The sequence below is a fragment of the Caballeronia sp. LZ065 genome, from assembly GCF_031450975.1.
In the GTDB taxonomy this organism is placed as follows: Bacteria; Pseudomonadota; Gammaproteobacteria; order Burkholderiales; family Burkholderiaceae; genus Caballeronia.
Map to the genome: position 1 here is coordinate 519,722 of NZ_JARUXV010000004.1, position 56,664 is coordinate 576,385.

The 56,664-nt window shown below is 64.6% G+C and carries 53 protein-coding genes (1 of these 53 running past the window's edge); 32 read left to right on the forward strand and 21 right to left on the reverse strand.

Features of this window, described 5'->3' with window-relative positions; translation table 11 throughout:
* Positions 1-282: 282 nt before the first annotated feature.
* Both QCE63_RS28960 and QCE63_RS28965 read right to left on the reverse strand, forming a co-directional pair.
* Positions 283-1,392 carry an acetate/propionate family kinase gene (locus tag QCE63_RS28960; RefSeq protein WP_309837970.1) on the reverse strand — a complete coding sequence of 370 codons (1,110 nt, stop codon included), beginning with the start codon at positions 1,390-1,392 and terminating at the stop codon, positions 283-285.
* Between the two features lie 4 nt (positions 1,393-1,396).
* On the reverse strand, positions 1,397-3,793 hold the full coding sequence (locus QCE63_RS28965) for a phosphoketolase family protein (protein WP_309837971.1): 2,397 nt from the start codon (positions 3,791-3,793) through the stop codon (positions 1,397-1,399).
* 256 nt (positions 3,794-4,049) lie between these two features.
* Here QCE63_RS28965 and QCE63_RS28970 point away from each other — a divergent pair, with 256 nt between their 5' ends.
* On the forward strand, positions 4,050-8,435 hold the full coding sequence (locus QCE63_RS28970; protein WP_309837972.1) for a DEAD/DEAH box helicase: 4,386 nt from the start codon (positions 4,050-4,052) through the stop codon (positions 8,433-8,435).
* Positions 8,436-8,460: 25 nt separating this feature from the next.
* Here QCE63_RS28970 and QCE63_RS28975 read toward each other — a convergent pair whose 3' ends face one another.
* Positions 8,461-8,688 carry a hypothetical protein gene (locus QCE63_RS28975; protein ID WP_309837973.1) on the reverse strand — a complete coding sequence of 76 codons (228 nt, stop codon included), beginning with the start codon at positions 8,686-8,688 and terminating at the stop codon, positions 8,461-8,463.
* 478 nt (positions 8,689-9,166) lie between these two features.
* Here QCE63_RS28975 and QCE63_RS28980 point away from each other — a divergent pair, with 478 nt between their 5' ends.
* Positions 9,167-11,383: a protein kinase domain-containing protein gene (locus QCE63_RS28980; RefSeq protein WP_309837974.1), complete on the forward strand. Its 2,217-nt coding sequence runs from the start codon at positions 9,167-9,169 to the stop codon at positions 11,381-11,383.
* A 68-nt stretch (positions 11,384-11,451) separates the two neighbouring features.
* On the opposite strand, the gene QCE63_RS28985 is transcribed toward QCE63_RS28980, so the two are convergent.
* On the reverse strand, positions 11,452-11,877 hold the full coding sequence (locus QCE63_RS28985) for a phasin family protein (protein ID WP_309820004.1): 426 nt from the start codon (positions 11,875-11,877) through the stop codon (positions 11,452-11,454).
* Between the two features lie 321 nt (positions 11,878-12,198).
* On the opposite strand from QCE63_RS28985, the gene QCE63_RS28990 reads away from it, so the two are divergent.
* Positions 12,199-12,390, forward strand: a complete 192-nt coding sequence (locus QCE63_RS28990) for a DUF2964 family protein (protein ID WP_309837975.1) — start codon at positions 12,199-12,201, stop codon at positions 12,388-12,390.
* Between the two features lie 17 nt (positions 12,391-12,407).
* Here QCE63_RS28990 and QCE63_RS28995 read toward each other — a convergent pair whose 3' ends face one another.
* The 5 genes from QCE63_RS28995 to QCE63_RS29015 form a co-directional block, all read right to left on the reverse strand.
* Positions 12,408-12,791, reverse strand: coding sequence for a DUF3564 family protein (locus tag QCE63_RS28995; RefSeq protein WP_309837976.1), 384 nt, complete (start codon positions 12,789-12,791; stop codon positions 12,408-12,410).
* A 644-nt stretch (positions 12,792-13,435) separates the two neighbouring features.
* Positions 13,436-14,113 carry a helix-turn-helix domain-containing protein gene (locus tag QCE63_RS29000; RefSeq protein WP_309837977.1) on the reverse strand — a complete coding sequence of 226 codons (678 nt, stop codon included), beginning with the start codon at positions 14,111-14,113 and terminating at the stop codon, positions 13,436-13,438.
* Between the two features lie 75 nt (positions 14,114-14,188).
* Positions 14,189-15,517, reverse strand: coding sequence for an ATP-binding protein (locus QCE63_RS29005; protein ID WP_309837978.1), 1,329 nt, complete (start codon positions 15,515-15,517; stop codon positions 14,189-14,191).
* Positions 15,514-16,236, reverse strand: a complete 723-nt coding sequence (locus QCE63_RS29010; RefSeq protein WP_309837979.1) for a response regulator — start codon at positions 16,234-16,236, stop codon at positions 15,514-15,516. The genes QCE63_RS29005 and QCE63_RS29010 overlap by 4 nt, the downstream gene beginning before the upstream one ends.
* A gap of 24 nt (positions 16,237-16,260) precedes the next feature.
* Complete coding sequence (locus QCE63_RS29015) at positions 16,261-16,563, reverse strand: EF-hand domain-containing protein (RefSeq protein ID WP_309837980.1); 303 nt, start codon at positions 16,561-16,563, stop codon at positions 16,261-16,263.
* 256 nt (positions 16,564-16,819) lie between these two features.
* Here QCE63_RS29015 and QCE63_RS29020 point away from each other — a divergent pair, with 256 nt between their 5' ends.
* The 10 genes from QCE63_RS29020 (at position 16,820) to QCE63_RS29065 (ending at position 25,247) form a co-directional block, all read left to right on the forward strand.
* Positions 16,820-17,173, forward strand: coding sequence for a hypothetical protein (locus QCE63_RS29020; protein ID WP_309837981.1), 354 nt, complete (start codon positions 16,820-16,822; stop codon positions 17,171-17,173).
* A gap of 207 nt (positions 17,174-17,380) precedes the next feature.
* Positions 17,381-17,662: a DUF3303 family protein gene (locus tag QCE63_RS29025; protein WP_309837982.1), complete on the forward strand. Its 282-nt coding sequence runs from the start codon at positions 17,381-17,383 to the stop codon at positions 17,660-17,662.
* A gap of 203 nt (positions 17,663-17,865) precedes the next feature.
* Complete coding sequence (locus QCE63_RS29030; RefSeq protein WP_309837983.1) at positions 17,866-18,702, forward strand: 3-keto-5-aminohexanoate cleavage protein; 837 nt, start codon at positions 17,866-17,868, stop codon at positions 18,700-18,702.
* Positions 18,703-18,893: 191 nt separating this feature from the next.
* Positions 18,894-19,586, forward strand: coding sequence for a GntR family transcriptional regulator (locus tag QCE63_RS29035; RefSeq protein WP_309837984.1), 693 nt, complete (start codon positions 18,894-18,896; stop codon positions 19,584-19,586).
* 635 nt (positions 19,587-20,221) lie between these two features.
* On the forward strand, positions 20,222-21,325 hold the full coding sequence (locus QCE63_RS29040) for an ABC transporter substrate-binding protein (protein WP_404990228.1): 1,104 nt from the start codon (positions 20,222-20,224) through the stop codon (positions 21,323-21,325).
* 90 nt (positions 21,326-21,415) lie between these two features.
* Positions 21,416-22,492 (forward strand): ABC transporter ATP-binding protein, encoded by a 1,077-nt coding sequence (locus QCE63_RS29045; RefSeq protein ID WP_309837986.1) that lies wholly within the window; start codon positions 21,416-21,418, stop codon positions 22,490-22,492.
* On the forward strand, positions 22,489-23,355 hold the full coding sequence (locus QCE63_RS29050) for a sugar ABC transporter permease (RefSeq protein ID WP_309820034.1): 867 nt from the start codon (positions 22,489-22,491) through the stop codon (positions 23,353-23,355). The genes QCE63_RS29045 and QCE63_RS29050 overlap by 4 nt, the downstream gene beginning before the upstream one ends.
* Positions 23,356-23,423: 68 nt before the next feature.
* Entirely contained in the window at positions 23,424-24,263 is an 840-nt protein-coding gene (locus QCE63_RS29055) for an ABC transporter permease (protein WP_404990229.1), read from the forward strand.
* 48 nt (positions 24,264-24,311) lie between these two features.
* A complete protein-coding gene (locus QCE63_RS29060) occupies positions 24,312-24,635 on the forward strand; it encodes a hypothetical protein (protein WP_309837988.1) in 324 nt (107 codons plus the stop codon).
* A gap of 15 nt (positions 24,636-24,650) precedes the next feature.
* Positions 24,651-25,247 (forward strand): hypothetical protein, encoded by a 597-nt coding sequence (locus tag QCE63_RS29065; RefSeq protein ID WP_309837989.1) that lies wholly within the window; start codon positions 24,651-24,653, stop codon positions 25,245-25,247.
* 110 nt (positions 25,248-25,357) lie between these two features.
* Here QCE63_RS29065 and QCE63_RS29070 read toward each other — a convergent pair whose 3' ends face one another.
* Positions 25,358-25,810 carry a histidine kinase gene (locus QCE63_RS29070; RefSeq protein ID WP_309837990.1) on the reverse strand — a complete coding sequence of 151 codons (453 nt, stop codon included), beginning with the start codon at positions 25,808-25,810 and terminating at the stop codon, positions 25,358-25,360.
* A 192-nt stretch (positions 25,811-26,002) separates the two neighbouring features.
* Here QCE63_RS29070 and QCE63_RS29075 point away from each other — a divergent pair, with 192 nt between their 5' ends.
* Both QCE63_RS29075 and QCE63_RS29080 read left to right on the forward strand, forming a co-directional pair.
* Complete coding sequence (locus QCE63_RS29075; protein ID WP_309837991.1) at positions 26,003-26,698, forward strand: response regulator transcription factor; 696 nt, start codon at positions 26,003-26,005, stop codon at positions 26,696-26,698.
* 149 nt (positions 26,699-26,847) lie between these two features.
* Positions 26,848-27,354 (forward strand): hypothetical protein, encoded by a 507-nt coding sequence (locus QCE63_RS29080; protein WP_309837992.1) that lies wholly within the window; start codon positions 26,848-26,850, stop codon positions 27,352-27,354.
* Positions 27,355-27,383: 29 nt separating this feature from the next.
* Here QCE63_RS29080 and QCE63_RS29085 read toward each other — a convergent pair whose 3' ends face one another.
* Positions 27,384-27,740 carry a hypothetical protein gene (locus QCE63_RS29085; protein ID WP_309837993.1) on the reverse strand — a complete coding sequence of 119 codons (357 nt, stop codon included), beginning with the start codon at positions 27,738-27,740 and terminating at the stop codon, positions 27,384-27,386.
* Positions 27,741-28,102: 362 nt separating this feature from the next.
* Between QCE63_RS29085 and mprF the strand changes: the two genes are divergently transcribed.
* Together mprF and QCE63_RS29095 are read left to right on the forward strand one after the other, a co-directional pair.
* Positions 28,103-30,697 (forward strand): bifunctional lysylphosphatidylglycerol flippase/synthetase MprF, encoded by a 2,595-nt coding sequence (gene mprF / locus QCE63_RS29090; protein WP_309837994.1) that lies wholly within the window; start codon positions 28,103-28,105, stop codon positions 30,695-30,697.
* On the forward strand, positions 30,694-31,989 hold the full coding sequence (locus QCE63_RS29095; RefSeq protein ID WP_309837995.1) for an AcvB/VirJ family lysyl-phosphatidylglycerol hydrolase: 1,296 nt from the start codon (positions 30,694-30,696) through the stop codon (positions 31,987-31,989). The genes mprF and QCE63_RS29095 overlap by 4 nt, the downstream gene beginning before the upstream one ends.
* A 32-nt stretch (positions 31,990-32,021) precedes the next feature.
* On the opposite strand, the gene QCE63_RS29100 is transcribed toward QCE63_RS29095, so the two are convergent.
* Positions 32,022-32,531 carry a DUF1993 domain-containing protein gene (locus tag QCE63_RS29100; protein ID WP_309837996.1) on the reverse strand — a complete coding sequence of 170 codons (510 nt, stop codon included), beginning with the start codon at positions 32,529-32,531 and terminating at the stop codon, positions 32,022-32,024.
* Positions 32,532-32,658: 127 nt separating this feature from the next.
* Positions 32,659-32,838: an oxidoreductase-like domain-containing protein gene (locus tag QCE63_RS29105; RefSeq protein WP_309837997.1), complete on the reverse strand. Its 180-nt coding sequence runs from the start codon at positions 32,836-32,838 to the stop codon at positions 32,659-32,661.
* Between the two features lie 167 nt (positions 32,839-33,005).
* Between QCE63_RS29105 and QCE63_RS29110 the strand changes: the two genes are divergently transcribed.
* Together QCE63_RS29110 and QCE63_RS29115 are read left to right on the forward strand one after the other, a co-directional pair.
* The gene (locus QCE63_RS29110) at positions 33,006-35,447 is read left to right on the forward strand and encodes a penicillin acylase family protein (RefSeq protein WP_309837998.1); all 2,442 of its coding nucleotides are present in this window, start codon (positions 33,006-33,008) and stop codon (positions 35,445-35,447) included.
* Between the two features lie 130 nt (positions 35,448-35,577).
* On the forward strand, positions 35,578-37,047 hold the full coding sequence (locus QCE63_RS29115) for a M20 family metallopeptidase (protein ID WP_309837999.1): 1,470 nt from the start codon (positions 35,578-35,580) through the stop codon (positions 37,045-37,047).
* On the opposite strand, the gene QCE63_RS29120 is transcribed toward QCE63_RS29115, so the two are convergent.
* Positions 36,993-37,247: a hypothetical protein gene (locus QCE63_RS29120; protein WP_309838000.1), complete on the reverse strand. Its 255-nt coding sequence runs from the start codon at positions 37,245-37,247 to the stop codon at positions 36,993-36,995. The genes QCE63_RS29115 and QCE63_RS29120 overlap by 55 nt on opposite strands.
* Between QCE63_RS29120 and QCE63_RS29125 the strand changes: the two genes are divergently transcribed.
* Positions 37,231-38,340 carry a malate/lactate/ureidoglycolate dehydrogenase gene (locus tag QCE63_RS29125; RefSeq protein WP_309838001.1) on the forward strand — a complete coding sequence of 370 codons (1,110 nt, stop codon included), beginning with the start codon at positions 37,231-37,233 and terminating at the stop codon, positions 38,338-38,340. The two genes, QCE63_RS29120 and QCE63_RS29125, sit on opposite strands and share 17 nt — an antisense overlap.
* Positions 38,341-38,419: 79 nt before the next feature.
* Here the strand turns inward: QCE63_RS29125 and QCE63_RS29130 are convergent, their stop codons facing one another.
* Positions 38,420-39,325: an NAD-dependent epimerase/dehydratase family protein gene (locus tag QCE63_RS29130; RefSeq protein ID WP_309838002.1), complete on the reverse strand. Its 906-nt coding sequence runs from the start codon at positions 39,323-39,325 to the stop codon at positions 38,420-38,422.
* A 199-nt stretch (positions 39,326-39,524) separates the two neighbouring features.
* Between QCE63_RS29130 and QCE63_RS29135 the strand changes: the two genes are divergently transcribed.
* Positions 39,525-39,917: a RidA family protein gene (locus QCE63_RS29135; RefSeq protein ID WP_309838003.1), complete on the forward strand. Its 393-nt coding sequence runs from the start codon at positions 39,525-39,527 to the stop codon at positions 39,915-39,917.
* Between the two features lie 16 nt (positions 39,918-39,933).
* On the opposite strand, the gene QCE63_RS29140 is transcribed toward QCE63_RS29135, so the two are convergent.
* Both QCE63_RS29140 and QCE63_RS29145 read right to left on the reverse strand, forming a co-directional pair.
* Positions 39,934-41,655 (reverse strand): acid phosphatase, encoded by a 1,722-nt coding sequence (locus tag QCE63_RS29140; protein ID WP_309838004.1) that lies wholly within the window; start codon positions 41,653-41,655, stop codon positions 39,934-39,936.
* Positions 41,656-41,881: 226 nt separating this feature from the next.
* Positions 41,882-42,676: a sulfite exporter TauE/SafE family protein gene (locus tag QCE63_RS29145; protein WP_309838005.1), complete on the reverse strand. Its 795-nt coding sequence runs from the start codon at positions 42,674-42,676 to the stop codon at positions 41,882-41,884.
* Between the two features lie 179 nt (positions 42,677-42,855).
* Between QCE63_RS29145 and QCE63_RS29150 the strand changes: the two genes are divergently transcribed.
* Positions 42,856-45,120, forward strand: coding sequence for an amylo-alpha-1,6-glucosidase (locus QCE63_RS29150; RefSeq protein WP_309838006.1), 2,265 nt, complete (start codon positions 42,856-42,858; stop codon positions 45,118-45,120).
* Between the two features lie 55 nt (positions 45,121-45,175).
* Here the strand turns inward: QCE63_RS29150 and QCE63_RS29155 are convergent, their stop codons facing one another.
* Positions 45,176-46,357: a 4-hydroxybenzoate 3-monooxygenase gene (locus tag QCE63_RS29155; RefSeq protein ID WP_309838007.1), complete on the reverse strand. Its 1,182-nt coding sequence runs from the start codon at positions 46,355-46,357 to the stop codon at positions 45,176-45,178.
* Between the two features lie 204 nt (positions 46,358-46,561).
* Entirely contained in the window at positions 46,562-47,602 is a 1,041-nt protein-coding gene (locus QCE63_RS29160; protein WP_309838008.1) for an aldo/keto reductase, read from the reverse strand.
* Between the two features lie 216 nt (positions 47,603-47,818).
* On the opposite strand from QCE63_RS29160, the gene QCE63_RS29165 reads away from it, so the two are divergent.
* The 5 genes from QCE63_RS29165 to QCE63_RS29185 all read left to right on the forward strand — a co-directional run bounded on the left by QCE63_RS29165 (position 47,819) and on the right by QCE63_RS29185 (position 50,982).
* Positions 47,819-48,829, forward strand: coding sequence for an AraC family transcriptional regulator (locus tag QCE63_RS29165; RefSeq protein WP_309838009.1), 1,011 nt, complete (start codon positions 47,819-47,821; stop codon positions 48,827-48,829).
* Positions 48,830-48,996: 167 nt separating this feature from the next.
* Positions 48,997-49,380, forward strand: a complete 384-nt coding sequence (locus QCE63_RS29170; protein WP_309838010.1) for a hypothetical protein — start codon at positions 48,997-48,999, stop codon at positions 49,378-49,380.
* A gap of 105 nt (positions 49,381-49,485) precedes the next feature.
* On the forward strand, positions 49,486-49,623 hold the full coding sequence (locus QCE63_RS29175; protein WP_309838011.1) for a hypothetical protein: 138 nt from the start codon (positions 49,486-49,488) through the stop codon (positions 49,621-49,623).
* A 43-nt stretch (positions 49,624-49,666) separates the two neighbouring features.
* On the forward strand, positions 49,667-50,191 hold the full coding sequence (locus QCE63_RS29180) for an RNA polymerase sigma factor (protein WP_309820080.1): 525 nt from the start codon (positions 49,667-49,669) through the stop codon (positions 50,189-50,191).
* Positions 50,188-50,982, forward strand: coding sequence for an anti-sigma factor (locus QCE63_RS29185; RefSeq protein ID WP_309838012.1), 795 nt, complete (start codon positions 50,188-50,190; stop codon positions 50,980-50,982). Before QCE63_RS29180 ends, QCE63_RS29185 begins: the two co-directional genes overlap by 4 nt.
* A gap of 90 nt (positions 50,983-51,072) precedes the next feature.
* Here QCE63_RS29185 and QCE63_RS29190 read toward each other — a convergent pair whose 3' ends face one another.
* Complete coding sequence (locus tag QCE63_RS29190; RefSeq protein ID WP_309820084.1) at positions 51,073-51,294, reverse strand: hypothetical protein; 222 nt, start codon at positions 51,292-51,294, stop codon at positions 51,073-51,075.
* Between the two features lie 423 nt (positions 51,295-51,717).
* Here QCE63_RS29190 and QCE63_RS29195 point away from each other — a divergent pair, with 423 nt between their 5' ends.
* A complete protein-coding gene (locus QCE63_RS29195) occupies positions 51,718-52,242 on the forward strand; it encodes an Rrf2 family transcriptional regulator (RefSeq protein WP_309838013.1) in 525 nt (174 codons plus the stop codon).
* A gap of 15 nt (positions 52,243-52,257) precedes the next feature.
* Here QCE63_RS29195 and QCE63_RS29200 read toward each other — a convergent pair whose 3' ends face one another.
* Positions 52,258-52,680, reverse strand: coding sequence for a BspC domain-containing protein (locus tag QCE63_RS29200; protein WP_309838014.1), 423 nt, complete (start codon positions 52,678-52,680; stop codon positions 52,258-52,260).
* Positions 52,681-52,903: 223 nt separating this feature from the next.
* On the opposite strand from QCE63_RS29200, the gene QCE63_RS29205 reads away from it, so the two are divergent.
* The 4 genes from QCE63_RS29205 to QCE63_RS29220 all read left to right on the forward strand — a co-directional run.
* On the forward strand, positions 52,904-53,452 hold the full coding sequence (locus QCE63_RS29205; RefSeq protein WP_309839312.1) for a putative glycolipid-binding domain-containing protein: 549 nt from the start codon (positions 52,904-52,906) through the stop codon (positions 53,450-53,452).
* A gap of 70 nt (positions 53,453-53,522) precedes the next feature.
* A complete protein-coding gene (selD, locus tag QCE63_RS29210) occupies positions 53,523-54,569 on the forward strand; it encodes a selenide, water dikinase SelD (protein ID WP_309838015.1) in 1,047 nt (348 codons plus the stop codon).
* A 23-nt stretch (positions 54,570-54,592) separates the two neighbouring features.
* Positions 54,593-55,522, forward strand: a complete 930-nt coding sequence (locus QCE63_RS29215) for a cation diffusion facilitator family transporter (protein ID WP_309838016.1) — start codon at positions 54,593-54,595, stop codon at positions 55,520-55,522.
* A gap of 471 nt (positions 55,523-55,993) precedes the next feature.
* Positions 55,994-56,664: the start of a mechanosensitive ion channel domain-containing protein gene (locus QCE63_RS29220; RefSeq protein WP_309838017.1), read on the forward strand. 1,915 nt of this gene lie beyond the right edge of the window; only the first 671 of its 2,586 coding nucleotides appear in the window; it begins with the start codon at positions 55,994-55,996; its stop codon lies beyond the right edge, outside the window.

A 56,664-nucleotide genomic window follows, 5' to 3' on the forward strand; every position in this document is an offset into this window, starting at 1 on the left:
AATCGTCGGCAGATCCGCCGGCTGCGTTTTCGGTTTGCGAGGCATAAATTCTCCTTGTGAGCATGTTATGCCTCAAACACGAAATTGCTGACAGGCCCGCCTCGCCCGGCAATCCATCCAGGCCTCTTGCATTCAGCATTTCGAATGCATTTGACCAAATGGCATTTCTCATGCTGCATACAAAGTGCCACAGAGCGAGCAGCACCAAAACAGAACAAGACAGACCGCGGCGGACCGACTCAACGATGCGCACAACCCGGACGACCGAACGAAAACGCCGCGTCATTCTCCGCCCACCATCCTCCTGCAATGCCGCGCGATCTGCCGTTCCTCCTGAGTTGCGACCACACGATGCGCCGCCCCGAGAAACCCAAGCCCTTCGAGCACCTGAGAACGCACCGTGTCGCTGTGCTCGCCGATCCCCCCACTGAACACGATCAGATCGACCCCACCCAGCAACGCCGCATATGCGCCGATAGTCTTGCGCACCGCCGTGCAGAACACATCGACGGCCAGCGACGCTTCCGCATCGCCCTGTGCGCGGCGCGCAAGCAGCCCTTGCATGTCGTCGTCCGATTCCGATAACGCCTTCATTCCGGCGCGCCGGTTGACCAGCGTTTCGATACCGTCGGCGTCGAGCGAAGCATGGCGCAACAGATGAATCAGCACGCCGGGATCGAGATCGCCGCTCCGTGTCGCCATCGGAATCCCGCCTGCCGGCGTCATGCCCATCGACGTATCGACGGAGCGCCCGTCCTTCAGCGCACACAGACTGGCGCCGCTGCCGAGATGAGCGATCACCGTGCGCGCCGGCAGGTCCGCGCCAAGCACGCCGACGATGGACTCGTAAGACAGCCCATGAAACCCATAACGCACGACACCGCGTTCCGCATACGCGCGTGGCAGCGCGAAGCGCGTCGCCCGCTCGGGCAGCGTGCGGTGAAACGCGGTATCGAAGCAGGCGAAATGGGGCGCGTCGGCGAAGATGCGCTGTGCCTCGTCGATCAGCGCCAGCGCGGGCGGCAGGTGCAGCGGCGCGAACGGTACCGCTTCCCGCAAAGTGTGCTTCACGTCATCGGTGATACGACAATGCTCGCGCAGCCGCGGGCCCCCATGCACGACACGATGACCGACCCCCGCGAGCGGCGCATCGAGATGCCCGGCGAGCGCGTCGGCGACGCGCTTCAGCGCATCGTGCTGCGTCTCCATCACATGATCCTGCGCGACATCGATACGGCCGTCCGACGACTTCATCGACCATGATCCGTTGTCGCGCCCGATGCCTTTCGCGCTGCCCGACAGCCATGCGTGCTCGTCGCCGTCGCGTGGGGTGAACACGCCGAACTTGAGCGACGACGAGCCGCTGTTGAGCACCAGAATGCCTTCGTTCATGGCATCAGCCCTTCCAGGTCCAGTCGCGAATTTCGTCGCGGTCGATGCCTTCCTCATGCGCGTACCGCACACTCTCGATGATCTCGTTCCTGAGCCACTCCTTCGTATGCGCGCTGCTTTCGGCGATGCGCGGCACGCGGTCGATCACGTCGATGGCCAGCGTGAAGCGGTCCACGCCGTTGATGATCGCCAGCTCAAAAGGCGTATTGATGTTGCCGCGTTCGCGATAGCCATGCACGTGCATGTTCTCGTGATTGGTGCGGTTATAGGTGAGCTTGTGCACCAGCGTCGGATACGAATGGAAGTTGAAGATGACCGGCTTGTCGCGCGTGAAGAGGGAGTCGAAATCGCGGTCGGAGAGACCATGCGGATGATCGGTGTCCGGCATGAGCCTGAACAGGTCGACCACGTTGACAAAGCGAATCTTCAGATCCGCGCAGTTCGCCTTGAGAATCTCCACCGCGGCAAGCGCCTCCATGGTCGCGATGTCGCCCGCGCACGCGACCACCACGTCGGGCTCCTTGCCCTGATCGGTCGAAGCCCAGTCCCAGATGCCGATGCCTTTCGCGCAATGCACGATCGCATCCTGCATGTTCAGGTATTGCAGGTGCGGCTGTTTGTCCGCGACGATCACGTTCACATAATCATGCGTACGCAGGCAATGATCCGCGACGCTCAGAAGACAGTTGGCATCGGGCGGCAGATAAATGCGGACCACGCCCGGGCTCTTGTTGGTGACGACATCGAGGAAACCCGGGTCCTGATGCGTGAAGCCGTTGTGATCCTGACGCCACACGAGCGACGTGATGAGCAGGTTGATCGACGGTACGGGCTTGCGCCAGTCGAGTTCGTTCTTGGCTTTCTCCAGCCACTTCGCATGCTGATTGAACATCGAATCGATGACATGCACGAACGCTTCATAGGTCGCGAACAGTCCGTGCCGGCCCGTCAGCACATAACCTTCGAACCAGCCTTCCAGCGTGTGTTCGGACAGCATCTCCATCACACGGCCGTCGATGGACAGCGCGCCACCGTCGGCATCTTCCGGGAGCGTTTCGGCGAGCCAGCGCTTGCCCGACACTTCATACACGCCGTCGAGCTTGTTGCTTGCCGTTTCATCCGGACCAAACAGACGGAAGCTCGTCATGTTGCGGCGAATCACGTCGCGCAGGAAGGTGGCGAGCACCATCGTCGGCGATTGATATGTGTTAGCCGTGCGCTTGAATTCGAACGCGTACTCGCGAATATCAGGCAGGTCCAGCGACTGGCGCTGCAAGCCGCCGTTCGCGTGCGGATTCGCGCTGATGCGCCGCATGCCTTCGGGCGCCAGCGCGCGCAGGGATTCGATCAGCCGGCCGTCTTCATCGAACAGTTCCTCGGGCTTGTAGCTGCGCAGCCATTCTTCGAGCAAAGCCAGATTGCGATGGTTGCTCGCTGGATCCGCGATGGGCACCTGATGCGAGCGCCAGAAGTCCTCGACCTTGTGCCCGTTGACTTCCTTCGGCCCGGTCCAGCCTTTCGGGGTGCGCAGCACGATCATCGGCCAGCGCGGCCGCGTCACATTGCCGGGGTTCGCGCGCGCGTTGGCCTGGATGGCGCGGATATCGGCGATGCAGCGTTCCAGCGTCGCCGCCATGCGTTGATGCATCTTCTCCGGCTCGTGCCCTTCGACAAAATGCGGCTCGTAACCATAGCCTTTGAACAGCGCGGCGAGTTCCTCGTGCGGAATCCGCGCGAGGATGGTTGGATTGGCAATCTTGTAACCGTTGAGATGCAGGATCGGCAGCACGGCGCCGTCGGTAGCCGGGTTGAGGAACTTGTTCGAATGCCAGGACGTGGCGAGGGGGCCGGTCTCCGCCTCACCGTCACCGACTACGGTGGCGACGATCAGATCCGGATTGTCGAACGCCGCGCCGAACGAATGCGACAGGCTGTAGCCCAGCTCGCCGCCTTCATGAATCGATCCCGGCGTCTCCGGCGTGCAATGCGAGCCGATGCCGCCCGGCGACGAAAATGCGCGGAACAATTTCAGCATGCCGCGTTCGTCGGCGCTGCGATCGGGATAGATTTCCGAGTAATGGCCTTCGAGGTAGGAATTGGACAGCGTCGCGGGCGCGCCATGGCCCGGGCCCGACACGAACAGGATGTTGAGATCGTCGCGTTTGATCAGGCGATTCAGATGCACCCACACGAACGATTGTCCCGGATCGGAGCCCCAGTGCCCGAGCAGACGTCGCTTGATGTGCTCCGGTTGCAGGCGTTCACGCAGCAGCGGATTGGCGCGCAGATAGATCATGCCGACCGAAAGATAATTGCAGGCCCGCCAGTACGCATCGATTTTTGCGAGGAGATCGGGGGCGAGGGGCGTCTCAAGGGCAGTCGGGGTGACGTCGTCGTTCAATGGCTTCTCCTTGCAGGTGGGATGAATGGTCGAACGTCGTGCGTGCGGCGTGACGCAAGATTGGGTCCCGCGCGTGTCTCCATCTTCAGGCGCATTCGTGGCGCTGGTTTGACGATCAGGTATCGCCAGACATCATAGAGCGGTCGGCGCGATCGGGCAGCGGAGGCGACAATCCACCGCGGGGCTTGTCTTTCGTCGGCGCGCACGCATATTCAGCGCTCCCGCGCCGTTTCGAAAGCGCCCCTAGAATAGCTGGATGCCCCGACAATCCCCTTCCGCGGACGACCCGCTGCAACGTTTTCATCCGGCCGTCGCCGGCTGGTTCCGCGCACGCTTCGCCTCGCCGACGCCCGCCCAGGCGCGCGCCTGGCCGCTCGTGCAGGCGCGCCGTTCGACCCTCGTTGCCGCGCCCACCGGCTCGGGCAAGACGCTCACCGCGTTCCTGGCTGCGCTCGATGAACTCGTCCGCGACGGCATCGCCGCCGGTGGCGTGTTGCCGGACGAGACGCGGGTTGTCTATGTGTCGCCGCTGAAGGCGCTGTCCAATGACATTCGCGTGAATCTGGAAGAGCCGCTCGCGGGCATTGCGCAGACCTTGCGCGAATCCGGCACGGCGGCGCCGGAGATTCGCGCCGCCGTGCGCACCGGCGACACCACGCAACAGGAACGCAATGCGGTCAGGAAGCGCCCGCCGCATATCCTCGTCACCACGCCGGAATCGCTTTACGTCCTGCTTTCGTCGGACTCGGGCCGCGCGATGTTGTCCACCACGCGCACCGTGATCGTCGATGAAATCCACGCCGTGGCGGGCAGCAAGCGCGGCTCGCACCTGAGCCTGTCGCTTGCGCGGCTCGACGCGCTGTGCGAGGAAGCAGGCCATCAGCGGCCCGTGCGTGTCGGTCTATCGGCCACACAGAAGCCCATCGAGCGCGTGGCGCGGTTTCTCGTCGGTGGAAATGAGGCGTGCGAGATCGTCGATGTCGGGCATGTTCGCGCGCGCGACCTGGCGCTCGATCTCCCGCCGATGCCGCTTGAAGCCGTCATGTCCAACGACATGTGGGAGCGCGTCTACGACCGCCTCGCGGATCTCTCGGCACAGCATCGCACGACGCTCGTCTTCGTCAACACGCGACGCATGGCGGAGCGCGCCGCGCGTCATCTCACCGACCGTCTTGGCAAGGACGCCGTCGCGGCGCATCACGGCAGTCTCGCGCGCGAGCAGCGGCTGGCCGCCGAGCAACGCCTGAAACGCGGCGAATTGCGCGTGCTGATAGCAACGGCGTCGCTGGAACTGGGCATCGATATCGGCGATGTCGATCTCGTTTGCCAGCTCGGCTCACCGGGTTCGATCGGCGCGTTCCTGCAGCGCGTCGGGCGCTCGGGGCATCATGTGGGCGGCCTGCCGAAAGGGCGGCTGTTCCCGACTTCGCGCGACGATCTGATCGAATGCGCCGCCTTGCTCGATTGCGTGCGGCGCGGCGAACTCGATGCGCTGAAGATCCCGCGCGCGCCCCTCGACGTGCTCGCGCAGCAGATCACCGCCGAAGTCTCGTGCCGCGAATGGAGCGAGGACGCGTTATATGAGCGCATCACGCGGGCGTTTCCGTATGCGGACCTGGCGCGCAGCCGTTACGACGCCGTGCTGCGCACGCTCGCGGAAGGCTATACGGGACGCCAGGGCGTGCGCGCGGCCTATGTGCATCGCGACGCGGTAAGCCGGACGCTGCGCGGACGGCGCGGCGGCAAGCTGACCGCCGTGACCTCGGGCGGCGCGATCCCCGATAACGCCGATTTCGCGGTGCTGCTGGAGCCGCAAGGCTTGCAGATCGGCACCGTGAATGAAGACTTTGCCGTCGAAAGTCTCGCGGGCGATGTGTTCCAGCTCGGCAACACGTCGTACCGGATCGTGCGTGTGGAGGGCGGGCGGGTGCGCGTGGAGAACGCCAACGGGCAGCCGCCCAATATTCCGTTCTGGCTTGGCGAAGCGCCCGGGCGCAGCGATGAACTGTCCCACGCGATCGCCCGGATGCGCGGGGGCATCGATACGCGGCTGGCGCAGGACGACGGCATCGAAGCGGTCATCGCGTGGCTGGCGGAGGAGAGCGGTATCGGCGGCGATGCGGCGCGGCAGATCGTCGAGTATCTGGCGCGCTCGCGCGCTGCGCTCACTGTGTTGCCGACGCAGGAGACGCTCGTCATGGAGCGCTTCTTCGACGAATCCGGCGGCACGCAGCTCGTGATTCATGCGCCGTTCGGCAGCCGCGTGAATCGCGCGTGGGGCCTCGCGCTGCGCAAGCGTTTCTGCCGCACCTTCAATTTCGAGTTGCAGGCTGCGGCGACCGAGGACGCCATCGTGCTCTCGTTGACGGGCAGCCACAGCTTCACGCTCGACGAAGTGTGGCGCTATCTGAAGTCCAGCACCGCCGAGCACGTGTTGATCCAGGCGCTGCTCGATGCGCCGCTGTTCGGCGTGCGTTGGCGCTGGAACGCGACCAACGCGCTCGCGCTGCCGCGCTATGCGGGCGGCCGTAAAGTGGCGCCGCAATTGCAGCGCATGAAGAGCGAGGACCTGCTCGCGGCGGTGTTCCCGGATCAGGTGGCGTGCGTGGAAAACCTGGCGGGCGAACGCGAGGTGCCCGCGCATCCGCTGGTCGAGCAGACGCTCGACGACTGCCTTCACGACGCCATGGACAGCGATGCGTGGCTCGCATTGCTTGGGCGCATCGAGAGCGGCGCCGTGCGGCTGGTGACGCGCGAATTGCCGGCGCCTTCGCCATTGGCGGCCGAGATTCTGTCGGCCAAGCCCTATGCGTTCCTCGACGACGCACCGCTCGAAGAGCGCCGCACGCAGGCGGTGCTGGCGCGCCGCTGGACCGATCCGCACTCGGTGGACGATCTGGGTGCGCTCGATCCCGAAGCCATCGAGAGCGTCCGCGCGGAAGCCTGGCCCGATGTCACCAGCGTCGACGAAATGCACGAGGCGCTGACGACGCTTGCCTGCATCGCCGAGCGCGAAGCGCAGCGCCACCCGCAATGGCCCGCGTGGCTCGAAACGCTGGCGCGCGGCGGCCGGGCGACGCGGCTGCAAGTGGCCGAACACGACGCGCTGTGGACGCCGGTCGAGCGGCTGGCGTGCCTGCGCGCGGTCTATGAGCACGCGCCGATGCAGCCGCCATTGCAGCCGCCCCCCGGTTTCGACGAGGCCTGGACCACGGACGATGCGCTCGTCGAGATCGTGCGGGCGCGCCTGTCCGGTTGCGGGCCGCTGACGGTGCCGGACATTGCGCGGCCGCTGGCATTGCCGGCCTCGGCTATTGCGCTGGCGCTGACCCGGCTCGAGGCGCAGGGCTATGTGATGCGCGGGCGCTTCACGCCAGGCGCGCAGACCGAGGAATGGTGCGAGCGGCATCTGCTCGCGCGGATCCATCGCTATACGGTGCGGCGGTTGCGGCGCGAGATCGAGCCGGTCGAGCGGCAGGACTTCATGCGTTTCCTGTTCGAATGGCAGCGCGTCGGAGCGGATGCGCGCGGCGCCGGTCGTGAGGCGCTCGGCGCCGTGCTGGAACAACTGGAAGGTTTCGAGGCGCCGGCGGTCGCGTGGGAAGACGAGATCTTGCCGGCGCGCATCGGCGATTATTCGGGACTCTGGCTCGACGAACTCTGCCGCGCCGGCAAGCTTGTCTGGACGCGGCCCGCGGGACGCGCGCGCGCGACGGGCGGCCCGGTGCGCGGCACGCCCATCGTGCTGTTGCCGCGTCGTCATCTCGACGCATGGAACGCGCTCTTGTCCGCCGACGACGCGCCGCAGATGTCGTCGCGCGCCCAGCGGGTGTTCGAAGCGTTGAGCACGCACGGCGCCATGTTCTTTGATGAACTCCTCGCCGACGCGCGTCTTCTTCGCACCGAGCTCGAAGATGCGCTCGGCGAACTCGTATCGCTTGGGCTTGTCAATGCCGACAGCTTCGCCGGTCTGCGCGCGCTGCTCGCGCCCGCGGCGAAGCGCAACGCCTTCGCACGGCGTCCTCGGCGCGGCGGGCTGTTCATCGGCGGAATGGACGATGCCGGACGCTGGGCGCTCCTGCGTCGCGCCCGCGATGAAGGCGAGCGCGACGACGCCGCGCTCGAACACGTCGCGCTGACCTTGCTGCGGCGCTATGGCGTCGTGTTCTGGCGCTTGCTCGAACGCGAAGCCGGATGGCTGCCGCCCTGGCGCGATCTGCTGCGCGTCTTTCATCGGCTGGAAGCGCGTGGCGAGATTCGCGGCGGTCGCTTCGTCGCCGGTCTGGCGGGCGAGCAGTTCGCGCTGCCGGAGGCCGTGCCCTTGCTGCGCGACATGCGCCGCCGCGCGCGGGAGGGGGCGTTCGTTGCGCTGTCGGCGGTGGATCCGCTCAATCTGGTCGGTACGCTGTTGCCGGGCGACAAGGTGCCGGCGCTTGCGGGCAATCGGGTGCTGTATCTCGATGGCGTGCCGGCGGGCGCGGTGATCGCCGGCAAGACCCGCTATCTCGGCGAGTTCGACGCCGCGACGCGCGAGCAGGTGCGTCTCGCGCTGGTGAAGCGCACGGCGCGTTCACTCGCGCTGTCGGCGAGCGCGCCGGGCGGCGGTCTGACGGGCGGGACGCTTCCGGCGCGCCAGGGATGATGCGTCGTCCGCGCCCGGTGCGGCGTCAGTCTGCCTTCTTGCCGACGATTTTCGTCGTGAACGGGCCGGGCGGCTGCACCGGCACGTCTCTCACCGGCACGCCCGGATAGTCCACGACGCGATTCGGGTTCGCCGCGGTGCGGATGCGGAACGATGGTTTGAGCCCTTCTCGCGCGCCGCCGACGATGGTATGCATCGCCTGCCGGTCGAGTTCGACGCTGTCGGCGAGATCCCTGATTTTGATGACGGCCATGATGCGTTCCTCCAGAGGTTTGTGAGCCAGCGCGCCGGGATTGAGCCGAGTTCACTTCGGGCGTGGCGCCGCTTGGCTCTTTGCATGCGAAACACGAAAAGCCGCGCCAGCGCCTGCGGGGCAGAAGGTCTGAACCTTCCGCCCTGACTGACGGCGCCTGATCGCTCGCGCCGAATGATGCGAAAGGCGTGCCAGCTAGCGCGTGATCCGTGCGCCATCGCGTCCAAGGCCCACGCGGCGGGCGTCGCACGCAATATTGAAAGCACCGGAATCGACCCACGCCAAAGCGCTCGTCGTGCGTGAGCCAACACTTTAGCGAAATGTGTCGGTATCCGAACGACATGTGCGCGATGCCGCGCAGAATCCAAAACGTCATTTGCTTAAGGCGCATGCGAAGTCTAGTATCGAACCAGCATGAAGTATTTGTTACGACAAGTGGACTTGGCCGATCGAACAGGAGCCGCGTCGCGTCGCACAGATGACAAGTTTTGCGCAAGCGATACGTACTTTTCAGAGCGACAGCGGGTCGCGCGACGAGTTCTTTGCCCGGGTTGACGGCGCCCTTGCGACCGAGCAATCCACGCCAAAGGAACTCATGGAGATGCTCGACGAGGAGCACGCGGTCAAGCCTCTGCCCCCGGATGTCTACGCGGCCATCCGGCGCCGTGTCGACCATGCGGCGCGCATGCGTCCCGAGCTGGATTCGGACACCGGCCCGGTCGGCAGCGACGAGACGCGTCTGCAAACCATGACGAGCTTCGCTCCGCCACCCATGCCGCCTTCGCTGCCCGAGCGCGATCCGAGCAGCAGCTCCGGCGAATCGGGCGCGACCAGCGGAACGAGTGGCACCAGCGGCACCGGCGGCACGTTCGGCCAGGCGACCCAGGTCAGGACCGACCACGACCAGCGCGTGAAAGGCGTCGGCGACACGCTCAACAGTCGCTTCGTGCTGGAGGAGTGTCTTGGCATCGGTGGGATGGGCACCGTCTACAAGGCGCTGGATTTGCGCAAGCTCGAAGCATCGGACCGTCGCCCGTATGTCGCGATCAAGGTGCTCAACCTGCAGTTCCGCGGCAATCCGAAGTCGTTGATCGCCTTGCAGCGCGAGGCCCGCAAGGCGCAGCAACTGGCGCATCGCAACATCGTCACCGTCTATGACTTCGACCGCGACGGCCCGGTCGTCTATCTGACGATGGAATATCTCACCGGGCAGCCGCTCTCGCGTCTGCTGCGCAATCCGAATTTCAAGGGCATGCCGTTCGCCGAGGTGTTTCCCATCTTCAAGGGCATGGCCAATGCGCTCGCGTATGCGCACGAGCGCGGCTTCGTTCATTGCGATTTCAAGCCGGCCAACGTGTTCCTGCTGGATACGTCGGAAGTGAAGGTGATCGACTTCGGCATTTCGCGCGTGATCCAGCGGCCCGAGGAAGAGAGCGAGGCAACCGTCTTCGATCCGGGCAGCCTCGGCGCACTGACGCCCGCGTACGCGAGTCCGGAAATGCTGGAGCATCTCGAGCCCGACCCGCGCGACGATATCTATGCGCTCGGCTGCATCACGTATGAGCTGCTGACAGGAAAACATCCGTTCGACCGCGTGCCCGCGCAACAGGCCAAAGCCGCGGGCATGAAGCCGCAGCGCCCGGAGCATCTCGGCAACAAGCAATGGAAAGCGCTGAAGGCGGCGCTGTCGTTCGAACGCGAAGCGCGCACGCTAAGCGTCGCGCAGATGATGGAGGACATCAGCGACCCGCAGCCGTCCACGGCGGCGACGCGCAAAGGCAGGCAGGGCAGTGCGCCAAAACTGGCGATCGGCGCGGCGGCAGCCGTGGCCGCGCTGTTGATTGCCGGTGGCGGGTATTACTACTATGAGCATGAGCAAGTCGTGACGGAAGCGGCTCACGAAGCACCGCCGCCGCCCGTCGCGCACACTGAACCCGCGGCGCCGCCGTCAGGCGGTTCGCAAGGTTCGCAAGGTTCGCAAGTGGCGATCACGCCCGTCCTTCCCGCACCGCCCGCGCCGGTGCTCACGATGGCGGCGGTCACGCCCGTGCTTGCCAGCGTGCCGTGCTCGGCGCTGGTGGCTTCGGTGCATGACGAGACCGTCGACGTGCAGGGCTTCGTCTCGCAGCATTATGGCCTCGCGCGGCTCAAGGATGCGCTCGGGCGCGTGCCCGGCGTGAAGACCACCAACTTCGGCGTGCAGCAGGTCGCTGATGACAAGTGCGACCTGCTCAAGGTGTTTGCACCGTACTGGTCGGCGAATCGTCAGTCGGGACGGCCGGCCTCGGTGCATACGCGTTCGCAGGCGACGCGGCTCACCGAAGGGCAGCCGCTGATCGTGGATCTGATGACGCCCTGTTTCGATTCGAGCGTCAACGTCGACTACTTCACGCTCGACGGCAGCGTCGTGCATCTGCTGCCGAACCAGCGCTCGCGCGACAATCAGGCGCCGCCGAACTACACGGCGACGATCGGTTCGATGGGCGACTGGATCGTCGGCAAGCCGTTCGGTTCGGAGATGATCGTATTGATGCTCGCGCCCGCGCCGCTCTTCGATGCACCGCGTCCGGACAGCGAAGCGAAGTCCGACTATCTGCGCGCAGTCGAAAAACGCCTGGCGGCGTTGGCGAGCAAGTACGGGCGCGACAAGGTGGCCGTCGACATGTTCCAGATCACGACACAGCCGAAGCAGTAACGGGATGTCGAAGCGGGTTCCGTCCGCATGGACTTGAAGACGAGAAGAACGGAACCGCGCCGGAGCGCCTAGCTTTGAGGCTTCTCCATCGATGACTTCAATTCCTTCAGCGCATCTTCCATCCGCTTGCTGACGAGTGCGTACGCTTCGGCCTGTGTCTGCTGAGTCGTGCGCGCGATGTCCTGCATGTCGGCGAGCGCATTGTGCAACGCGCGCTGGACAACTTCATTGGCATTGAAGGGTGGTTGCGCCGATGTATGGGCGAACTGCTTGGCGATGCCTTCCAGATCGCTCAAGGTGCGGCGCAGGATCTCAAGCTGTTTGTCGCGCAACGCTTCGATGCCGCCGAACGCGACGCGGTTTGTTGCCGCGAGTGCCTCGACGTCCTTGCGACGCGATTCCATGATTGCGGCGACATCGAATCCCGGCAACTGGTATTGCTGGAACATGGCGGCAAACTGGCTGAACGGATCGCTGAAATTTTGATTCATCATGTCTCCCAGATTCGTTCGGTCGAGCGCGGATTCCGCTGTCCGACTGCATGAAGAGCGCGGATGTCCGGGCAGTCTCACCTTGCGTGCGTCCCCAGGCCGAGGCGCCGCCGGCACCTGATACTACCAATTTAAAGGGCGATCTTGGTGCAAGGGAAAACGCCATGTAGGCGGCTAATACGGCAGCGCTCGCCGTGAAGCCCGCTTGATGCAGGTCAACCCGCGCCACGCCGCCGCAACGACCATGAAAGCAGGGCGGCAGACGGTCGCGAGCCGATCACGCTCGCGACCACGCTTCAACCGCGCGAGCAGCGGGAGCGCATCATGATCAATGGCGAAGGACGAATCGTTGCGGCGCTGGGGGCAGTGTTCGTGACGCTGGGCGGAATCCATGCGGCGCTGCGCGGGCTGCTGTTCGACGAGACCGCCGTGACCTGGTACGGCGTGCTCGCCATTCTGGTTGGGGCGGCGTCGTTTGTCGTGATGCTGACGCCTTTGCCGGGCGACGATCCCTGATCCTTCCGTGCAGTGACTCAGCGGCCTTCTCCTCCCGCGAACACGCTGTGCTCGGCCTGGATCTGTTCACGGTCGATGCACTGCACATGCCAGCGTCCGGTGCTGTGCGGATTCGAGCCATCGGCGCCGTCGGCATACCACAGCACGCGTCCGGCGAGGCCTTCGCACGGGCCGCCGGGTGCATCGAAGTCAAGACGTTCCAGCACGCAGATCGGCTCCTCGATGCGCTGGCCGCAGATCATCGTTCCGTTCGTTCCCGCGCGCAGTCCGCCCCAGTCAGGCACCTCGACCGATTGATGTCCCTCGCGCGACCAGCGGTGCGTGTCCTTGTCGAGCCACAGAATGGCATATGCCGCGGATTGAGCGCCTTCGAAACCATCCAGCTTCACGGTGATACGCATGTCATCCTCCATGATACGAATCGATGGACATGACGCTCGGCGCATGAACGCCAGCCATGAGCGTCGTCGAATGAAAGGCGGCGTCTTGAAGCGACTCGCTTCACGCGTTGCGCCGCGCGTATTGGTTTGGGCTTTGCGCGCCGAGGGCCGCAATCGCACTGTCAGTTTCGAACGGCATACGGCCAATAAGTTTAATGGCGTCGCATGAACAAGTTTCATCGGCGCGACGTTCGGAAAGGGTGCCTCTATCGATCGCACTTGCGCATTGCAGCAGAGCGAGGCTTGCAAACGTCAAGCAAGTCCAATGCCGATTTGCTTCGGACGACGTCACAAGAGTAATGCCTCATCAACTTCAGTCTAGCCCGTCAATATGACGGCTTTCGGTAGGCATTTCGCCGCAGCCAAGTCAGGCGCAACACCAGGGAGCAGGCGGCCGTGACGCCAACCGCTGTGCGCGAATCCGCCCGTCAACCGTGCGTGTTGCACCACGGCGGACGTCGAACGCCCCAACAGGTTGCGATCCACGGGGCCATGCTGCTTATGGCAACGTCCGCGGCGTGTGCGGTGCAACAATGAATGCAAGATGCATCATGCAAAGAACCAGGTGTAGGCGGCATGGCGCATCGGATTGCGCACCGTCGCCTTCAGATACGTTCCAGCTTCATGCGATCGACAATATGCAACTGCCTGCCGTTGAGGCCAATCAAGCCTTCACGTTGCAGTCTCGACAGCATCCGGCTCACGGTTTCCAGTTCGAGACCGAGATAGCTGCCGATATCGCCGCGCGTCATCGGCAGCAGCAGATCGGCGGGCGGCGTCGGCGCGTCGAGCCGCTCCGACAGGTCCAGCAGGAATGCCGCCACACGCTCGCGCGCCGGCATCGTGCCCAGCATCAGCACGAGGCGCGAGGCCCGCACGATTTCGGCGCTCATGATGGCAAGCAGTTCGTGCTGCATGGCCGCATATTCGCGGCACAGCGGTTCGAGGATACCCACCGGCATGATGCGCACCACGCTGTTCTCGAGTGCGATGGCGTCGCTTTCGTGTCGTCCCGTGCAGATGCCGTCCAGGCCGAGCGTTTCGTCCCGCAGATGGAAGCCGGTGACCTGGGTATGCGGCGCGCTGTCCAGATCTTTCGCCGGAAAGGTTGCGACGCTTTTGAAGCAGCCGTTCTGCACCGTATAGAGCGAGCGCAGCGGCTCACCCGTCGTGTAAAGCGCGGCGCCTCGCTCGATGGTGCGGGTGGGAAACGGAATGGCGTCGGCGTCGGCGAAGCGCACGTGAAGCGTGGCTGCCGCGTTACGGTGAAGCGAGGGTTCCATGGCGCGATCCTCCTGCTGATTGCAGTATGGTTCACGGATCGCGGAAAGGACAACCCGCCGTTGCCCGCGTACGCTTCAGAGCGGCAGGACGATGCGCACCTCGGCGCCGCCACCCTCCCGCGGGCGCAGTTCGAGCGTGCCCCCATGCAGCCTGGCAATGCGCTCGACGATCGCGAGACCGAGCCCCGTGCCTTTCGGCTGGCCTTCGCCGCCGCCGCGCTTGAACGGTTGCTTGAGCGCCTCGGGATCCTGCCCGGCCAGTCCCTTGCCGCGATCCGCAATCACGACGTACACGCTCCGCGTTCGCGCGTCGGTCCAGGTACGGGCCTCGAGTCCCACCACGCCGTAAAGGACCGCATTCTGCATGACGTTCATCAACATGCGCATCATGCTGATGGGACGGAACGCGAAGGGCTGCACGTCGCCGAGCTCCAGTGTGAACTCGTGACCAAGGCCTGCAAAATCGGCCGCGAGGTTCGCGACCAGCGCATTGAGATCGCCGACGACCGGCGCCTCCTTCGCGCCGCTTCCGGCATAGTCCATGAACTGCTGCAGGATCGTGTCGATGGTCTCGAGGTAGCCCTCCGCCGACGCCGCGAACGACGCGTCCATCGACGGCACGGACGACATGGCCATCGCGAGACGCAGTTTCGTCATCGGCGTGCGGATGTCATGCGAAATGCCGGCGAGCATGAGCGCGCGCGTCGCATCGGCATCGCGCAACGCGGCGGTCATGCGGTTGAAGGCGTCGCTGACTTCCGCGATTTCAGTCGGGCCATCGTTCGGGAGGACGCCCGGATCGCCGCCCGCCGAGACACGGCGCGCCGCATCCGCGAGATGCGCGAGCGGGCGATTCAGGTGCCGCTGGATCACATACGCGGTGCCGGTGGCAAGGGCGCCGAGTCCGAGCGAAAGCAGCAGGGCCGTGGCGATGCCATCGCCATGGGCGGCCTCGGGAACGGGCAACGCAATCCAGCGCGGCTCGTTCGACAGATGCGCGCGGATCCACAGGCGCTGCTGACCGTCATCGCTCGTATCGCCGCTTTGCCAGCGCACCAGCAGGTCGGCGGGAAGATGACGCCGCAGGCTCTCGACAAAGGTCCGCCGCTGATACGTTTCATAGAAACGCAGACGGGAATCGGGTGCGAAGGGCGCAGCGCTCGCGGGCAGTTCGGTGCGCATGTCGAGATGCGACGTGACGGTTTGCACGGCATCTGATGGCGTCGTCTTGAGCAGGGTGTCGAGCGTGACGATGTAACTCGCGAATGCGGAGGCGGCGCGCTCGATGCGCGGCGTCTGGATGAAATGCAGCAGCACGGCAATGGCGCAGACCTGGCTCACCGCGACCAGCGCGACGAGCAACAGCACATTGCGCGCGAAGAGCGAGCGCGGCGCGAGCTTCACGGCGCGTCCGCCTCGACTTCGGCGAGCAGCATGTAGCCGACGCCCCACACGGTCTTGATGAAGCGCGGCTTGCCGGGGTCTTCCTCGACGAGTTGTCGCAGCCGCAACACCTGTACGTCGATGCTGCGATCGAGCGCATCGTGATCGCGGCCTCGCGTGCGCGCGATGAGATTGTCGCGGCTCACCCCACGATTCGGCGACGAACCGAGCGCGTTCAGCAACTGCATCTGCGCGGAGTGGATCTCGAACGGCTCGCCATTCCTGAAGAGCATCTGACGCGCGAGATCGAGGCGAAACTCACCGAAGTGAAGGACTTGCCGGGTGTGCGACGGATCGCCGGCGGCGATCTTCTGGCGGCGCAGCAGGGCGCGCACTCGCGCGACCAGCTCCTGCGGCAGGAACGGCTTGGCGAGATAGTCGTCCGCACCGGTCTCGAGGCCGACGACCTTGTCGACGGGATCGCCCTTCGCCGTGAGCATCAGGATCGGCAGCGTCTGGCCTTCGGCGCGCAGACGCTTGCACACGGAGAGACCGTCTTCCGGCTCCATCATCCAGTCGAGCACGAGCAGGTCATAGGGCTCGCGCTGGAGATAGCGGTCGAGCCGCTTGCCGTTCTCGACGACCCGTACCTCGAATCCCTGCGAGCTCAGAAAGCGCTGCAGCATGTTGCGCAACTCGGCTTCGTCGTCGAGCACGATGATCTTCGGCAGGGCATCCATGGGCGGGCTCCGGGCGGTCGGCGGTCAGCGTTGTGCGGCGTGGGCGCGCATGAATGCCTCAATCTGCGGCAGGGTGACGAAACCGTTCTTTTGCGCATCGATCTCGTCGAAATGTTTCGCCACCATCGGCATGCCGCTGGCGGCCTGTTCGCGGGTGAGCTTGCCGTCGCGCGTGGTGTTGGCATTCGAGAAGCGGGTCTGCAACTGGCCGAGCGCACGTTCGACGTGCGGGCTGGCGCCCATCGGCTGCGTGGCTGTCTGCGCGAAGGCCGGGACCGAAGCGATGCACACGAGGCAGGCGGCAACAGCGGCAAGGATCTTTCGCATGAGTCTCTCCTTGATTCGGATGCGAATGAACAAGTCAGGTGAGGCTCATTCTATTGAGCCGCGTTGCAAGCGCAATCTCGGCCGTGTCGTGAATCATGTCGCCGCATGTCATGCGCGCGGCATGGCCGGCTACGACACGCGCTGACACAAGTCATCACTCACGCTTTGCACGACGCTTCGCTATCGTTCTCATCGCCGGCCAACGCTTTCCTTGCGTGGCCGTTTTCAACGTCTGACGTGCATGAGGACCAACATCATGAACTTTCGCTTGCTGAGTGTTTCCGCCGTGGCCGCCGTTACCTTGACTTGCGCCAAGACCGCAATGGCCGGTACGAGCGTACAGGTTTCCTATGTGGCGCCCGCGGTCGTCATTGCATCGCGGCCTCCGGTGTACTACTACGCGCCGCCGCCGCGGCCCCCGTACTATTACGTGCCTGCGCGCACCGTGATGGTTGCGCCGGTGCCCGCGCCGGTGGTGGTCATCGCGCCGCCGCCGAGACCGCCGGTCATTGTCGCGCCGGTCCCGCTTCCGGGTTATGCGGTGACGCCCGCGATCAGAGTGACCTACGCGCAGCCAGTCTATCGCGCGCCTGTTGTCGTGCTGCCCTGAACGCTTCCTCCGCTCGACGCAACAAGTGGCAAGAGCATAGTGCATTCGGGGCATGCTGAATGCGTAATGCAATACGCAAAATGCGTTTCACGCTTTTCTTTCCGGGCGCCTCCTATACTGGATTGATTGCATCGGCCATGCGCCGATGCTGCCGCGCATCCGGTGCCATGCATCCGCGTAGCGGCGTTCCACCAGGAGGATCGAGCCATGCTATTCATCGTCAACTGGACGGCGCAGCCCGAAGTGGAAAGACAGGCCGCCGAGCGCTTCCTCCAGACCCGCGGCGCGCCGCCGGATGGTATCCATCTGATCGGTCGATGGCATGCAATCGGCTCGATCTGGGGTATCGCCGTATGTGAGTGCGATGACGTCGAACCGCTGGCCCGCTGGGCGCTCGAATGGGCCGACATCTTCATGTTCGATATCAAGCCGGCGATCACCGACGAGCAAGTCGGCAGGATGCTTGCCGAACACGCTGAGAAACAGTAAAGAGGCCACGCGGGCGGGCGTCATACGGACCGGACAACGAACGGTCGTTTGCAAGCGCCCGCAATGGGCGATCTAAGGGTTTGCGTGGCTTGCAGTGCGGCAATCCATGCCTCAGCATTCATAAACGTACTAGATAGTTAATTTTGGATGGCGCTGCGCCACTGCATGCTCCGTCTGACGATACTGCCGCATAGGAGCGAAGCGTGATTGAAGCGAAGACCCAGGAACCTTGTGTGATTTCCGTCGCGATTACCGGATCGGTGCCGCGCAAGAAGGACAATCCGGCTGTGCCCATCACGATTGCCGAGCAGATCGAAAGCACGCACGAAGCCTATGACGCGGGCGCGACGCTCGTGCATCTGCATGTGCGCGACGAGGACGAACGCTCCAGTTCGGACCGTCACCGCTTTGCGGAATTGCAGGAGGGCATCCGCAAGCACTGTCCGGACATCATCATTCAGTTCTCGACGGGCGGACGCGGCCGTTCGTTCGAGCAGCGGGGCGCGATGCTGGATCTGAAGCCCGACATGGCGTCGCTCGCCACGGGTTCGGTGAACTTTCCGACTATCGTCTACGAGAATCCGCCGGACTTCGTGCGCTCGCTTGCGCAGACCATGCTCGACCATCACGTGAAACCCGAGATCGAGATCTTCGATCTGGCGATGCTGTACAGCACCGTCGATCTGGTGAACCAGGGCCTGCTGAAGTCGCCGGTGCATGTGCAGTTCGTACTCGGCGTAAAGAATGCATTGCCCGCGCGGCGCGAGATTCTGGAGTTCGAAGTCGAGCAATTGCGCAAAAATCTCCCCGATGCAACCTGGACCGCCGCAGGCATCGGGCGTCATCAACTCGAGGTGAATCACTGGACGCTCCAAATGGGCGGCCACTGCCGTACGGGCCTCGAAGACAACGTGCGCTGGGACAAGGACACCCTCGCCAAGAGCAATGCGCAACTGGTCAGCCGGGTGGCTTCGCTATGCGCGGAGTATGGGCGGCCGGTAGCGACCGCGAAGGAAGCGCGCAGACTGCTGTCGCTCTAGACAAGGGAACCCCGCAAGTCACGAAGGGCGCGCCGCCGGGCACCGGGGCGCGCCCTTTGTGTTTCGGCGCAACGCCGCCGCCCGTTTGCATCACGCATTTTGCATTCTTGATGGAAAACTCAGCCGCGGAAGCGGAAAAAATCTGCCTTACAATCGGTGCTCCTCCCTGACAAGCGGGTCCTCGCGAGAACATGAACGAGCGCAAGGCAGCCGGTCTCGCCGACCGGATCTACATCGACATCCTCAACCGCATCGTCGAAGGCGAGTTCAAGGAAGGCGACCGGCTGCTGACAGAGCACGCGCTCGCGGAACGTTTCGCCACCTCGCGCCCCACGGTGCGCGAGGCGCTTGCCCGCCTGCGCGCCGATGGCATCATCGTGACGCGGCGAGGTTCGGGCACCGTGGTCGGGCGTCGGCCTGATCCGGCCGCCCGGCGCTTCGCTCCCGTAGAAACGTTGTCCGACATCCGACGCTGCTACGAATTTCGTCTCGTGATGGAGACCGGCGCAGCCGAACTGGCCGCCGACAAGGCCGAGGACTCGGATCTGCACGCGCTCCGGCTCGCCTGGAACCGGATGGCAAGCTCCGTCAAGGCGCAAGAGGGCATCGATGCCCGCGATGATTTTGCATTCCGTCTCACCGTGGCGCGGACATCGAGAAACCCGTTCTTCGTCACGGTGCTGTCTTTGATCGAAGAGCAGATCGTCTTTACTTCGAACCTGTCGCAGACGCTGTCGCCGCTCAATGCGCTGGAACGTCAGCGGCTCGTGCAGCAGGAACTTCTGGAGGTGCTCGAGGCGATCGAAGGCCATGACGGCGCTAACGCGGCAGCTGCCATGGACGCTCATCTCAGGAAGTCACTTGAGCGCATGTTCGGCGTTTGACGAACGTTGTCATACAACCTTGATAACTGGCCTAAGCCATCCCTAAGCCACCCCTAAGCCGCTAAAGTTGCCTGACAACTTCGCACTTAATAATGGAATGTATCCGCTGCCTGGCTAAAACGGCCGCCAGCCCGCATTGACAAGTCCCGGTCCCGGCACCGGAGGCGCAACCGACGACCTGGAGCCGCAAAGGAAACTCTCGGAAACGCTCAAGGAAACATCCTTGGTGAGCGGTTAACCCGCTGAGAAAACGCCGGCTTCGGGTATCTCCCAAGATACGGCCGCAAGCCGTTATCGGCTTAAGAAAACGATACCTCTCAAGGTTTCGGTAACACGCCCGCGCGAGCCAATTTGCTTGACATCCTATAACCTCGTTAGCTATTTTTCAGCTTCCAGAAGTAATCAGGATGCGCGCAGAACCAAACAACCAGACAAGCCCGAATTAAAAATCACGCAGCACAGAGAAAGAATCACAAACGGGGCGGCGCTCGCGCGGCAGGCAATGTCGGCGGCGCGACCGACCCCTTCCCGACCCGTGGTTGCGAGCGAAGTGAGGAGACGACAACATGGTTTTCAAGGCAGGACTGTCAGTGAAGCTGGCGGCGGTGTGCATCGCCGTCGGCGCGGCCTTCGGCATGAGCGCGGCGCAGGCGGCCGATCCCGTGTCGATCAACATCGTGGACGTCGCAGGCAATCTGCAACTGACGCAAAAGGGTTTCGAGGCCTTCAAGGCCAAGTATCCCGACCTGGTTTCCAGCATCACCTTCACCAACGCCCCCGCGCCGCAGTTGCCCGGCAAGATCAAGGCGATGCAGGCGGCGGGGCGCTCGGACATCGATCTCGTCGTAACGGGCACTGACGCGCTCGCAGCCGGCATCCAGCAGGGTCTGTGGGAGAAGCTGCTGCCGGATCAGGCGAAGGCGTTCCCCGGCGTGCTCGACAAGTACGCGCCCGGTCCGCGCAAGATGCAGGACATCGCGCAAGGCTATGGCCTCGAAGTGACCTACATGCCCGCGGGTCCGCTGCTCGAATACAACCCGGCCAAGGTCACCGACGTCCCCAAGACCCCGGATCAACTGCTCGCGTGGTGCAAGGCGCATCCGAACAAGCTGATCTATGCTCGTCCCGCCAACTCCGGCCCGGGCCGCACCTTCCTGATGGGCCTGCCGTATGTGCTCGGCGACAAGGACCCGATGGACCCGATCAACGGCTGGGACAAGACCTGGGCGTTCCTCAAGCAGCTCAACGACTGCGTTCCCTACTATCCGGGCGGCACCTCGGCCGTGATGAAGGAACTCGGCGAAGGCACGCGCGACATGACGGTGACCGTGACGGGCTGGGACATCAATCCGCGCGCGCTCGGCATCGTGCCCGCGGAGTTCAAGGTCGGCGCATTCGACAACATGACCTGGGTCAACGACGCCCACTACATGGTGATCCCGAAGGGCGTGCCGAAGGAAAAGCTCGACGTGCTCTACAAGCTGATGAACTTCATGCTGGAGCCCGCGCAGCAGGCGCTGACCTATGACGACGGCTACTTCTATCCGGGCCCGGCGGTGAAGGACGTGCCGCTCTCGATGGCACCCGCGAAGAGCCAGGAAGTGATCCAGAAGTTCGGCCGTCCCGAGTACGCCAAGTTGCTCGCGGACCGTCCGCACGTCGTGCCGCTGAATGCGCAGGCGATGGTCGCCGCCTTCCAGAAATGGGATCGCGAGATCGGCGCGGCGAAGACGAAGTAAGCCCGAAGCGCCCTCGATGCGGCGACGTTCCCTGAGAGGAGCGTCGCCGCTTGCACAAGACACGCGCCCAATCACGCGCAGGAATTCGTCATGAAGCACACCTTTGAGCAACTGCGCCTGGACTCGGTCTCGCGCAGCTTCACCAACGCGGAAGGGCAACAGCTCGCCGCACTGAAAGGCCTCGATCTGAACATCCAGCGCGGAGAGTTCATCGCGCTGCTGGGGCCATCGGGTTGCGGCAAGTCGACCGCGCTCAACTGCATCGCGGGCCTGCAGCCGCTGACGGGCGGCGGCATCTGGCTCGACGACAAGCGTATCGACGTCTTGCCGCCCGAGAAGCGGGGCTTCGGCATGGTCTTCCAGAACTATGCGCTGTTCCCGCACATGTCGGTGCTCGACAACGTCGGCTTTGGCCTCAAGATGCGCGGCGTGCCGAAAGCGGAAGCGACGATGCGCGCAAAGGCCGCGCTGCAACTCGTGCAGCTGATCGGTCACGACGCCAAGCTGCCCGGTCAGCTCTCCGGCGGCCAGCAGCAGCGCGTGGCCATCGCCCGCGCGATCGTCATCGAGCCGCCGCTCGTGCTGATGGACGAACCGCTCTCGAACCTCGACACCAAGCTGCGCATCGAGATGCGCGCGGAGATCCGCCGCATTCACGGCAAGCTGGAGCGCGCCACGCTCTACGTGACGCACGATCAGGACGAGGCGCTGTCGATGGCGGATCGCATCGTCGTGATGAGGGAGGGCGTGGTGCAGCAGGTGGCGTCGCCGAAGGAAGTCTATTCGCGGCCGAAGAACCTGCATGTCGCACGCTTCATGGGCTTTCGCAATGTCGTCGCGGCGACGCTCGAAGGCACGCAGGGCGAAGCAGTCGCCGTGAACGCAAACGGCGTGAAGCTGCTCGGTACGCCGATGGAAGGTTTCGACAACAAGCAGGTGTCGGTGGCGCTGCGCCCCGAAGACATGGAGCGCGCGGCGTCCGGCACTGAAAACGCCTTCGATGCGCATGTGGAAGTGGTCGAGTATGGCGGCCGCGATTCGCTCATCATCGTGAATACGGCGTTCGGCAGGCTGTGGGCGCGCATCGCGGGCGAATGCACGGAGGGCGAGCGCATTGCGCTGCGCGTGGCGCCGTCGAAGATCCTCGTCTATGGAGCAGAGCAATGATCGCGTTGCCCGCCCAGCCGCGCGATCCGAAGGGCTGGCTGGTCGCGCCGGCGTTGCTCTTCATCGTCGCGCTGTTCATTTATCCGTTCGCCTATGGGCTGATGCTGTCGTTCCAGCCGATGAACGGCGGCAGCATCTGGGCCAACTACATCACGTTCTTCACCGACACGTCGATGTGGCCGACCATCATCGTCACGCTGAAGCTCGCCGTGCCCGCGACCCTCATCAACGTGGGCGTCTCGGTGCCGGTGGCGTTCGCGTTGCGCCGCACGTCGCCGTGGCAGAAGTTCGTGACCACGCTGCTGGTCGTGCCGGTGACGCTCGGCACGGTGCTGATCGCCGACGGCATGCTCACCTATTTCAGCCCCAACGGCTGGTTTCCGCAGGCCTTGCAGGCGCTGCACCTGTACGGCGATGAAGTGCGCCTCACGCATAACTACTGGGGCGTGCTGATCTCGCTGATCGTGTCGGGTTTTCCGTTCGCGTTCCTGCTGACCTTGTCCTACGTGACCGGCATCGACCCGACGCTCGCGCGCGCGGCCGCCACGCTCGGCGCGAGTCCCTGGCAGCAATTTCGTCAGGTCTATCTGCCGTTGCTGCTGCCCGGCCTGACGATGACCGCATGCCTCTCCTTCGTGCAGGCGTTCTCCGTGTTTCCGTCGGCGGTGCTGCTCGGCGCGCCGGCCGGTCCGACGCGCGTCATTTCCATCGCCGCCTCGGAAGCCGCGTTCGAGAGCTATGACTATGCGCTGGCATCGACCATCGCGATCGTCATGGGCTTCGTGCAGTTGCTCGTGGTGGGCGGCATGCTCGGCGCGCGCCGTTTCTTCTATACGGGTCCGGTGACCGGAGGCAAGGGCTGATGACAACCGATAACCACGCGGCGTCCGGCTGGCAGTCCGGCGCCCCGACCCAGAGCGCTACCCGTGCGATGAAACAGCAAACGAGCCTCCGTGACCGACTGTGGAAGGGCATCGTCTGGGCGACGATGGCCTTCTTCCTCCTCAATGTCCTGTTGCTGATCGCGACCGTCGCCGTGAACTCGGTGGCGACGCGCTGGTTCGGCACGCTGCTGCCGCAGGGCTTCACGTTGCACTGGTATGCGCAGGCATGGAGCGATTTCCAACTCTCGAGCGTGCTGCTCGTGACGCTCGAAGTGGTGGGCGCGGTGGTGCTGCTGTCCATCGTGCTCGGCGTGCCGGCGGCGTATGCGCTGGCGCGCGTGCAGTTTCCCGGCAAGCGTTTCGCCATGCTGGTGTTCCTGTTGCCGCTGATGGTGCCGCCCGTGACCTACGGCATCCCGATGGCCACGGTCATGTACAAGTTCCATCTCGCGGGCACGCTGATCGGCGTGATTCTCGCGAACCTGGTGCCGGCGCTGCCGTTCGTGATTTTGGTGATGACGCCGTTCATTGAGCAGATCGATCCAAATCTGGAATCGGCCGCACGCATTTTTGGTGCGAACACGTTCCGTTATTTTCGTTACGTGCTGCTGCCGCTGCTCGTGCCGGGCATGCTCGCGGCGGGGCTGCTGGTGCTGGTGCGCACCATCGGCATGTTCGAACTCACGTTCTTCACCGCCGGGCCAACCACGCAGACGCTGGTGGTTGCGCTGTACTACGCGGTGTTCTCGACGGGCGTGCGCGCGCCGCAATCCATCGATGCCATGGCCATGATCTACATGGCGATCACGATGGTCTGGGTGCTGATCGCGCTGCAGTTCGTGAGCCCGACGCAGCTCGTGTCGCGCGTGAAGGAACAGAAACAGTGACCGTGACCGATACCCACGCGCGCCGTTTCTCCCTGACGAAGCAGCAACGTGACGACCATGCGTGAAGTCGTGACACTCGAGGCCGAGCCGAAGCTCGTCCTCTCCAGCGGGCCGCATACGCTGGAGATCGCGCCGCAGGCCGGCGGGCGCATCACGCGCTTCGCCACCGCCGATGCACACGGCGTTCAGGAATGGCTCGCGCCGGTGACGGAAGCACGCTGGCCCTGCGACGCGTGGCCGAAGGGCGGAAGTTATCCGCTCGTGCCGTTCTCCAACCGCGTCCGCGATGCGCGCTTTACCGGACCGGACGGCTCGCCCGCCGAGCTGGCGACATTTCCCGGCATGCCGCACGCGCTGCACGGCTTCGGCTAGTTCGCGGCGTGGCAGGTGGAACTGCACGAACCGGATTGCGCCGTGCTGCGCTTCGTGCATCGCGCGGACGAGCATGGCTGGCCGTGGGCGTTCGAAGCGGTGCAACTGATCGAGGCCACGTCCGAGGGCGCGCGTCTGTCGATGCGCGTGTTGAACCGCTCATCGCTGCCGATGCCGGTCGGTCTGGGTTTCCATCCTTATTTCACCGCGCGGGCGGCGGACGTCGAAGCGAGCACGCTGTGGCGCCATGAAGGCGAGATCGCGATCGGGGTAGCCAGCGAGGCGCCGGCCCGCCAGCACACGCGCGAGATGCAGGGCTACACGCGTTATCTGAGCGGCTGGGACGGCCGCGCGACGCTGCACTACGCGCACGGCCGCACGCTAACCCTCGTGGCTGACGACGCATTGAGCCACGTCGTCGTGCATTGTCCGGCGGGGGCGGGCTATCTGTGCGTCGAGCCGGTTTCGCACGTCAGCGACGGTTTCAATCTCGCGGCGCGCGGCGTGGACGGAACGGGTGTGGCGGTCATCGAGCCAGGTAGTGAAATACGGGCGTCGCTCGTGATGGCAACCGGCGTGACCCCGGCCCCATGCGACGGCGGCGGCGTCTGACACGCGCTTCCACGGAGGTCCGCACGCGCGAGGCGTTCGCGGGCAACAGGCCTCCAGCCACAAGGCAGGCAACGCAGGCAAGCGGGTTCATGCGACACCTCCGACAAACATCAGCGCCTGAGCGGCGTTGAAAAGAACGCTTCGACCATATCGACGATCCGCCAGGTCGCGCACGGCCGACGGCAATGCGCGTCGAACCCGGCGTCCTTGAGCATCTGCACGGGGTCGGCGGGCCAGACGTTGCTCATCGCGACGAGCAGGCGGCCGGTCATCTCCGAATCCATCTGGAGCGTGCGGAGGAAGACGTAGCCGGAGTCGCTGTCGAGGCTCGTGTCGAGCAGCAGCGCGTGCGGCTGCCAGCTTCCGACCAGCGCGCGGACGGATTTGAGATCCTGTGAATGGATGACCTGCAAGCCTTTGAGCCGAAGTTGCACGGCGAGCGAATCGCCGATCGACTTGTCCTTGTGAGCGATCAGCACACGGCGTGAAGCGTCGCTGGTGCGGGCCCGCTTGATTCGCCACAACGCGAACTCGCTCTCGTTGTCGGCTAGACGGCTTGACATCTCATCCTCCTGATCGTTATTTGATGTGGTTGATTCGATGCCGCCAGTTTCGTCCGGCCGTGCTTATCGCTCAACCCGGCACGGGAAGGGGAGTTCAAAGATTTTGGGAGACTGCCGAATGGATCCCTGCGAAAGGGGGGTAGAAGTCGCGCAAGGCCCGCGTAAGATCGGAACCGTTCTCGGAGCGTCGCAATGGAAAATGGCTATTTCAAAACAGTGTTGCTAGTTGAGGACGAAGGGCTCACCAGGAGCGCGATGAAAAGTCTCATCCTGGCCAATGAGCCTTTGCTCGAAATCGACGAGGCCGACGGTTTCGAACAGGCGAAAGTCAAGCTTTCGGCCAATACCTACGATCTGATCTTCCTCGACTACCATCTGCGTGGCCAGGACACCGGGATGGACCTGCTGAACTGGATCCGCGAGGAAGAGCGCGAAGTCCAGACCATCATGCTGTCGGCCCAGGACGACCGCGACACCGTGCTCGAATGCATCAAGAACGGCGCGTGCGGTTTCATTTCCAAAGGCAGCGAGCAGGGTGCCGGCGTGTTCCGCGAGGCGTTGAAAACCATCCTGAACGGCCGCGTGTACCTGCCCAATACCGTGCTCGGCAAGGGCGGTCATAGTCCGAGACCAGTCACGCCGCATCCGAGCGTGACGGTCGAGTCGCTCGACCTGCCGCCGCGCCTCACCGAGACGCTGCGCTATCTGCTGCAAGGCCTGTCGAACAAGGCGATCGCGCGCAAGATGAACATCAGCGAAAACACCGCAAAGGAATATTCGAGCGATCTGCTCGCGCGTTTCCACGTCACGCGGCGAACCTTCCTGATCGTCGAGATGGCGCGGCGCGGCATCGAAATGCCGATGAGCAATACTTCGTCGGCGTCCTGATCCGGACGCCGCCGCACAAGGCCGCCTCGGAGGCGGCCCATCCGCGTTTAGGAACGTTCCGAGGAATTCATCGCGAGATGGTAAGGTAGAGCCCGGACTAATTCGAGACGGGTTCAGCGCAGGTGATTCGCAGGCTATCGTTCAAGAAAATGCAAGGTGCCGGCGCGGCGTTCGCTGCGAGCGCGGTGCTGCTTCTCGGCGCGTGTGCGCCGCTTCCACAGCAGGACGGCACGGATGCCGCCGCGCCCGCGTCGGGTACGGCGCCGGTCCAGGCTTCGCGCACGCCGGTGCGGCCGGCCGCGCCGGCCCTGCCTCCCGGCGAGCGCCGCATCATGGTCGGCAGCCCGGAGGGCTACCACCTGATGATCAAGGCGAAGACCCCCAGCCAGGTGTGCGACGACGACGCCTTCGCCGACGGTGTCCGCTACGGTTACGCGCTCACGTGGAACCGGATGGTCGGCGAGGACGCGCGCAACGGCGGCAAGCCGAAGCGCAAATTCGATCCCTCCGCGATCCACTCGCAGGACGATCAATACAAGATCCAGTGGGATGGCAAGGAGCGTGTCAACGCGTGCGCGTCGGATGGCTATCTGATCGGACGGGTGGTCGGCACCCATCTGGCGGGCGTCGACATGCGCGACGGCAAGCCTTCCTGAGCCGCCGCGCGGGAGCACTCAGTCGCGGCTCAGTCGCAGGTATGGGTGGCCGCGACATAGCGGCTCGCCACGCCGATATCGCCGTAGATCGAATAGCCGGTATTGTTCGCCGACGCCTGCGCGATCAACAATACGACGGATTGACTCGTCAGACCGCCGCTCGGGATCGAGATGGCCTGTGTATCAGGGCCCGGCGAGTATTCACGCACACGTCCGCCGATCGGCGCCCACGCCGATTTCACACAGCGAACGAAATCGTAAGGCTTGCTCTGCGACGTGCCGGACCCGATCGGCACGGTTCGGAGCAGGCTGTCGTCCGTCGCGGCGCACGCGCTCAGCAGGGAAGCACCCAGCGCCGCACACAGAAGCGTTATTTTTCTCTTCATATGATTCGAACCCTTTTTAGTCATTTGCATGTTGCCGCATGGCCGGTCCGATCTTAGCGGCTTTTCTTCATCTGGATCGGCGCCTCGAATTACAAACGGTAAGACTCCGAGCGCCGACACAGCGCCCGCCAACCTTACAGTCCGTACTTTTCCCAATATGCGTCAAGTCGGGTCAACCGTCGCCGTTATATAGGCGTTTCATTGCTAGAAGCCATTTGTATGGCGCGAGCGCGGGCGACCCGAGCCGAATGCGTGTTTTTCCAGCGCATGGCGCGCACGGTGCGCGAGCCCGATAACCCTGATGTACCGCTGCCCTCGGCATTTTTCGCCGGCCGGCATCGTGAGCCAGTCTGATAGAACGCATGTCCCGCACAAAGTTGCTCGCCCGGCTTCGCGCCATCGCCCCGTCCGGCCGTCCGGCCGGCGGCTTCCAGCTTCAGCGGCTCGCCGCGCCCGTCCTGACGGTCGTGATCTGCGTGCTGCTCCTGATCGTCTTCCAGCATCTTTCGCGCGCGGTCGACTACAAGTCGGTCGTGCATTCGCTGCGCGTGATGACGCCGCAAGCCTGGCTTGCCGCGCTGTTGGCCACCGCGCTGTCGTTTGCCGCACTGGTCGGGCGCGACGCGGTCGGGCTGCGCCACATCGGCGTAACGCTGCCGCGCTCGCTGCTGTGGGTCGGCGCGACGGTCGGCTCGGCGCTCGGCAACGTGACCGGCTTTGGCGCGCTGACGGGCGGCGCGGTGCGTTGCCGTGTCTATGGCGCCTCCGGCGTGACACCCGCGCAAGTCGGCCGGTTGACCCTGTTTACCAGCATCACGCTGGCGCTTTCGCTGGCCTTCATGGCCGCAGCGGGCATGCTGTTTGACGCACACACGCTCGCCGGCCTCGTGCATCTGCCGCCCGCCGCACTGCGCATGACCGGCGCGGCCCTGCTGGCCGTGTTCGCCGCGATGGTCCTGCTGTGCGGCCGCGCGCCGCGCACGTTGCAGTCGCGCTGGAAGTGGCTGTCGTTCACTGTGCCGGCGCGGCGCGATTTCGTCGCGCAGGCGGCGCTGGCCGTCGTCGATGTCTTCGGCGCGGGCCTCGCGCTCTGGGCGCTGCTGCCGAATCCGCAAGTCGGCTTCATCGACTTCATGACGGTCTTCTCGGCCGCGATGCTGCTCGGCATGATTGGTCATACGCCGGGCGGCGTCGGCGTGTTCGAGGCGGCGATGGTCTTCGCGCTCGGCGGCAGCGCGCAGACGCCCGACGTGGTCGCGGCGCTGCTCGCGTATCGCGCGATCTATTTCGGCCTGCCGCTGATCCTCTCGGCCGGCGTGATGGCCGCCTTCGAAGGACGTGCGCTGAAAGGCCGCTTCGGTTTCCTGAGCCCGCATCACGTGTCGCAGCTCGCGCCGGTGTTCCTGTCGATCGTCACGTTCGCAGCCGGCACCATGCTCGTCATCTCCGGCGCGACGCCCGCCTTCAAGATGCGCATTGCGCTGCTGCAAACCCTCGTGCCGTTGTGGGTGCTGGAAAGCTCGCAGTTGCTCGGCTCGGTGCTCGGCGTGCTGCTGCTGTTCGTCGCGCGCGGTCTGCTGCGCCGGCTCGACGCCGCGTGGTGGCTCGCGCTCGGCCTCGCGGTCGCGAATCTGGCGCTGTCGCTGGCGAAGGGTCTTGCGTTCGTCGAAGTGGGCGTGCTCGCGTTCCTCGTCGTGCTGCTGGTGCTGACGCGCGAGCGTTTCAACCGCCGTTCGTCGCTGTTTGCCGAGCGTTTCACGGCGACCTGGCTGATCTCGATCGGCGTCGTGATGGCCTTCGCGTTCTGGATCATGTTCTTCGCGTTCCGCGACGTGCCGTACAGCGGCGACCTCTGGTGGCAATTCGCGTTCGACGAACGCGCCCCGCGCGCGCTGCGCGCGACGCTCGCGGCCGCCGTGTTCGGCACGGTGTTCGCCGTGTGGCAGCTGTTGCGCCCGGCGGCGGGCCGTTTCGTGAAGCCCGCGCCGCAGGATCTCGCCGATGCCGCGCGCATTTTCCGCGCGCAGGAACGCAGCGACGCCGGCCTCGCGATGATGGGCGACAAGAGTTTCCTGTTTTCGGAGTCGCGCGAAGCCTTTCTGATGTACGCGAAGCACGGCCGCACGTGGGCCGCGTTGCATGATCCGGTGGGTCCGCGCCGCGAGTGGGCGGAACTGATCCGCAAGTTCGTGGAACTGGCGCATGCGCACAATGGCCGCGCCGCGTTCTATCAGGTGCGCGCCGACGCCTTGCCGCTGTATCTCGACGCCGGCCTGACGCTGATGAAGCTCGGCGAGGAAGCGCACGTGGCGCTGGCGGACTTCGACCTGAAGGGATCGCACCGCTCGCATCTGCGCTATGCGCTCAAGCGCGGCGAACGCGATGGCTTCGATACCGAGGTCATCGGGCCGGACCGGATCGTCGAAAGCCTGCCGATGCTGCGCGCCATCTCCGACGACTGGCTCGACAGCCGTGCCGCGCGCGAGAAGAGTTTCTCGGTGGCGGCGTTCACGGAGGACTACCTGTCGGCGCAGTCGGTGCTGCTGGTCCGGCAGCAGGGTGTGCCGGTCGCGTTCGTCACCTTCATGACCACCGACATGAACACGGAAGCGACCGTCGGCGTGATGCGCCATGTCGACGCGGCGTCCTCGTATGCGATGGAATATCTCTTCACGAAGCTCGCGCTGCATCTGAAGGAAACGGGTTTCAAGTCGCTGTCGCTGGGCATCGCGCCGCTGTCGGGCATGGAGCCGACGCCGCTCGCGTCGCACTGGCACCGCTTCGCGGGCCTGGTCTGGCGCTTCGGCGGACGCTTCTATAACTTCCGCGGTCTGCGCGGATTCAAGAGCAAGTTCCAGCCGCGCTGGGAGCCGCGTTATCTGGCGGCGTCCGGTTCGGTCGGCGTATTTTTCACTTTGGCGGATCTCTCGCTTCTCGCGGGCGGCTGGCGTTCATGACATTCCTTTGCAAGAGAGCGGCGGCCTTCGCGACCGCCGCCGTGTGTGCTGTTTCCTGGCTGGGCGCGGCGCATGCCGCCGAATCGATTCCCGGCGGCCGTTATGGCCAGGTGATGCTGACGAAACCCGCCGGCGACATGACCGGTTTCGTCGTGCTGTTTTCGGAGAAGAGCGGCTGGAGTCCGTCTGACCAGCAAGCCGCCGATGCCCTCGCCGCGAAAGGCGCAATGGTGATTGGCGTCGATACGCTGAAATACGCGGCCCAGGTGAAGGCGGACAAGAGCGAGAAGGAATGTCACAACCTCGTCGGCGATGCGGAGAACATGAGCCATCAGCTCGAACGCACCGTGCAGACGAACCACTACTATTCGCCGATCCTCGCCGGCACGGGCCAGGGCGCGGCGCTCGCGGAGAGTTCGCTGCGCCAGGCGCCGGACAATACGGTGGCAGGCGCGGTGTCGCTCGGCGCGGATGCTCAGCTCGACGCCCGTTTCGATCCGTGTCCGCCGGACCCCACCATCATCCACGCCAAAGGTTTGCCGGGGTTTCTGGAGCGCGCGGCCGCGCCGCAGCCGGGCCACTCGAAAGCCGACGCGCTGGTCGCGCTGACCGCGCCGCACCTGAAGAAGGCCGAGCCGGTCGCGGAAGGCGATGTCTCCGATCTGCCGCTGATCGAACTGCGCGCCGACAAGCCGACCGATCTGCTCGCCATCGTGATTTCCGGCGACGGCGGCTGGCGCGATCTCGACAAGACCATGGCGCTTGCGTTGCAGCGTGACGGGGTATCGGTGATCGGCGTCGATTCGCTGCGTTACTTCTGGAGCGAAAAAACGCCGCAGCAGACGGCCAATGACCTCGCCCGCGTGATCCGCTTCTACAACGCCCGCTGGCATACGAGCCACGTGGCGTTGCTGGGCTATTCGTTCGGCGCCGACGTCATGCCGTTCGCCTACAACCGTCTGCCGGACGCGGTGCGCGAACAGGTGTCGTACATCTCGCTGATGGGCTTCTCGCCCGCCGCCGATTTCCAGATCCGCGTGACGGGCTGGCTTGGGATGCCCGCGAGCGAGAAGGCGCTGAAGGTGCGGCCGGAATTGAACAAGGTGCCGCCGGCGATGGTGCAATGCATCTACGGCGAGAAGGAAGAAGACACGCTGTGCCCGGATCTGACGAAGACGGGCATTGAAGTGGTGAAGCTGCCGGGCGACCATCACTTCGGCGGCGACTACGACGCGCTCGCGCGCCGGATTCTGGCCGGCTGGCGCAAGCAGATCGCGGCGCGGCAGGGGTGAGGGGGACGGTTGCGTCCCGCTCACCCAGCCTCTTACTTGAGCGGGCCGAGAAAATCCCGTTTGCCGATCGGCGCGCCGAGATGACGCAGGATGTCGTGCGTCGTGACGACGTGGAAATAGAAATTCGGCAGCCCGAAGCCGAGCAGATAATCGACGCCGGAGAACGACGGCGAAAAGTCCGGAAACTTCAGCGTGACCGTGCGTTCTTCGCTGTCGACGAGCGTGGACTTGTCGATGCTCTTCAGATACGCAATCGTCTTCTCGATGCGCGCCTGCAGCGACGCGAAGCTGTCTTCGTCGTCCTCGAAACGCGGCGCCTCGACGCCTGACAGCCGCGCCGCGGACAGCTTGGCGGTGTCGCTGGCGCGCTGGATCTGCGCAACGAGCGGCAGCATGTCCGGGGCGAGCCGGGCATTGATGACATCGGTGTGGGCGAGGCCTTTCTGATCCGCGAAGGCGGCGCCCTTGGCGAGCAGATCCGCGCACACTTCGAGGCCGCGGATGAAGACGGGAATCGATGCGCGATACATCGTGAGAGACATGGGGCGGTGCTCCTTGAGTTTGATTTTCGACTGCTTCCAGGCAACCGGAATCGGCTCCGGCGACAGGGGACATCAGCATAGCGCCGGGCGCGCGGAACTGCTTGGATCGCTGGACGCAAGCAGTCTGTCAATCGGTCCGCCCTGCTTTCAAATCGTGACGCGCTTCCCATGCCGCCAATTCCGTCCGGTAGTGCGCCAGCGCCTCGTCATAAAGATCGAACACGCATGGATTGCAGCCGCTTTGACAGCAATCGCCCGGTAGCGGATGTTCGGGCAGGGTGGGGCGTGGATCGTCGGTTTCGGTCATCAGCAGGATGAATGGGTCAGGGGCACTACCGCTTCGCGAGATAAACGCGAGCGGCTAGACTTTGGCGGTGCATGCTTCGCACCCGATGCGATACTGCGCGCGGACGGTGGCTCGCCCATTGTCTCGGCTTCATGGTTTCACGCTGACTGGACCGAGGGACTCGCGCGATGAATCAGACCATCAGCCTCGTCATCTCCGGTGTGCTCGCGAGCGCCTTGCTGGCCGGTTGCGCGTATGCGCCGGCATCCTCTGATGTCGCTTCCCCCTCCGCACAGACCGCGCAAGGCGCGTGGAGCGCCGAAATCCGCCGCACCCGCGACGGCATTCCGCATATCCGCGCCGCCGACTGGGGCAGCCTGGGCTTCGGCTTCGGCTATGCACAGGCGGAGGATAACCTGTGCACGCTTGCCGATGCCTTCGTCACCTATCGCGGCGAACGTTCCGCCTTCTTTGGCGCGGAAGCTCGTCCGACAGCGCCCGCGACCTTCGGTCAGCCGCGCAACATCGACTCGGACTTTTTCTTCAAGCTGATCGGCGAGCAGCCCAATCTCGACCGCTTTCGCGCGGCGCAGCCGGCCGACCTGCGCAATCTGATCGATGGTTTCGCCAGCGGCTACAACCGCTATCTCGCCGATCTCGACGCCGGCCGTTCGCCGGGCGCGCATGCGGCGTGCCGGGGCAAGCCCTGGCTCGGAAAAATCGGCGCGGACGATATCTACCGGCGTTTGATCGCGGCCAATCTGGCGGGCGGCTCGGTGCGCTTCATCACTCCGATCGCGACGGCCCATCCGCCTGCCGCCGCCACGACCGCGCCGCACGGCGCACTCGACGCACCGGAGCAGACAGCGGACACGCTGCGTTTTGCGATCGGCGACACGCCCGGCATCGGCAGCAATGCGCTCGCGTTCGGCGCACCGGTGACGCACGACGGACGCAGCATCCTGTTCGGCAATCCGCACTGGTTCTGGCGCGGACCGGACCGTTTCTATCAGGCGCAGCTGACGATTCCCGGCAAGGTGAACGTCGCGGGCGTGTCGTTTCTCGGCGTGCCGCTGATCGTGCTCGGCTTCAATGAGAACGTCGCGTGGACGCATACGGTGTCGAGCGCGCGGCGCTTCGGCATTTTCCAGCTCGCGCTGGATCCGGCTGATCCGACGCGCTATCTCGTCGACGGCCAGAGCGAGGCCATGACGCCCGTGCCGCTCACGGTGCGCACGCGGCGCGCCGATGGTTCCTACGAGACTGTTTCGCGGACGCTCTACAAGACCCGCTATGGTCCGGTCGTCGATCTGTCCGCGCAGGCGGCGGGTCTCGGCTGGAACGCGCAGCGCGCCTACGCGCTCGCCGACATCAACGCCGACAACCTGCGTGCCTTCCAGAACTTTTTCGCATGGAATCAGGCGCGTTCGCTGAACGACTTCATCGCGATCCAGAAACGCGACGTTGGCATGCCGTGGGTCAACACCTTCGCCATCGGTCGCGGCGATGCACGTGTGTGGTTCGCGGACATCGGCCCGATTCCGAATGTCCCCGACGACCTCGCGGACGCCTGCACGACGCCCGCCGGCCGTGCGTTCGCGGGGCGCGTGCCGGGGGTGCCGTTCCTTGACGGCGCCAAAAGCGCCTGCGCGTGGCGCGTGGATCCGGGCAGTGTGCAAGCGGGCGCGCTGGCCGTCGGGCAATTGCCCAATACCGTGCGCGGCGACTATGTCGGCAACTTCAACGACAGCTATTGGCTCACCAATGCCAACGCGCCGTTGACGGGCTATCCGCGCGTCGCGGGGGCCACGCGCGTCGAGCAGTCGCTGCGCACGCGCTATGGCCATCTGCTCGCCGCGCGCCTGCAACGCGAGCGTGGCGGTGTGACGCGCGAGGCGCTGGAAACGGCCGTGCTCGAGACTCACTCGATGTCCGAACGGCTGTTCCGCAAGCCGCTGCTCGACGCCATCTGCACCGTCAACGATGCGCTCTCCAACCTGCACGATGCCTGCGAAGTGCTGCGCCAGTGGAACGGGACGGCGGACATCGACGCGCGCGGCGCCAACCTGTGGGACGAGTTCTGGATGCGCATCACGCGCATTGCGCCCGAGCGGCTGTATGCATCGGGTTTCGATCCCGACAAACCGCTTGCGACGCCGTCAGACTTCAACGTCGACAATCCGGCCGTGCTGCAGGACTTGCGTCAGGCGCTGGGCGGGGCGGCGCTGGCGCTCAGGCTGAACGGCTTCGCACTCGACGCGCGGCGCGGCGACATGCTCTATACGACGCGCCAGGGCGCGCGCGTGCCGCTCTACGGCGGGTGTGACGAGGCGGGATATTTCACGGTGGTGTGCGCGCGGCGGCCGCTGGACGCGAAAGGCTATCCGTTGGAGCCGAACGGGCAGGGCGATAGCTATGTCCAGGTCGTGACTTTTGGAGCGGACGGGACAGACGGAGTGGAAGCCGACACGATGCTGTCGCACTCCGAATCCGACGATCCCGCATCGCCCCACTCCGGCGACGCGACCCGCGCATTCGCGGTGAGGCGCTGGTCGCGCTTTCCGTTCACCGAACAGGCCATCGACGCCGATCCGGCTGTGACGCGCGTGGTGGTATCGGCTGCGCCGTGATGAAGTTGCTGAAACGCAAGGGCCCGTGCGTTGAGGACAATCAAGCAAATTGTATGAGCAATGCCTTCCCAATTCGAGTCTGGCGTGAATCCCGTCTATCATGAGATTTTGCTTCAATGGACATACGCTCATGACGACCGGCGGCGGCATGCAACACGACGAGGCGGTGCGGCTGGACTCCGCTGCGCTGCGCGATTTTGTGGAACGCAAATGGAACGACGAGATCGTTCCAGCGCTGACTGACTACATCGCCATTCCTGCAAAAAGCCCGATGTTCGACCACGACTGGGCGCGCCATGGCTTCATCGAGCGCGTGGTCACGGACGCGGTGGACTGGGTGAAAACGCAACCGGTCAAGGGACTCAAAGTAGAGATCGTGCGCCTGGCCGGGCGCACGCCGGTCATCTTCTTCGAAGCGCCCGCGACCCGTTCGGGCAGCACGGAAACCGTGGTGCTCTACGGCCATCTCGACAAGCAGCCGGAATTCGAAGGTTGGCGCAACGACCTCGGCCCCTGGACGCCGAAACTCGAGAACGACAAGCTCTATGGCCGCGGCGGCGCCGACGACGGCTACGCCACCTATGCCAGCATCACGGCGCTCGCGGCGCTGGATGCGCAAGGCGTGGAGCGGCCGCGTTGCGTGGGCATCATCGAGACCTGCGAGGAGTCGGGCAGCTATGACCTGCTGCCCTACATCGACGCGTTGCGCGACCGGCTCGGCGAGGTCGGTCTGGTGATCTGTCTGGATTCGGGCGCGGGCAACTACGATCAGTTGTGGCTGACCACGTCGCTGCGCGGTCTGGTGAGCGGCGACCTGGAGGTGCAGGTCCTCGACGAGGGCATTCATTCGGGCGGCTACGGCGGCATTGCACCGTCGACCTTCCGCATCATGCGGCAACTGCTCGAACGCCTCGAGGACGCGAGCACCGGCGATCTTCTGCCGAAGAATTTCCATTGCGAGATTCCGGTGCTGCGTCAGCGCGAAGCCGCGGTCACCGCCAACATCCTCGGCGATGATGTCTGGAAAAAGCTGCCCTGGAGCTGCGGTCAGGACGGCGGCAGTGTCCTGCCGACGACCACGGACCCGCACGAGGCGCTGCTCAAGTCCACCTGGCGTCCCTCGCTGACCGTGACAGGCGCGGCTGGCCTGCCGGCGCTCGCCGATGCCGGCAACGTGCTGGCGCCGCGCACGGCGTTCAAGTTGTCGCTGCGTCTGCCGCCGCTTGTCGAAGCGACGGCGGCGGTCGCGCAATTGAAGTCCTTGCTGGAACTCGATCCACCCTATAACGCCCGGGTGACGTTCAAACCGGAAGCGGGCGCGGCGACAGGCTGGAATGCGCCCGACCTCGCGCCCTGGCTCGCCAGCTCGCTGAACGACGCGTCACGGCGGCATTTCGGCGCGGATGTGGCCTTCATGGGGCAGGGCGGCACGATTCCATTGATGAACACGCTGAAAGAAGGCTTCCCGCGCTCGCAGTTCATGGTGTGCGGCGTGCTCGGTCCGAAGTCGAATGCGCATGGGCCGAACGAATTCCTTCATGTGTCTTACGCGAAGAAGCTGACGGCGTCGGTGGCGGAAGTGATCGCGCTGGCGCCTTGACGTTGCAGGCGTCGAAAGATCCATGCTTCACTGAAGCCCGGCTTGTCCGGGCTTTTTTTCGACCGTTTGCGGAAAACTGCGAATTCAAACTGGTAAGGCCAGTTGATCGTCGGTAAAGTGATGAGCCCGCACGCGTCCTGACGCTGGACGCGCAAGCCAATCACCATGGAGACGAGTGTCGCAATGAACGCATCTTCCACGCCCAGCACGAACGCCCCGGACCGGCGCATTGCCGCCGACACGCTGCACGCCTATGTCCGCGCCATCTGGACCCACGCCGGCAGTGCGCCGCGCGAGGCCGAACTGATCGCGGACCACCTGGTGATGTCGAACCTGTCGGGGCACGATTCGCATGGCATCGGCATGATTCCGCGCTATGTCGCTTCGCTCGCCGAAGGGCAACTGCAACTCAACACGCATGCCGAGATTGTGCGCGATGCCGGCGCGGTATTGAGCATCGACGGCCGCAAGGGCTTTGGCCAGGTGGTCGCCTATGAGGCGATGGAACATGGCATCGAGCGCGCCAGGAAACTCGGCGTGTGCGCGGTCGGCCTGCGCAACGCGCATCACATCGGCCGGATCGGTCATTGGGCGGAGCAGTGCGCGAAGGCCGGTCTGGTGTCCTTCCATTTCGTGAACGTCGCGGGCGATCCGCTGGTGGCGCCGTTCGGCGGCATCGACAGCCGTTTCGGCACGAATCCGTTCTGCGCGGCTTATCCGCGCGACGGCAAAGCCCCGCTGGTGCTCGACTTCGCGACGGCCGGCATCGCGTACGGCAAGACGCGCGTCGCGTACAACAAGGGGGTGAAGGTTGCGCCGGGCATGCTGCTCGACCACGAAGGGCATCCGACCGTCGAGCCGAAGGTCATGCACGAGGAGCCCTTCGGTACGCTGACTGCGTTCGGTCTGCACAAGGGCTCGGGGCTCGCCGCGTTGTGCGAGATTTTCGGCGGGGCGCTGTCGGGCGGTTACACGACGCATGAAAGCACGCTGGAGAAGACGAGTGCGATCATGAACTGCATGACCTCGGTGATTCTCGACCCGAACGCGTTCGACGCGCCCGCCGCGCAGCAGGAAGCGGAAGCGTTTCTTGCCTGGATGAAGGCTTCGCCGCGTGCCGAGGGCGTGGATGAGATCCTGGCGCCGGGCGATGCGGAAGAAGCGCGCCGCGCGGAGTATGGCGCGAAGGGCATTGCCGTCGATCCGACCACGTGGCGGCAGATTCGTGAATCGGCGGAAAAATCCGGCATGCCGCAAGCGGATGTCGAGCGTTATTCGAGTGCGTTGAAATAAGCGGCGGGGCTTCAGGCTGCGCGGCAAATTGGTCAAGCCAGTTTGCCGCGCGGCGCGGGTCGTGCGTTGTCGTGTGCGTTTAGGCTGGTTTAGTGACGAGTTCGTTTTCGATCCACTCGATCACGGACGTCCGCGCGGGCTGCCAGCCGAGCGTTTCGCGGATGCGCTGGCTGCGCACGCGGCTGTTCGAGCCGAGACCGTAAGAGGCCATTTCATAGCCCCATTCCTTGATTGCTTCCTCCAGCGGCCAGTCTTCCGGGCCACGCAGGTCGAGCGCGCGCGCCATTGCCGTGGTCATGTCGCGAAACTGCGCTTCGCCGCTTTCGACGAAATAAAACGTGCCGGCGGGCGACTTCTGGAGCGCGAGCCGATAGGCTTCCACGACGTCGTCGATATGCACGTTCGACCAGATATTCAGGCCCCGGCCGACGTGGCGCACGACGCCGCTTGTCCTTGCCTGTCTCTCGAGGCGCGGCAACTGTACGCTGCATGCGCCCGGCACCACGCCATGGCCGTAGATCAGCGTGTTGCACAGCACCGCCGAGCGCACGCCGCGGCGGGCGGCGTCGAGCACGAGACGGTCGATGGCGACGCGCGGCGCCTTGTCGGCTGTCGGTTCGGGCAGATCGTCTTCGGTGTAGATCCGCTCCGATGCCTCGCCGCCCGACGCGTCCCCGACGATGCTGGAGCCGCTCGTATGCAGGAACGGCTTGTTCGAGCCTTCGAGCGCGCGAAGCAGCGTTTCGACCGCGCCGCGATGGTCGCTGCTGGCGGCGTTGATGACCGCGTCGGCGGCCTGGGCTTCGGCGGCGAGCAGCACGGCGTCGTCCAGACTGCCGATGACCGGCTCGATGCCGAGTTGTTTCAGGTCGCCGGCCTGTTCGGCGCGACGGATGAGTCCGCGGACGTGATGTCCGTCACGCGCGAGCCCGGCGGCGATTGACCCGCCAATGAAACCGCCTGCACCCGTGATGAAAATGTTCATGTTCTTGCTCCAGTGGATGATCCCGATTCGATGAAGCGAGTATGAACCGCTTCGACTTTCGCAAAAACAGTGATAGTTTCAAATCAAACTTGACTCCAGATCAAGAATCCGGCGCGCTCGGTTTGCTTCGATCGCCAGCAGCGGGTGATGATGCACAGGCGCTTTCCTCCTCATTCAACATCAATCGACAGAAACAGCCATGCCACCGATCGAACTCATCAACGCTCCTGGCCTGCCGATTCCCGCGGGCCACTACAGCCACGCGACGCGGGCGGGCAATCTCGTTTGCGTCTCGGGCCAGTTGCCCGTGCGTCCGGACGGCACGCATACCGGCGATCGCCCGTTCGAAGAGCAGGCCGAACAGACGCTCGCCAACCTGCGCACCGTGCTGGAGGCGGCGGGCGCGGGCCTCGGCGACTGCATCGAGGTGACGGTGTACCTTGCCGGCGTCGAGCACTGGAAGCCGTTCAACGAGATCTACGCGCGCCATTTCGGCGCGTGGAAGCCGGCGCGCGCCGTGGTGCCGGTGGGCGCGCTGCACTATGGCTATCTGATCGAGATAGCCGCGCGCGCGTGGGTCGAGCGCGGCTAGCGGCACATGCTTGGCGCTAGGTCAGGTCGAGCGCGGTGGTCAGGTCGCCGAGCGGCGCCTGCCCGCGTTCGGCCATCGCCCGGTCCCGTCTGTTGACACCTTCGAGCGGTTCGAGATCATGCACCCGTGAGATGAAGCGGAGGATCGAGTTGGTGTCGTGCACGGTGTGATCGACATAGCCTTTTTTCGCGAAAGGCGAGATCACCAGGGCTGGGATGCGCGAGCCCGGTCCCCAACGGTCTCCCTTGGGCGGGGACACGTGATCCCACCACCCGCCGTTTTCATCCACGGTAACGATGATGACGGTGTTCTGCCACTGCGGCCCGCGCTGGATATGCTCGATGACATTCGAAATGTGGCGGTCGCCCGACGCGACGTCCGCATAGCCCGCATGCATATTGAGATTGCCCTGCGGCTTGTAGAACGTGACGGAGGGCAGGCGGCCGGCGTCGATGTCGGCGAGCAGCTTGTTCGTGGACGGGTCGTCGCCAAGACCGGCGTCGCGCAGATGTTGGGCGCGCGCGGCCGTGCCGGGTGCGTAGTTGGCGAAGTAGTTGAAGGGCTGATGGTGATACTGGAAATCCGGCACCGCGCCGGTGTCGCGATGGTCCAGCGCGTATTGCCATGCACCGCTATACCATGCCCATTCGACGTTCTTCGCGGACAGCCGGTCGCCGATGTTCGCGTACGTCTGAGGCGGCAGCACGAGCGCGTTGGCCCTGTCCGCCAAGTGAGGATCTCCACCGGGCGGCGGGGGCACATTGCTCGGCTGGAACGGCGGGAACATGGTGTTGACCGCGAAGCCGTCGGCGGTCAGGGCGCCGTCGCGGACGAACTTCGGCGGGCCTTCGAGGGCTGACGCGGGGGAGTTCGGCGCGAGCTTCAGACGCGAACCCGTGGGGTCGTCACCTTCGACCACGGCCAGCAGCTTGGCTGCCTGACCGCTGCTGGCGTCTGTGTAAAAGGGCGGCTGAGCCGAGATCAGGAAGATGTGGTTCAGCCATGACCCGCCGAATGCCGACATGAAGAAGTTGTCGCACAAGGTGTATTGCTGCGCGAGTCCCCAAAGCTTCAGGGTGTCCGGGGAATTCTGGTAATGACCCATGACGAGGCCGCCTGAATCGCCCCACGCCGCGAATTGATTGTTGCGTCCGGCATTGATCTGCATCTGGTTCTGATAGAACCGGTGCACGAGGTCCCGTGTGATGACGGAGTTGGGCAGCGGCGCGCCGTGGGCATCTGGAATCTGGAACGGCCCGTTGCGCAAGCCGGTGATCTGCTGCTCGGAAATAGCGTAACGCACGCCGTTCACTTCCTGTGCCTGCGGGACGAGGCCGCCCCAGATCTTCGGCAACGAGGGCATGGGCGTGACGCCGTCGCGGTCGAGCTGGGTGTAGTGCGACGCAGGCACGCCCGAGAGCGGATATTGAACGCCCGGAAAATTGCCGTAGAGATTGGTGAAACTGCGGTTTTCCGCGTAGATCACGACGATGTTCCTGACTTGGGCCGCAAGTGTGCGGTCGAGGGCGAGGTCTGCCGCTGTCTTCAGTGTCGACGGCTTTTGTTCGAACAGGTTGCAACCGCTGAGCGTCAGCCCGGCGAAACCCACGCCCGCGACGCCCGCAGCCAGCAGTCTGCGGCGCGCGGGGTCCGCGGGAGCGTCGCTGGCCGAGCCTTCGTTGCTCGATGGTGCATGCTCGCCAGAAAGCTCATTTTGCGGATGGTCGTTCTGATTCATCGCCTGACTCCTCGTGAAGACACGGCACACGCCTGATGACGCATGCCAGACGCCCGTATTACCCGGCGGTCGATGGAGCGGCCATGATGCCGCATTGGCCGGCCGTGTGAAAGCTGGCCGAATGGCCTAGGACGAATACGGAATCAGGCGTGGGCGGGATGCGGCAGGGTCAGAATCGGCCTATGTCTTTTGGCCGACTGGAAACCATCATGCGACGTGACTAACATCAACTGAAAACGAGCTTGACTCCCACGAGCAGCAGGGTGGCGGCGAGCATGTGTCGCAACAGGGCTTCGGGCGCTTTCGAGGAGAGCATGCTACCCACGGCAATACCGGGAATGGAGCCCACGAGGAGCGAGGCGAGCAGGGACCAGTCCACTGAACCGAGCATCCAGTGGCCCGCGCCGGCAATCAGCGTCAGCGGCACGGCATGAGCCACGTCCGAGCCCACAATGCGCACGGTCGCGAGCCGCGGATACAACAGCAGGAGCACGGTCACGCCAATCGCGCCCGCGCCCACGGAGGTGATCGACACCAGCACGCCGAGCACGGCGCCGGTGAAGACGGTCCAGGCAACCGTGCGCGCCGGCTGCGCGGGGCGGTTGCGGCCCTTCTGGTAGGCGAGGCGCGCGAGTTGCGGGCGGAAGACGAGCGAAACGGCGGTGATCAGCAGTGCGCTGCCGAGAATCACCTGAATGAGGCGTGCGGTATCCGGCGAGCCTATGCCGTGCGCGTGCAGGAAATAGAGCGTGATGGCGGCTGCCGGCACGCTGCCCGCCGCGAGCCGGCCGGTGATGCGCCAGTCCACGGAGCCCTTGAGGCCGTGTACCAGCGTGCCCGCGCTCTTCGTTGCGGCTGCGTAGAGCAGGTCGGTGCCCACGGCTGTTGCCGGGTGAATGCCGAACAGAAGGACGAGGAGCGGCGTCATCAGCGAACCGCCGCCCACGCCCGTCAGTCCGACCAGGAAACCCACCGCGAGGCCCGAGGCGGAATAGAGTAGATCAATATGCGGAAATGACATTGCGCGCAGAGAACCCGTCAGGCCTGGTGGAGTCGAAAAACCGTCGATGATAGCGGGTAAGCGCTTTACCGGGTGCGTGCAGGTGCCGTCCGCACGGGCGTTCGGCGCGTGCAGCGCCACTCCGGGTGCATTCAATCGTAGTTCACGAACACCCTTCAGATCACTTTCAGGAAGGTGCAATGACTAATCAGGAACAGAAGCAAGACCCCGGTCAACAGCAACAACAGCAGCAGACGGAAGCGCAGTTGAAGCCCGCCGGCACGGACGAGGCCTTTATTCCCACCGAGCATTCGAACATGCCGAGCGAGCGCCAGTTCGTGCTCAAGTCGGGCAATACGTTCGCCGTGTACGACGCCAACGGCGACATCCGCGGCGGCGACGACGGCCTGTTCGTCAACGACACGCGGGTGCTGTCCGAACTCGTCCTGACCTTCGGCGGCCGCGCTCCTTCACTGCTGTCTGGCAGCGTATCGAGCGACAACGCTGTATTCACCGCGCATCTGACGAACCGGCCGTTGCCGCCCATCGGCGGCGCGCGCACGCCGGAAGGCGTGATTCACGTCGAACGCAAGCGCGTGTTGTCCGGGCACGTGCTGCACGAGAGTATCGTGCTCACGAACTACGGCACGGAGCCATCCACGGTACCGCTGTCCATTTCCTTCAAGGCGGATTTCCTCGACATGTTCGAGGTGCGCGGCGCGAAGCGCGGCAAGCGCGGCAGTCTGCGTCCGCCGGTGGTCGAAAACGGCGAGGTCGTGCTGCGTTATGTCGGTCTGGATGAAGTGGAGCGCACCGCGCGCATCCAGTTCACGCCGGCGCCGGACGTGCTGTCGCCGTCGCGCGCCGATTACGCGCTGCATATCCAGTCGGAGACGGCCATTTCGGTCTATCTGTCTGTCACAGCCATTACCCGGGCCTTGAGCGATGCCAGCGAGGAGAGCAAGCGCAACGCGGCTGAAGCCGCGGAGTGCGAGCCCGAATCGGGCCGGCCAGCCATCCGCGAAGCGCTTGTCGAGGCGCACCGGCGCATGCGGGACCGGCGCCGGGCCAGCGCACGCGTGCGTTCGAGCAATCCGCTTTTCAGCGAATGGATCGATCGTTCCCTGGCGGATCTTGGCTTGCTGACCACGGATCTCGAGACCGGTCCGTATCCGTACGCCGGCATTCCGTGGTTTTCCACGGCGTTCGGGCGCGACGCCATCATCACGTCGCTGCAGATGCTCTGGCTGCATCCCACACTCGCGCGCGGCGTGTTGCGCTTCCTGGCCGCACACCAGGCCCGCGAAGATTCGGCGTTCCGCGACGCCGAAATCGGCAAGATCATGCACGAAACGCGCAAGAGCGAGATGGCTGCCACCGGCGAAGTGCCGTTTGCGCTTTACTACGGCGGCGTGGACAGCACACCGCTGTTCATCGTGCTGGCGGGCGCCTACGCGGAGCGCACCGGCGACCGCGCGTTGCTCGACGAAATCTGGCCTGCGCTGCAACTCGCGGCCGACTGGGTGGCGCGCCACTGCGACAAGAATCCGTGGGGCCTCCTCGACTATCAGCGTGCCTCCGAACACGGTCTTGCCAACCAGGGCTGGAAGGACAGCCAGGATTCCGTGTTTCACGCGGACGGCAAATTCCCGATCGGTCCAATTGCCCTCGTCGAGGTGCAGGGTTATGCATCGACGGCCTTTTCCACGATGGCGCGTCTCGCGCGCGAACGGGGCGAAGAAGAGCGTGCCGGCGAGTTCGAGCGGCGTGCGCGTCACATCCGCGAGCGGGTGGAGGAAATGTTCTGGATGCCGGAGATGGATTTCTACGGCATTGCGCTGGACGGCAAGGGCGAGTTGTGCCGCGTGCTGTCATCGAACGCAGGACATTTGCTGGCCTTCGACCTCGTCGACCGGACACGAGGCGAAGCGGTTGCCCGTCAGCTCGAATCCACACTGTTTCACACCGGCTGGGGCGTGCGCGCGCTGGCGGCGGGACAGCCGCGCTTCAATCCGATGTCGTATCACAACGGCTCGGTCTGGCCGCATGACACCGCCCTGTGTGCGCGCGGTCTGGCCCGCTACGGCGACCGCGGCGCGGCGGTCGGCCTGCTGCAGGCGCTGTTCGAGGCGGCCGTTACCTTCGACATGCGCCTGCCCGAGTTGTTTTGCGGCTTCACGCGTCAGCGCGGCGAACGGCCGATCGCCTATCCCGTCGCGTGTCTGCCGCAGGCCTGGGCAGCCGGTACGCCGTTCATGATCCTGGAAGCGTGTCTGGGCGTGTCGGTGGATGCGGTGAAGGACGAAGTGCGCATCGACCGTCCGCAATTGCCCGAGGGCATCGACTGGCTGGAGATCGGGGATCTTCGCCTTGGCGACAAAAACGTGACGATCACGTTCCGGCGCGTCGGCGGGCAGGTGATTCCGTCGGTCGAGGGCGATGTGAGGGTGGTCGCGGTGCTATAAGGTGCCACCGCATGGCGCCGTCAGGCGCCATGCGGGCGCTCAGCCTCAAACAGGCTCAAACCGCGACGCTGCCCACGTAGTTCTCGGCAAGCGCGATGGCGGCCGCGCGCGAGGTCGTCACGTGTTCCAGCTCCGCCACCTGCAGACGCTGTTCGAACGGCGAAGTGTCATCGAGCTTGTGCAGCATGCGCGTCATCCACCAGGAGAAGTGCTCGGCGCGCCAGACCCGCTTGAGCGCGGTTGCCGTGTATTGCGCCAGCTTCTCGCCGCTGCCTTCCTGATAGAAGTCGAGGAGCGCGGCGTTCAGCACGCGCACGTCCGACACCGCCAGGTTCAGGCCTTTCGCGCCGGTCGGCGGCACGATGTGGGCGGCGTCGCCGGCGAGGAACAGCTTGCCGGACTGCATCGGCGTGGACACGAAACTCCGCATGCCGACAATGTTCTTCTGGAAAATCCGGCCTTCGGTGATCTGCCAGCCATCGGCGGTATCGACACGTGCGTGCAGTTCGGCCCAGATGCGATCGTCGGACCAGGCATCGACAGTATCTTTCGGGTCGCATTGGAAGTACATGCGCTGCACGCCCGGCGACCGCGTGCTGATGAGCGCAAAGCCACGATCGTGACGGGCGTAGATCAGTTCGTCCGAGGAGGGCGGCGCCTCCACCAGAATGCCGAACCAGCCGAACGGATAGATGCGCTGATAATCCTGCCGCACCGCTTCGGGAATCGACTGACGCGAGACACCTTGCGAGCCGTCACAGCCGACAATGAAATCGCATTCGAGGGTCTCGTCGCGGCCCTCGTGCCGGTACGCGATGCGCGGCTTGCGGTCGCTGCCTTCGTGGAAATCGTGCAGCGAGACGTCCGACACATTGAACTTCAGCGCGCCGTTCGCAGCGAGCCGCGCCGCGACCAGATCCTTGATGACTTCGTGCTGGGCGTAGACCGTGATCGAATGGCCGGTGAGCTCGGTCAGCGCAATGCGGCGGCGCTGCCCCTCGAAAGCCAGTTCGAAGCCGTGATGCAACGCGCCTTCAGCCTGCATCCGAGCGCCGAGACCGGCCTGATTGAGGGTGTCCATCGTGCCTTGTTCGAGCACCCCGGCACGGATCGTCGATTCTATGTCGTTCTGGCTGCGCGCCTCGAGCACGACCGATTCGATACCCCGCAAATGCAACAGGTGAGAAAGAAGAAGCCCGGCCGGGCCCGCGCCGACGATGCCGACTTGAGTACGCATGTTTGTCTCCGAGAGGCAATGTGATGTTGTGCGTACAGTGTCGACAGCTTGCTTCTATGCAGCAATGCGATAGCCTGGATAAGAAATATCTTATTTCGAGATAAAGGGGGTAAAAGGCGGCAAATCTTGGAAAAACGAGGGTAAATCCCTACGAACCAACGGCCGGCGGGAGCGGCCGGCCGTTCTTCAACTTCCGACCTGGGACTACTCCTTCATCTGCTTGAGACGCGCTTCTCCCTGACGCGTGAGCATCCAGCCCGGATATTCAGCGGGCAACTGGCTCACTTCGTCCAGCGCCGCCAGCTCGTCTTCATTGAGCTTCACCTGGGTGGCCGCGATGTTGTCGTTGAGTTGATCGATCCGCTTCGCTCCGATGATCACGCTCGTCACGACCTTCTGGTGCAGCAGCCAGGCCAAAGCAATCTGCGCGACCGTCACGCCCTTTGACTCAGCCATGCGACGCATCACATCGACGCAGTCGTAAGCGCGGTCCGCGTTCACCGGCGGAAAATCGAACTTGCTGCGGCGGCTGCCTTCTTCCTTGCCGCCGTCGCGCGTGAACTTGCCCGAAAGCAGGCCGCCTGCGAGCGGACTCCACACCATCAAGCCGACATTCTCGCTTTGCAGAAGCGGCACGAGTTCGCGCTCCAGATCGCGTCCTGCGATCGTGTAATAGGCCTGGAGCGATTCGAAGCGCGCCAGTCCGAGCCGCTCTGAAATGCCAAGCGCCTTCATGATCTGCCACGCGGCCCAGTTCGACACGCCGACATAGCGCACATGGCCGTGCTGCACCAGCGTGTCGAGCGCGCGCAGCGTTTCCTCGATCGGCGTGGCGGGATCGAAACCGTGGATCTGATACAGGTCGACGTGATCCAGTTGCAGGCGTTGCAGGCTCGTCTTGACGCCGTCGATGATGTGATAGCGCGACGCACCGCGCGAATTGACGCCCTTGGTGCCGGTCTCGCCGAGAATCTTGGTCGCGACGACCACGTTCTCGCGCGGCACCTTCAGGTTCTTCAGCGCCTGGCCGGTGATGATCTCCGAGCGGCCGTCCGAATAGACATCGGCGGTGTCGATGAAGTTGATGCCCGCATCGAGCGAGCGGCCCACCAGCGTGTCGGCTTCCGTCTGCTGCAAATTGCCGATGTTGTCCCAGATTCCGCCGGTCCCGCCGCCGAATGTCATCGTGCCGAGGCACAGTTCGGAGACGAAAAGACCGGTATTGCCGAATTTTCTGTAGCGCATGGTTGCTCCCGAATGGCTGAACGGGCGCGGCATCGCCACGAACTAGCGACGAACCGCCCCGGCAGTGCAGTATCGTCCCGCAGCAGCGCGCCTTCATAGCCTGATCCTGCTCGATCCTTGCCTGTTTCTGCAAACGCATCGGGGTTCCCCGAGCAATCTCCCCCTCGCGCGAGTATGCTGAACGCACTCTCCCATCTCGAAAATGGTCCGGAAATCATGGCTTTGAACGACACACCCGAATTCGCCGGCAAAGAGGAGCACGAGCATCCGCGGGACGCACGCAACGGCGGCCACGGCAGCCACGCACCCGATGCGTCGCTGGATCAGGCACGCCTCGATCTCGTCACGCTGCTGGACCGCTTCACCGCCGGATGCGAAGGGTCGGTCGACACCCCGGTGCCGGGGCTGGCCCTGCACCGGATCATGAATCCCGGCGGGCCGAAGCACGGCATCCAGACGCCCGCGCTCGCGCTGATCGCGCAGGGCAGCAAGCGGCTGATGGTCGGCGACGAGGTCTATGTGTACGACCCGATGCATTACCTGGTGTCGTCGGTGGATTTGCCGGTGTGCGGACAGGTGTCGGTGGCGAGCGAATCGGAGCCGTATCTCGGCATGCGGCTGGAGCTCGACGTCGAGGAAATCACCTCGCTGATCCAGGACGAAAAGCTGCCGCCCGCGACCCAGGCCGACGCCTCCCGCGGCCTCTATGTGAACCGCCTCGGCAACTCGATGCTCGACGCGGTCCTGCGTCTGCTGCGGCTCGTCGACGCGCCCGAAGACGTGCCGATCCTCGCGCCGCTGGTGAAGCGCGAGATTCTCTATCGGCTGCTGATGAACGGTTCCGGCGCGCGCCTGCGGCAGATCGCGCTGCAGGACAGCCAGACGCAGCGGATCGCCAAGGCCATTCAGCTGCTGCGCCAGCATTTCGATCAGCCGCTGCGCGTGGAAGACATTGCGCGCGATGTGCATATGAGCGTGTCGTCGCTGCATCATCACTTCAAGGCCGTGACCGCAATGAGCCCGCTGCAGTATCAGAAGCAGTTGCGCTTGCAGGAGGCGCGCCGCCTGATGCTGCTCGATATCGCCGATGCCGCGACGGCCGCGCATCGCGTCGGCTACGAGAGCGCTTCGCAGTTCAGCCGCGAGTACAGCCGCCTGTTCGGCGCGCCGCCCTTGCGCGACACGCGCCGCTGGCGCGACGCCACGGCCGCCGCCGCCGGCGCCTGAACCATCAAGTGCCATCGGGAATCACTGGCCGAGCGCGTCGGAATGGTCTTGAATGGATGCCGTCTGGCGATGCGAAGGCGCTGCCGCATCGATTAATTTCATCGTCCGCGGAATAGTGCAGCGCTGACGAACGTTCTACGGATACTTCTACAACAAGGAAAGATGAAATGAAGAAGCGCATCCTGATGTCCGTCGCCGCATTTGCCGCTCAGGCCGTGCTCACGGCTGGTTTTGCTTCGTCCGCCCATGCCGCGGCGCCGAAGGAAGCCAACGGCATGGCCGTCGATGAAAACGGCATGACCCTCTATACCTTCGACAAGGACTCGAAGGGCAGCCCGAGCGCCTGCACGGGCGGCTGCGCGCAGGCGTGGCCCGCCGCGATGGCCACCGACTCCGACAAGCCGTCAGGCAAATGGAGCATGGAAGCCGCCGACGGGGGCAAGCAATGGGCCTACGACGGCAAGCGTGTGTACCGCTTCGCGAAGGACACGAAGCCGGGCGACAAGAACGGCGACAATTTCCGCGACGTGTGGCATGTCGTGAAGCCGTAAGCGATCGCGCAATAAACGGCCACGCACGGCATGACACGGCACAAGGACGGGCCTGCGGAATAAAGCGGCTCGTCCGCCAGTCAATACACTGAAAGGAACACGATCATGAAACGATCGATCGGAGTGACGGCGCTCCTGGTCGCGCTCGCCCTCGGGACGGGGCTGGCCGGCTGTGCGAGCGGACCGCAGGCGGCGCCTTCATCGGGTGCGCCAAGCGGACCTGCCGGCGGAGGAAGCTACTGATGGCCGATTGGGAGCAGCGAGCCCGACGAAGGAAGCGCACAACGTGAGCTTCGAAGGCGATCTCCTCGCGCACCTGCCGCAGTTGCGCCGTTATGCGCGCGCGCTGACGGGCGATCGCGCCTGGGCCGACGATCTCGTGCAGGACGCCACCGAACGCGCGCTGAATCGCGCGGGATCGTTTCATGCAGGCACGAACTTGCGCGCATGGCTGTTCACCATCATGCGCAACCTGTATATCGATCAGCTGCGCGGCCGGCGCGATATCGCAGTGGACGATGAAACCGCGCCCTGGCGGCAGATGGCCGCGCCGCGCGGAGAAGTGGACGGACTCGTGTTGCGGGATGTGCAGCGCGCGCTCTATTGCCTGCCGGTGGAACAGCGCGAAGTGATGCTGCTCGTGTGCGTCGAGGAAATGAGTTATCAGGAGGCATCCGTGGTGTTGAACGTGCCGACCGGAACCGTGATGTCGCGTCTGTCGAGGGCGCGCGAACACATGCGGGTTCTGCTCGGTGAGGAACCGAACCGCAAGGCTTCGGCGTCATCGTTGAAAGTGGTGAGCCGCTCATGACAGACCAAGACCGTTCACCTGGAAACGGCGCGCACACCGGGCAGCCCATGCCGGATCGCGACCTGCAGGCGCTGTCTGCCTTCGTCGACGGCGAACTGAGCGGCGACGAGCGCGAGGCCGCAGCCCAGCGTGTTGCCAGCGATCCCGCAAGCGAGGCGACCGTAGCAGCCTATCGCGCGCAGGACACCGCATTGCGCGCGTTGTTCGCCGATCAGGGCGAGCCGCAGGTCATCCGCCTGAAGCCGCGCCCGCGCGAGCGCTATTTGCTGGCCGCATGCTTCATGGTGGTCGGTGTGGCATGCGGCTTCCTGCTGCATATGCTGTTGCCCGCGCTCGGCGAGTCGAGCCCGCCATTCGCCGAACGCGCTGACATCGCCTATGCGGTGTATGCGCCCGAGCAACGGCACGCGGTGGAAGTGGCGGCGTCGCAGCAGGATCATCTCGTCACGTGGCTTTCGAAACGCCTGAACCGTTCGGTGACGATTCCGTCGCTGACGGAGTACGGGTTCCAGTTGGTCGGCGGACGGCTGTTGCCGGACGAGGAAGGGCCTGCGGCGCAGTTCATGTACCAGAACGCGGCAGGCGAACGGCTGACGCTGTACATGACCACGGCAACCATCCGGCGCAACGACACGAAGATCCGCGTATTGCGCGACGGCCAGCGCACCACCTTCTACTGGGCGTGGAACCGGGTGGGCTATGCGCTGTCGGGGCAGATCGGCGAGGCGAAGCTGCAGGCGATTGCCTACGACACCTGCAAGGAACTCGGCGGCGATCCGAAGCGCTGGTGAAGCGCATTGTCCGCATACGTCAAAAGGCCGCAGCGACATCAGATCGCTGCGGCCTTTTTCATGCGCTCACTCAAGCGCATGCCCGATGCATCAATAGCGATGCGGAGGCGGCGGCGCTACGTGATGATGATGGCTTTCCCATTCACGCCGCTGCCAATAGCGATGCCCGTCCCAGTACCGTTCGCCGTGCCAGCCTACGCTGACGTGATGCGGCGCGTAGTGATGCGTGTCCGCCGAGGCGGCGTTTGCGAGGCCCAAACCCAGGGCCGCCGCGAGGGTGGCGATCAACACACTCTTTTTCGTCTTGTTCATGATGTTTGCTCCTGTTTCGTGTCTGGACGCCGCGGGTTCGCGCGTACAACGACTACGCGAACTGCGACATGCTCAATCCAGGTTGACTGCGTGCGGCACGGGTAAGATCAACGATAGTAGTCGCCGTGATGATGGTGATAACCGCCGCCATCCGGAACGACGATGCAGCCGGACAGCGCACCGCTCAACAACACGCCCAACGCTGCAAGGATCGCTATTCTTTTCATGGGTTTCTCCGTGTGAATCCATGGAGACCAATGTAGCGGTTAGCAAAATGACAAGCCGTGTTCCTTTGTAAGCAAACGTGTAACCTGAAATATTCGCGATGGCCGTCTGTAAAGGCGCGCCGGCGGATACCAGACGCATTGCATGAGGGCATAAGCCGGGCTATCCTGAACTCCGACATGAAGCGTCGGAGTGGACATGGCTCATATCAGCACTGGAGTGGAGTATGCGTTGCACTGCATGCTGTATCTCGCGGAGCCGCCACACGGCGTGCGCGAGGCCGGCGTGCGCGATCTCGCGGAATTGCAGGGCGTGCCGGCGGACTATGTCGCCAAGCTGTTCACCAAACTGCACAAGGCGGGACTCGTCGTGGCGACAGAAGGCGCGCGCGGCGGTTTTGCGCTCGCGCGGCCATCGAGTGAAATCAGCGTGCTGGATGTCGTCGATGCCATCGATGGCGACAAGCCGCTGTTCGAATGCCGGGAGATTCGCGCACGCTGCGCGGTGTTCGGCGAGGACGTGCCGCCCTGGTCGACCAGCGGCGTATGCGCGGTGCACGCGGTGATGAAGAACGCCGAGAAACGCATGCGCGAGGCGCTGGCCGCGGACCATCTGGCGGACCTGGCGGGCCGCGTTCACGCGAAGGCACCGCGCGCTTATGGCCGGCAGGTCGTCAAGTGGCTGGACGGCCGCACCCTGCAGCGGCGTCCCCGGCAGAAGTAGCCCAAAGCAGGAAGATCAGCGGACGATCTTCGGCTTCATGTTGGGCGTGAGCGAAACGCCGACGACTTGTCCGTCGCGCACGCCGCAGCGGCTGTCCATGCGCGTCCATTGTTCCTTGCCGCGCGCTTTGGCGAAGGCGCGCATCACGATGACCTTGTCCACCGGAATCGGATTGCCGAGACTCAGGATCGGCGTTTCGCTGTCGATCTTCGCGGCCAGCACGCGGCGGTCGGGCACGATCAGCGTGTCGTACTTCGGGGCGTGTTCCACCCAGCGGTCGAATGCCGCGACACATTGCACGACGGCGTCGGGCACGCGCAGCCTGGTCAGATACGAGTAGTCCTCGGGCAGGTCCGGCGTTTCCTGCGCCTGGACGAGCTGAAACATCGAAGCCGACAGGGCGAGCGCCAGCAAGGCGGGAGCAAGAGTGTTCTTCATGCGGTGGGCGATCCAAAGAAGCGGGGACGTTCGACAGGCGCGGATCGCCGGGACACGGATCGCGTGAAGGGCGCTGTGGTTACGATGCGCGCGCCTGCGCAGGGATGGCGCGGAGTATACCGTGTGAGGTTTCGTGCCGTCGAGCGGAACGCGACGCTCGAAGGCGTATCGAAAGGCTTTGTGACGCGTTGTATCCTTGGTCAGGTCTCGGGGAGGGCACGTGATGAAGAGGGCGCGCTGGTCGCAAGAGGATGGCACGGGGATCGAGCATCTCGTGATGAATGTGTCCGCGAAGGGCATCGTGATCGAGAGCGCCGTGGTCGGCGAAAGCGATGCGCAGACATTCGGTCTCGTGTACCGCATTGAATGCGATGCGCGCTGGCAGGTCACGCGTCTCGCACTGAAGCTTGCGGGCGGCGCGGCGCTCGATCTGCATCGCGACGAGCACAACAACACATGGCGCGATGCAGCCGGCACGCCGCTCGATGCGCTGAGCGGCTGCATCGACGTCGATCTCACCGCGACACCCTTCACCAACACGCTGCCTATCCGCCGGCTCGCGCTCGCACGCGGCGAGCGGCGCGTGATCCGGGTCGCCTATGTGCGCGTGCCCGAACTTGCCGTGAGCGCGGCGGAGCAGGCGTACACGTGCATCGAACCGGGCCGGCGCTATCGCTACGAGGGCCTCGATACGGGCTTCACGGCGGAGATCACCGTCGATGCGGACGGTCTGGTGCTCGACTATCCCGGTTTGTTCAAACGGATCGTGTAGAACGTGTTGTGACGCGAGCGGCGATAATGCCCTTTCAGGCACGCACCGACCCCTATCCCTTTCTCCGACCATGAACGATACGACTTCTCCCCGTCTCACGAGCTTGTCCCACGGCGGCGGCTGCGGCTGCAAGATCGCGCCTGGCGTGCTGGCGGACCTGCTGAAGCGCGCGACGCCGCTGCCCGTGTTCCCGGATCTGCTCGTCGGCAACGACACCGCCGACGACGCCGCCGTCTACCGGCTCAACGACGAACAGGCGATCGTCGCCACGACCGACTTCTTCATGCCGATCGTCGACGACCCGTTCGACTTCGGCCGCATCGCCGCGACCAATGCGCTATCCGATGTCTACGCGATGGGCGGCAAGCCGATCCTCGCGCTCGCCCTCGTCGGCATGCCGATCAACGTGCTGCCGCATGAAGTGATCGCGCAAGTGCTGAAGGGCGGCGAAGCAGTGTGCGCCGAGGCGGGCATTCCTGTCGCGGGCGGCCATTCCATTGATTCGGTCGAGCCGATCTACGGCCTCGCGGCGATTGGCATCGTGCATCCGTCGCGCGTGAAGCGCAACGCCGCCGCGCGTCCCGGCGACGTGCTGGTGCTCGGCAAGCCGCTCGGCGTCGGCGTGTTGTCGGCGGCGCTGAAGAAGGACCGGCTCGACGCGGCCGGCTATGCCGCGATGATCGCGGCGACGACCAAACTGAATCGGCCCGGCGCAGAACTCGCGCAGCTGGATGGCGTGCACGCGCTCACCGACGTCACCGGTTTCGGCCTGCTCGGCCATACGCTCGAACTGGCACGCGGCGCGCAATTGACGGCGCGCATCCGTTACGCGGACTTGCCGTGGCTGCCGCAGGTCCAGGACTTCGTGCGCGAAGGCATCTACACCGGCGCGTCCGGACGGAACTGGAATGCCTACGGCAGTGACATCACGCTGCACGTCCAGGGCGACGAGGCGCGCGCCTTGCTGACCGACCCGCAGACCTCGGGCGGCCTGCTCGTTTCGTGCGCGCCGGACGCCGTGAACGACGTGCTCGCCATCTTCCGCGCCGATGGTTTCGACGCTGCCGCCGTGATCGGCGAAATGGTCGATGGCGCGGGGCGCGTCGAGGTTTCCTGACCACCACTCAAGCACACGACCGCATGAACGAAGAATCACCGAAAGCGATTTTCTACGCGCTCGCCGCGAACTTCGGCATCGCCGTCTGCAAATTTGGGGCGGCGGCGTTCACCGGTTCGGGCTCGATGTTCGCAGAGGCCATCCATTCCACCGCCGACTGCGGCAATCAATTGCTGCTGCTGTTCGGGCTGAAGCGCGCGCAGGCGCCGGCCAATGCGCTGCATCCGCTGGGCTCGGGCCGCGAGATCTACTTCTATGCGCTGATCGTGGCGCTGTTGCTGTTCTTCGTGGGCGGCGCGTTTTCGGTTTATGAAGGCGTCCACCGGCTCATGCATCATGAACCGTTGTCGAATCCGGTCGTAGCGCTGGTCATTCTCGGCATCTCCGTCGTGCTGGAAGCGTTCTCGCTGGCGGGCGCGATCCGCGAGATCCGCAAGAGCACACCCAACAAGTCCTTGTGGCGCTGGTTCCGCGAAACACGCGAATCGGAATTGCTGGTGGTCGCGGGCGAGGATGTCGCCGCGCTGATGGGCCTTGCCATCGCGTTCGCCGCCGTGCTGATGACGATGCTCACCGGCAATCCCGCCTTCGACGCAGCCGGTTCCATCGGCGTGGGCGTGCTGCTGATGATCATCGCGTATCTGGTGGCGCGCGAAGTGAAGTCGATGATCGTCGGCGAGTCCGCAAGCCCCGAAGTGCGCAAGGCCGTCGACGCGCATTTGCGTGCGCGTCCCGAGATCACGCACATCATCAGCCTCATCACGCTCCAATGGGGCAAGCACGTGGTCGTGGCGGTGCAGGCGGAAATGATTGACTACCCGAGCGGCCGCGTGATGATCGACGCGATCAACGTGATCGAGGACGACTTGCAGCGCACCTTTCCGCAAGTGCGCTGGGTGTTCTTCGAGCCGGATGTCGCGCGCGATCGCAACGAGCCCGCCGCTGCGGGGTGAGGCGTAAGACGTGAGGCGCGCACGTTAGCGTAGACTGCTTCCAGATGCCCCCGGATGCGGCCGCGGTGTCTCGGGCGTGGCGGGCAGCTGGGTTTGTCCGCGTGCCGGAACCTGGGTGACGCCCATCTCGGGCAGAGGCGCGGCGTCATATCGCGAGGGCGCAGCAGGCGCCGATGCCGCCATGCCCTGATTGCCGCTCGCGGTCTGCGCGGCGGCTGGCGCGCCAAGTGCTACTCCGATCAGGGCGGTCATCAGCGTAGGGCGTGTCTTTGCGACGCGCCACGTCTGTTCCGTTCTCTTTTGCATCGATGCAAGCGTCCTTGTGACTCCACGCTGCATCTCAAGCAGAGTTTGTACCGCAGCAGTAAAGCGCGCCGGAAAGCCTTCCGACGCGCAGGTTTCTTCGCATCACCTTAGGTCGTGCGCGTTGTCCGCATCGAGTCCCCGAAATTTCGTAATCTCATCCGACCCATGCGCAAAGTTCTTCTTGCCGTTTTGTTCTTCACCGTGTCGAGTCTGCTCTCGACGTTTCCGTCATCCACCTTTGCCGCAGCCGGCGCCGCGACGCATGCGTCGCAGCCGGCGGTCGCGCTGACTCCGCAACAGGCGCGCGATGCGCTCTCCGTGCTCAACGATCCCGCGCGCCGCTCGCAGGTCGAGGACACGTTGCGCGCGGTCGCCGCCGCGGGCGCGCTGGCCACGCCTCAGCCAGCGAGCGCGCCGCAGGAGGTGTCGTCAGCGGCGCCTGCATCGGGCGCATCCGGCGTGCTGGCGCATTCGCTGACCGCGAATGGCCTGGCTTCGCAGTTGTCGCGTCAGGCCGGTTACTGGCTTGTGCAGATCGGCTCGGGCACGCGTCATTCGATTTCCACACTGCTCGACTTCGGTTCGGTCGCCGCATGGTGGCGCGGCAGCACCGCGACCGATCAGGGGCGCTTGCTGCTGGGCCGCGTCGCGTGGACGGTGCTGGCGTCACTGCTCCCCGCGGTGCTGCTCGAACTACTGTGCTCGCGTCTCCTGAGGAAGCCGCGCGCGCGGCTCGCAACGCGCGGCGTGGCGGATGCCGAGGTGCAGGAACCGGAACTCGTGCAGGACCAACGCGCGGCCGAGCGTGCGGAAGACGTCGCGGTACGCAGCGGCGA

Bases quoted from the DNA above. Each gene is read 5' to 3' on its own strand.
- QCE63_RS29170 (WP_309838010.1), top strand. From the start codon at position 48,997: ATGAAGAAGCGCATCCTGATGTCCGTCGCCGCATTTGCCGCTCAGGCC.
- QCE63_RS29125 (WP_309838001.1), top strand. From the start codon at position 37,231: ATGAACGCATCTTCCACGCCCAGCACGAACGCCCCGGACCGGCGCATT.
- QCE63_RS29115 (WP_309837999.1), top strand. From the start codon at position 35,578: ATGACGACCGGCGGCGGCATGCAACACGACGAGGCGGTGCGGCTGGAC.
- QCE63_RS29040 (WP_404990228.1), top strand. From the start codon at position 20,222: ATGAGCGCGGCGCAGGCGGCCGATCCCGTGTCGATCAACATCGTGGAC.
- QCE63_RS28980 (WP_309837974.1), top strand. From the start codon at position 9,167: ATGACAAGTTTTGCGCAAGCGATACGTACTTTTCAGAGCGACAGCGGG.
- QCE63_RS29055 (WP_404990229.1), top strand. From the start codon at position 23,424: ATGAAACAGCAAACGAGCCTCCGTGACCGACTGTGGAAGGGCATCGTC.
- QCE63_RS28960 (WP_309837970.1), bottom strand. From the start codon at position 1,392: ATGAACGAAGGCATTCTGGTGCTCAACAGCGGCTCGTCGTCGCTCAAG.
- QCE63_RS29100 (WP_309837996.1), bottom strand. From the start codon at position 32,531: ATGTCTCTCACGATGTATCGCGCATCGATTCCCGTCTTCATCCGCGGC.
- QCE63_RS29095 (WP_309837995.1), top strand. From the start codon at position 30,694: ATGACATTCCTTTGCAAGAGAGCGGCGGCCTTCGCGACCGCCGCCGTG.
- QCE63_RS29070 (WP_309837990.1), bottom strand. From the start codon at position 25,810: ATGTCAAGCCGTCTAGCCGACAACGAGAGCGAGTTCGCGTTGTGGCGA.
- QCE63_RS29110 (WP_309837998.1), top strand. From the start codon at position 33,006: ATGAATCAGACCATCAGCCTCGTCATCTCCGGTGTGCTCGCGAGCGCC.
- QCE63_RS29200 (WP_309838014.1), bottom strand. From the start codon at position 52,680: ATGAAGAACACTCTTGCTCCCGCCTTGCTGGCGCTCGCCCTGTCGGCT.
- QCE63_RS29025 (WP_309837982.1), top strand. From the start codon at position 17,381: ATGCTATTCATCGTCAACTGGACGGCGCAGCCCGAAGTGGAAAGACAG.
- QCE63_RS29015 (WP_309837980.1), bottom strand. From the start codon at position 16,563: ATGCGAAAGATCCTTGCCGCTGTTGCCGCCTGCCTCGTGTGCATCGCT.
- QCE63_RS29195 (WP_309838013.1), top strand. From the start codon at position 51,718: ATGGCTCATATCAGCACTGGAGTGGAGTATGCGTTGCACTGCATGCTG.
- QCE63_RS29075 (WP_309837991.1), top strand. From the start codon at position 26,003: ATGGAAAATGGCTATTTCAAAACAGTGTTGCTAGTTGAGGACGAAGGG.
- QCE63_RS29145 (WP_309838005.1), bottom strand. From the start codon at position 42,676: ATGTCATTTCCGCATATTGATCTACTCTATTCCGCCTCGGGCCTCGCG.
- QCE63_RS28975 (WP_309837973.1), bottom strand. From the start codon at position 8,688: ATGGCCGTCATCAAAATCAGGGATCTCGCCGACAGCGTCGAACTCGAC.
- QCE63_RS29130 (WP_309838002.1), bottom strand. From the start codon at position 39,325: ATGAACATTTTCATCACGGGTGCAGGCGGTTTCATTGGCGGGTCAATC.
- QCE63_RS29190 (WP_309820084.1), bottom strand. From the start codon at position 51,294: ATGAACAAGACGAAAAAGAGTGTGTTGATCGCCACCCTCGCGGCGGCC.
- QCE63_RS29160 (WP_309838008.1), bottom strand. From the start codon at position 47,602: ATGCGCTACAGAAAATTCGGCAATACCGGTCTTTTCGTCTCCGAACTG.
- QCE63_RS29085 (WP_309837993.1), bottom strand. From the start codon at position 27,740: ATGAAGAGAAAAATAACGCTTCTGTGTGCGGCGCTGGGTGCTTCCCTG.
- QCE63_RS29150 (WP_309838006.1), top strand. From the start codon at position 42,856: ATGACTAATCAGGAACAGAAGCAAGACCCCGGTCAACAGCAACAACAG.
- selD (WP_309838015.1), top strand. From the start codon at position 53,523: ATGAACGATACGACTTCTCCCCGTCTCACGAGCTTGTCCCACGGCGGC.
- QCE63_RS29035 (WP_309837984.1), top strand. From the start codon at position 18,894: ATGAACGAGCGCAAGGCAGCCGGTCTCGCCGACCGGATCTACATCGAC.
- QCE63_RS29165 (WP_309838009.1), top strand. From the start codon at position 47,819: ATGGCTTTGAACGACACACCCGAATTCGCCGGCAAAGAGGAGCACGAG.
- QCE63_RS29000 (WP_309837977.1), bottom strand. From the start codon at position 14,113: ATGGAACCCTCGCTTCACCGTAACGCGGCAGCCACGCTTCACGTGCGC.
- QCE63_RS28985 (WP_309820004.1), bottom strand. From the start codon at position 11,877: ATGATGAATCAAAATTTCAGCGATCCGTTCAGCCAGTTTGCCGCCATG.
- mprF (WP_309837994.1), top strand. From the start codon at position 28,103: ATGTCCCGCACAAAGTTGCTCGCCCGGCTTCGCGCCATCGCCCCGTCC.
- QCE63_RS29135 (WP_309838003.1), top strand. From the start codon at position 39,525: ATGCCACCGATCGAACTCATCAACGCTCCTGGCCTGCCGATTCCCGCG.
- QCE63_RS29175 (WP_309838011.1), top strand. From the start codon at position 49,486: ATGAAACGATCGATCGGAGTGACGGCGCTCCTGGTCGCGCTCGCCCTC.
- QCE63_RS29140 (WP_309838004.1), bottom strand. From the start codon at position 41,655: ATGAATCAGAACGACCATCCGCAAAATGAGCTTTCTGGCGAGCATGCA.
- QCE63_RS29045 (WP_309837986.1), top strand. From the start codon at position 21,416: ATGAAGCACACCTTTGAGCAACTGCGCCTGGACTCGGTCTCGCGCAGC.
- QCE63_RS29080 (WP_309837992.1), top strand. From the start codon at position 26,848: ATGCAAGGTGCCGGCGCGGCGTTCGCTGCGAGCGCGGTGCTGCTTCTC.
- QCE63_RS29215 (WP_309838016.1), top strand. From the start codon at position 54,593: ATGAACGAAGAATCACCGAAAGCGATTTTCTACGCGCTCGCCGCGAAC.
- QCE63_RS29185 (WP_309838012.1), top strand. From the start codon at position 50,188: ATGACAGACCAAGACCGTTCACCTGGAAACGGCGCGCACACCGGGCAG.
- QCE63_RS29205 (WP_309839312.1), top strand. From the start codon at position 52,904: ATGAAGAGGGCGCGCTGGTCGCAAGAGGATGGCACGGGGATCGAGCAT.
- QCE63_RS29155 (WP_309838007.1), bottom strand. From the start codon at position 46,357: ATGCGTACTCAAGTCGGCATCGTCGGCGCGGGCCCGGCCGGGCTTCTT.
- QCE63_RS29020 (WP_309837981.1), top strand. From the start codon at position 16,820: ATGAACTTTCGCTTGCTGAGTGTTTCCGCCGTGGCCGCCGTTACCTTG.
- QCE63_RS29105 (WP_309837997.1), bottom strand. From the start codon at position 32,838: ATGACCGAAACCGACGATCCACGCCCCACCCTGCCCGAACATCCGCTA.
- QCE63_RS28970 (WP_309837972.1), top strand. From the start codon at position 4,050: ATGCCCCGACAATCCCCTTCCGCGGACGACCCGCTGCAACGTTTTCAT.
- QCE63_RS29010 (WP_309837979.1), bottom strand. From the start codon at position 16,236: ATGGATGCCCTGCCGAAGATCATCGTGCTCGACGACGAAGCCGAGTTG.
- QCE63_RS29050 (WP_309820034.1), top strand. From the start codon at position 22,489: ATGATCGCGTTGCCCGCCCAGCCGCGCGATCCGAAGGGCTGGCTGGTC.
- QCE63_RS28995 (WP_309837976.1), bottom strand. From the start codon at position 12,791: ATGCGTATCACCGTGAAGCTGGATGGTTTCGAAGGCGCTCAATCCGCG.
- QCE63_RS28990 (WP_309837975.1), top strand. From the start codon at position 12,199: ATGATCAATGGCGAAGGACGAATCGTTGCGGCGCTGGGGGCAGTGTTC.